We start from the raw sequence: 56,597 nt of genomic DNA, 5'->3' as shown, positions 1-56,597 counted from the left end.
CCGAACCAGGGCGACACGGACGTGCCGTGCCAGCCGGGCGTCTGCGACTACCGCCTGGACGTCTCCGGGGGCTGGTACGACGCGGGCGACCACGGCAAGTACGTCGTGAACGGTGGCATCTCCGTCGCCCAGCTGATGAGCGTGTTCGAGCGGACCAAGAACGCCCCGACGGCCGGGCCCATCCCCGCCCTGGACATCCCCGAGAGCGGCGACACCGTGCCGGACGTCCTGAACGAGGCGCGCTGGGAACAGGCGTTCCTGCTCAAGATGCAGCGGCCGGACGGGATGGTCCACCACAAGATCCACGATGAGAACTGGACCGGCCTGCCGCTGCTGCCCCATCTCGACCCGCAGAAGCGCGAGCTGCACCCGGTCTCCACCGCCGCGACGCTCAACCTCGCCGCCACGGCGGCGCAGGCGGCCCGCGTGTTCGCCCCGTACGACGCGGGGTTCGCGGCCGGCAACCTGGCCGCCGCCCGCAGGGCGTGGAGCGCGGCCAAGGCCAACCCCGCCGTCCACGCCTCGCCGGACGACGGCATCGGCGGCGGCACCTACTCCGACGACAACGTGGCCGACGAGTTCTACTGGGCGGCCGCCGAGCTCTACATCGCCACGGGCGAGAAGGAGTTCCGGGACTACGTGCTGGCCTCGCCGTCGCACACCGCGGACGTCTTCGCCGACCGCGGCTTCAACTGGGGCTCGGTGGCGGCGCTCGGCCGGCTCGACCTGGCGACGGTCCCCAACGACCTGCCGGGGCGCGACGCGGTGCGGCGGTCGGTGCTGGCGGCCGGCGACAAGTACCTGGCCATCGCCGCGGGCTTCGCCTACGGCTCGCCCTACGACCCCGGCACCTACGAGTGGGGCTCCAACAGCCAGGTGCTCAACAACATGGTGGTGCTCGGGGCGGCCTACGACATCTCCGGCGCGGCCAAGTACCGCGACGGCGCCGTCCAGGGCTTCGACTACCTGTTCGGCCGCAACGCCCTCAACATCTCCTACGTGACCGGTTACGGCGAGGTGAACGCCCGCAACCAGCACAGCCGGTGGTACGCCCGGCAGCTCGACCCCGCGCTGCCCAACCCGCCCGCCGGAACGGTCGCGGGCGGCCCCAACTCCGCCATCCAGGACCCCGTCGCGCAGGCCAAGCTGCAAGGTTGCAAGCCGCAGTTCTGCTACATCGACGACATCGGGTCCTGGGCGACCAACGAGCTGACCATCAACTGGAACGCCCCGCTGGCGTGGGCGTCGGCGTTCGTCGCCGACCAGGGCGACGGGACCCTCCCCGGCAGGGCCGCCTGCGAGGTCTCCTACAAGGTGCACGCCTCGTGGTCGTCGGGCTTCACCACCCAGCTCACGGTCAGGAACACCGGCACCAGGCCCATCGACGGGTGGGCGCTGACGTGGTCGTTCCTCGGCGGGCAGAAGGCCGGGCCCGCCTGGAACGCCGCCCTGACCCAGGACGGCGCGACCGTGACGGCGAAGCACCAGTCCTACAACAAGAGGATCCAGCCCGGCCGGAGCGTGACGTTCGGCTTCACCGGCGTCGCCGCCCCCGGCGCCAACCCGGCACCGGACCTGTTCACGCTCAACGGGGCCGCGTGCGCCCGGTGATCCCGGGCCACGCGCCGCACGGCCGGGCCGGCCGGATGACCACCTTCGGCCGGTCCGGCCCCGGCGGCACCGGTCAGGAGGTCCGGGCGCCGGTGATCCGGGCTGCCTCGGCGGCCAGTTCCCGGCCCGCGGCGAAGATCTCCTCGAGGCTGACCTTTCCGTCGTTGTCGGTGTCGGAGACCGTGGACAGGCCCCGCCACAGGCCGACGTAGGACTTCCTGGGATGATTCGCCGGCTAGGCGTGGGAGACCAGGGCGCGCGAGGGGAACGGCGCGGCCGGGATATGGCGGCCCCGGGGCGCCGGGTCGGCCAGGTCACCGTTCTCGATCACGACACGTCCGCCGACCAGGACGGTCTCGGGCCTTCCGGTCACGGTCATGCCCTCGTAGGGGGTGTAGTCGGTCGCCATGTGCAGGCCGGCGGCGGTGACCCGCCACCGGGCGGCCGGGTCCCAGACGACCAGATCGGCGTCGGCCCCGGGGAGCAGCGTGCCCTTGCGGGGGTACAGGCCGTTGGCGCGCGCCGGGGCGGCCGCGGTCAGCTCCACGAACCGGGTGACCGGCAACCCGCGGCGGACGACGTACTCGGAGAAGATGACCGGCATGCGCGTCTCCACGCCGGGCAGCCCGTTGGGCATCGCCCGCACGTCGGCCTGGCGCGACTCCTTCTGGCCGGTGTCGTAGCAGCAGTGGTCGCTGCCGATCGTGGTGATCTCGCCGGTGAACAGGTGCCGGCCGAGCGCCTCCACGTCGGCGGCCGGGCGCAGCGGCGGGCAGCACACGAAACGTTCGGGGTGCTCGCCCGCGTACGCCGAGTCGTCCAGCACGAGGTGGTGGGCGACCGCCTCGCTGTAGGCGCGGACGCCGCGGCGGCGCGCGGCGGCTACCAGCTCGACGGCCGCCGCGGTGGACTGGTGGACGAAGTAGACGGGCGCGTCCACCGCCTCGGCGATCGCCAGCACCTCGGCGACCGAGGCGGTCTCGGCCAGGGCGGGCCGGCTGGCGGCCATGTCGCGGGCGCCGATCCGGCCCGCGGCGGCGCAGCGGTCCTGGGCGTCGCCGATGATGTGGTCGGCCTCGCAGTGGATCACGACCATGCCGCCGAGCCCGGCCAGCGACGTCATCGTGCGCAGCACGGTGTCCTCGTCGGCCATCGACTCGCCGCGGTAGGTGGTGAACATCTTGAACGTGGTGACGCCGTCGGCCACGAGGGCGGCGAGCTGTTCGGGGACGGTGTCGTCCCACCGCACGACGCAGCCGTGCAGGGCGCTGTCGCAGAGCCCCTCGGTCGCCTTGGCGCGCTGGGCGTACGCGACGTCGGCCGGGTTCTCCCCGGGCCGCGGGATCGCGAAGTCCACGATCGTGGTGGTGCCGCCGTGCACGGCGGCGGTGGTGCACCGGCGGTAGTCGTCCAGCGAGGTGAACGCGCCGGAGGTGAAGCCCACGTGGCAGTGCGGGTCCACGCCGCCGGGCAGGACGAGCCGCCCGGACGCGTCGATCTCGGTGCGCGCGCCGGCCGTGCCGGGTTCGGCGAGCGCGGTGACGGTGCCGCCGGTGATGACGACGTCGGCGCGGCCCGTCCAGCCGGCCTCGACCACGGTGCCGCCGCGGACGATCACATCGGCGGTCACCGGGCCACCGACGCCAGGTGCGCGCGCCAGCCGCCGGCGTCGCTGATGTCGGTGACGCCGGGCAGCGTCAGCGACTCGGGGCGCATCCGCATGCACAGGGTGCCCGAACCGTCGTCCAGCTCGATCACGCCGAGCTCGAGCTCGGGCGGTTCGCCGGGCAGCAGGTGCTCGCGGAGGATCTCGTAGCTGACGGAGTAGAGCTCGCCGGGCACGGCGCGGCCGTCCTCGTCGACGGGGTGCAGGCCGGGGAACTCGTCGCGGACGGAGTAGAAGCGGTACCGGGGCGCGGTCGTGGCGGGGCCGAGGAACGTGGCGCCGGCGAGCGCCCCGTTCAGCGACCCGCCCGACATGGCCTGGCCGTTGACGAACATCCGCAGGGTCTCCATGGGTCCTTCCTTCGTGCGGTCGCCCGCGCGGTCAGGCGCGGGCGTGGCGGGCCCGCTCGACGGCGGGGTCGGGGATCGGGACGGCGTCCAGCAGCGAGCGCGTGTACGGGTGGCGGGGCTGGCGGTAGATCTGCTCGCGGTCGCCGATCTCGACCAGGGAGCCCTGGTCGAGCACCGCGACCCGGTCGCACAGGTAGTGCACGACCGCCAGGTCGTGCGCGATGAACAGGATCGACAGGCCGAGGCGCTCGCGCAGGTCGCGGAACAGGTTGAGCACCTGCGCCTGCACCGAGACGTCCAGCGACGAGACCACCTCGTCGCAGATCAGCACCTTCGGCTCGACGGCGAGCGCGCGGGCGATCGCGATGCGCTGCCGCTGGCCGCCGGAGAACGAGCGCGGGTGGCGGCCGGCGTCGGCGGCGCTGAGCCCGACGGTCTCCAGCAGCGCGACGGCCCGGTCGCGGCGGGCGGCGGGGTCCTTCTCCAGCCCGTGCGCGATCATCCCCTCCTCCACCAGGGCGCCCGCGGTCATGCGCGGGGACAACGAGGAGTAGGGGTCCTGGAACACCATCTGCAGGTCGCGGCGCAGGCCGCGCAGCTCGCGGCGGGACGCGGCGAGCACGTCGCGGTCGCCGAGCAGCACCCGGCCCGAGTCCGGCCGGGTGAGGCGCACGACGCAGCGGGCGACCGTGGACTTGCCCGACCCGGACTCGCCGACCAGGCCGAGCACCTCGCCGGGCGCCAGCTCGAACGACACGTCCTTGACGACGGGCCGGCCGCCGAAGCTCTTGACGAGGTTCTGCACGCGCAGCGCGGTCATCGAGCGCTCCCTTCCACGGGCTCCGCGACCGTTTCCGCGTCGGCTTCCGCGATCGTGGACAGCCGGCGGGACGGGTCGTCGTCGATGCGCGGCACCGACGCCAGCAGCGCCCGCGTGTAGGGGTGGCGGGGGCGGGCGTAGATGTCGTCCACGGCGCCCTGCTCCACCGGCTCGCCGTGCCGCATCACCACCACCCGGTCGGCGAACCCGGCGACGATGCCGAGGTCGTGGGTGATGAGCAGCACCGCCATGCCGCGTTCGTCGGCGAGCTCGCGCAGCAGCGTCAGCACCTGCGCCTGGACGCGGACGTCCAGCGCCGTGGTGGGCTCGTCGGCGATGAGCAGCGCCGGCTCGGCGATCACCGCGATGGCGATGACGACGCGCTGCCGCATGCCGCCGGAGAACTGGTGCGGGTAGTCGTCGAAGCGGCGGCCGGCGTCGCGGACGCCGAGCCGCCCGAGCAGCTCGATCCCGCGCCGCCGCGCCTCCTTCCTGCCCACGCCGCGGATCACGAGCGGCTGCGTGATCTGCCAGCCGACCGTCATCACCGGGTTGAGGGCGGCCAGCGGGTCCTGGAAGACCAGCCCGACGCGGGCCCCGCGCACGTCGCGCATGCCGCGTTCGGACAGGGACAGCAGGTCGGTCCCGTCGAAGGAGATCCGGCCTTCGAGGCCGGCGTCGTGGTCGAGCCGCAGGATCGCCCGCGCGGTGACGGACTTGCCCGACCCCGACTCGCCGACCAGCGCGACCTTCTCGCCGGCGGAGACGTCCAGGTCCACGCCGCGCAGCACCTCCACCGGGCCGTCCGGCCCGGGGAAGCGGGCCCGCAGCCCCTCCACGGTCAGCAGGGCGGTCATGCGGACCTCCGGATCGTCGGGTCGGTGCGGACGCGCAGCCAGTCGCCGAGCAGGTTGAACGAGATCGCGGTGAGGACGATGGCCAGGCCGGGGAAGACCACGGCCCACCAGCCGTTGGTGAGGTTGTTGGCGGCGGCGGCGATCATCGCGCCCCACTCGGCGGAGGGCACCTGCGCGCCGACGCCGACGAACGACAGGCCGGAGATGACCAGCATCACCGCCGACACGTCCAGCGTCGTCTGCACGTAGAGGGTGTTCAGCGCGTTCGGCAGCACGTGCCGGAACACCAGCCGGGGCGTGGACACGCCCAGCACCCGTGCCGCCTCGACGTACTCGGCGTCCTTGACGTCGCGGACGAGGGTCCGCACGAGCCGGGCGTAGCCGGGCCACCAGGTGAGGGAGAGCGCGATCACCGCCGAGCGCAGGCCGGGCCCGAGGGCGGCGGCCAGCCCGAGCGCCAGGATGATGGCGGGCAGCGAGAGGCCGATGTCGCAGAGCCGCATGAGCACCTCGTCGGCGACCCGGCCGCCGAGCGCGGCCGCCGTGCCGACGAGGGTGCCGATCAGGGTGGCCGCGGCGATGACGATCACGGTGGCGAGCAGCGACACCCGCGCCCCGTACAGGACGCGGCTGAAGATGTCGCGGCCGTTGGCGTCGGTGCCGAACCAGTGCGCGCCCGACGGGGCGTGCAGCGCCTGGCCGAGGTCCACGGCGTACGGGTCGTGCGGCGCCAGCAGCGGGCCGGCGACCGCCAGCACCACCATCAGCCCCGCGACGGCCAGGGCGATCCGTTCGACCACGGAGATGCGCCCGGCGCGCCGGGCGCCCGCCGCCCGGCCGCGCCGGAACCACACGCCGCGCAGCGGAGGCCCGGCGGTGGAGTCGACGCTGTCGGCGGTCGCGGCCCCGGACCCCGCGCCCCGGCCGGTCTGTGCGGAGGTCTTCATGACACCGCCCCTTCCTTGACGGCGGGCCCGGCCTCGGCCGCGGCGCCCGGTGCGAGCGACGCCGCCGGGGCCGGGGCGGCACCGCGGGCGGGCTGCCGCAACCGCGGGTTGAGCCAGAGCTGGACGAGATCGACGACGATGTTGACCAGCACGAACACCACGCCGATCACGAGCACGGTGCCGATCACCGCGTAGAGGTCGTTCTGGAGCACGGCGGTGACCGCGTACGCGCCGATCCCGGTCCGGCCGAACACCGACTCGACCAGCACGGTGGAGCCGAGCATCCACCCCAGCTGCATGCCGATGATGGTGCTGACCGGCACGAGGGCGTTGCGCAGCCCGTGCCGGATCACCACCCGCCGCTCGGACGCCCCGGTGGCCCGGGCGAGGGTGACGTAGTCGGAGTCCAGCACGGTGATCATCGACGACCGGACCGTGCGGGCGACCACGGCGATGAACGCGGCGGCCAGCGTCAGCGCGGGCAGCACCAGATGCGACACCGCGTCCCCGAACGCGGGCAGGTCACCCGAGAGCAGCGCGTCGACCGAGGTCATCCCGGTGATCTCGGGGACCTCCCGGCCGAAGCCGAGCTGACCGGTCAGCGGCAACATCCCGAGCCGGTCGGCGAACACCAGCTGCAGCACCAGCCCCAGCCAGAAGACCGGCACGGCCGCGCCGAGCAGCACGATGACGCGGGCCGCGACGTCGGCGAACCGGCCCCGCCGGTGCGCGGCGTACACGCCGAGCGGCACCGCGATCGCCACGTTGATCAGCATCGCGGCGAGCACCAGCTCGACCGACGACGGCAGGGCCTGCGCGATGTCGTCGAGCACCGGCCGCCGGGTCACGACCGACGTGCCCAGGTCGCCCTGGAACAGCCGGCCGAAGTAGGCGGCGAACTGGTCCCACAGCGGCCGGTCCAGGCCGAGCCGGGACGCGGCCGCGGCGACCTGTTCGGCGGTGGCGTTGCGGCCCGCCGCCGCGCGGGCCGGGTCGCCGGGCAGCACCTGGGTCATCAGGAAGGTGACGACTCCCAGGCCGAACAGCACGACGACGCTGGTGACGAGGCGCCTCAGCAGGAAACGCGCCATTGCCGTGCCTCCCCTCGATGGAGATCTCGATGAGTGGAATCGGGGCCGCGGGCCCGGCGCGGCCGGACCGGTCGCCCGGTCCGGCCGCGGCCGGGATCAGCCGGTCTTCACGCCGTAGACGTCGACCGTCTGGTGGTGCGAGGGCTGGTAGGCGTAGCCGGACAGGCCCTTGCGCAGCACGGTGACGGTCTTGGGGTTGGACAGGTTGACCGACGGGACGTCGGCCGCGATGAGCTGTTGCGCCTGCTTGTAGAGGCCGCAGCGCTCGTTCTCGTCGGTGAGCCCCTGGGCCTTCTCGACCAGCGCGTCCACCTTCGGGTTGTCGTAGCCGCCGCTGTTCTGGCCGTTGTTGATGAACCGCGAGTCGAACTGCTGGTAGAGGACCGCGTCGGCGTCCGGGGTGGTCGGGAAGCCGTAGATCATGCCGAGGTCCGGCGTGGTCTTGTTGGTCTTGAGGCGCTGCACGTACTCGGGGTAGGTGATCGCCTGGAGCTTGAGGTTCACGCCGATCTTGGAGAGGTCGGACTGGAGGAGCGTCGCCGCCTGCTCCATCTCGGCGGTCGCCTTGAGATAGGTCATGGTCAGCGAGACGTCCGACAGTCCCGCCGCCTGGAGCGAGGCCTTCGCCTTGTTCACGTCGTAGGCCGGTTGCGGGGTGGTCGGGTCGAAGCACGTCATCGTGGACGGCAGCACGCCGACCGCCTTCTTGCCCGCGCCCTTGAGGATCGCGGAGATGTGCTGGTCGTACTGGTACGCGGACGCGATCGCCTCGCGCAGCGCCTTGGTGGCGACCGGCGAGTCCTTCATCTTGAAGAACACGTACAGCTGGACGTTGGTGTCGGCCTTGTCGACGGTGTAGCCGCCGTTGCCCTCGAACGACGCCCAGTCGTTCGGGTCGATGTCCATGGCGATGTCGATGTCGCCCGCCAGCAGCGCGCTCTTCTGCGTCGCGGCCTGCGGCAGGTAACGGAAGACGACGCTCTGCGCCTGGCCGTCGAACCCGCCCCAGTACTTGTCGTGCTTGACGTACTTGGCCTCCTGGTTGGGGGTGTAGCCGCTCAGCTTGTACGGCCCGGAGCCCGCGTCCGCCGTCGCCAGCCACTTCTGCCCGTCGTCGCCGCCCGCGTTCTGCTGGACGAGCTTGGAGTTGAGCAGGTACACCCGCGTCAGCGCGGGGATCATCGGCGCGTACGGGCGGCTCAGCTTCAGCGTCAGGTGGGTGTCGTCGGTGACCGTCGCCGAGTCGTAGGCGGTGACGAGCGCGGCGACCCCGATGCCGACCTTCTTGGTCCGGTCGAGGGTGTACTTGACGTCGGCGGCGGTGAGCTTGGCGCCGTCGTGGAAGGTGACGTCGTCGCGCAGCGTCAGGTCGATCGACTTCCCGTCGCCGGACACCTTCCACCCGGTGGCGACGCTCGGCTCGATCTTGTTGCCCGCGCCGTACCTCACCAGCGTGTCGTAGGCGGGCCGGGCCACCTCGTCCACCGTGGAGTTGTCGGCCTGGACGGGGTCGAAGGTCGCGGGCGGCTCGTTCTCGGCGATGATGAGCGTCTGCTTGCGCTCGCCCGAGCCGGACCCGGACCCGCCGCCGCAGGCGGCGAGCGCGAGGACGGCCGCCACGGCGACCGCGGTCAGCCGCGGCCCGGGGCCGAACCCGGCCCGTGCGCCACGCCGGGACCGCCCGGTCCTCGGTGCCCCGGCCGGCGCGCCGGCCGGGGGCTGGGATGCGTGGACCACTGGATCTCTCCCCTTCATGGAGTCGTCCGCGAGGACGGGTCAGGCCTCGTGCCGTGCGGCGCGGGCCGGGGTGGGGCGGTGGGAGCCGTCCGGGGCGACGATCACGCCGTAGTCGCGTTCGGCGGCCTCGGAGGTCACGTAGCCGTCGAGCACGTCGGCGACGACGGCGGCGGGGTCGCGGTCCAGGGGGTGGCCGTGGCCGCCCCCGCCCGCGGTGCGATTGACGAAGCGGTCGCCGGGCCGCATGGCCGCCCGGTACATGCCGACCCGCTTCTCCCGCCCGGTGCCGGGCCAGAGCGTCATGCCGCTCGGCTCGGGCTCCAGGCCGCCGGACAGGGCCCAGGGACGGGTCTTGCTCTTCTTCTTCATCGAGAGCACCTCGCCCTCGGCGAGGTAGGAGACCTCGCGCAGGACGCCGACACCGCCGCGGAACCGGCCGGCGCCGCCCGAGTCGGGGATGAGCTCCAGCCGCTCGTGGAAGATCGTGGACTTGTGCTCCAGGACCTCGATCGGGGTGTTGCGCACGACGCTCTGGGAGGGGTGCTGCTGGGCGTTGGCGCCGTCGCGGTCGCGGCGGGCGCCCCACCCGATGCCCTCGTTGTTGCTGATGACGAAGTCCTCGCCGGTGCGCGGGTCGTGCCCGAGCGCCATGAACCCCGGCTCGTCGCCGCCCGACGACGCCGGGATCGACGCGATGGCCTGCGCGAGCGCCTTGTGGATCAGCTCGAACGCGACGATGCCGCTCCACTGGGTGAACGTGGCCGACGGGTAGACGGCGTGGAAGAAGTTGCCCGGGTCGGCCTTGATCGTGAGGGCCCGGTAGTGGCCGGCGTTGGACGGCTCGTCCGGCGTGGTGAGCTCCTTGAACGACGACTTGGCGAGGCTCTCGGTGGCGCCGATCGGCAGGTTCACCGGGCCGAGCACCTGGCCGTCGGAGCCGTTGAAGTCCACCTCCATCCGGTCACCGTCGATGGTCACCTTGACCTCCATCCGGATGAGGTCGTCGGTGATGCCGTCGTCGTCGCAGTAGTCGTGGGCGGTCCAGGTGCCGTCGGGCAGGGCGGCGACGGCCTTGCGGGCGACCCGTTCGCCGTGCTCGACGATCTGCCGCACGGCCTGGTCGACGGTCTCGCCGCCGAACTTCTCCCACACCTGGGCGAGCCGGTTCTCGCCGGTGCGCAGCGAGGCGAGCTGGGCGTGGAAGTCGCCGATCGTGAGGTCGGGCAGGCGCGAGTTGAAGCGGATGAGCTCGACGATGTCGCGCACCACCTCGCCCCGGCTGACGATCTTGGTGCCGGGGAAGATCAGCCCTTCCTGGTGCATGTCGGTGGAGTCGAGCACGTAGCCGGGGGACTTGGCACCGAGGTCCATCCAGTGCGCGCGGACCGCGAGGTAGGCGGCCGGGCCGTCGTGCCCGTCCCGGAACACCGGCGCGAAGAGCATCGCGTCGTAGGAGTGGGCGCCGCTCCAGTACGGGTAGTTGAGCAGGTAGACGTCGCCGGGGGCCAGGTTCTCCCGGCCCACGTACTCCACGCCCTTGACGATCGCGTGGTCGTTGGCGCCGAGGAACGAGGTGATCCCCGCGGCCTCGGCCATCAGCTCCAGGTCGCCGTCGTACAGCGAGATGCCGAAGTCGAGCACCTCGTAGATGACCGGGTTGAAGGCGGCGCGGACCAGCGTGCGGCGCATCTGCTCGCCCACCGACACCAGGTAGTTGCGGATCACCTCGACGGTCGCGCCGTCCAGCCGTTCGGTCACGGTGTCGTCCTTCCTTGCTTCCTGCGCGGCGGTCACGCGGCGGCCTCCGGGCTGGAGACCACGAGGTGGCCGTGGGCGTCCACGGCGAGCCGCTGGTCGCCGAAGATGACGGTGGTGGAGGTGCCCTCCTCGACGACCGCGGGCCCTTCCACGCGGTGGCCTGGGGCCAGCGCCGCCCGGTCGTACACCGGGAACGGGACGGTGGTGCCGGTGGCGACGTCGAACGCCGGGCGGCTGCCGACCGGCTCCGGGGCGCCCTCGCCCGCCGCGAGCTCGCGCAGGCCGGGCTTGGGCAGGCGTCCGACGGCCCGGACCCGCAGGGTGAGGATCTGCCCGCTGTCGGGCATCGCGTGCCCGTACCGGGCGCGGTGCTGCTCGTGGAAGCGGCCGAGGACCGCGGCGGCGTCGTCGCCGGGGTGCAGGTCGATGCCGAGGGCGTGCTCCTGGCCGCGGTACCGCACGTCCAGCCGGCGGACCAGCTCCCGGTCCTCGGGCTTGACGCCCTGTGCCGAGAGCACCTCCTCGCCCTGCGCCTCCAGCTCCGCGAACTCCGGCTCGAGCTCGGCGAGGGCCGCGTCGCCGAGCGGCTTGAGGACGGTGGCGGCGAACTCGTACTCCAGGTCGGACATGAGCATGCCGAACGCGGAGAACGCCGCCGGAGCCTGCGGGACGATCGTCTCGGCGATGCCCATCTCGCGGGCGAGCATCGGGCCGAGCAGCGGCCCGGCGCCGCCGAACGCCAGCAGCGCGAACTCGCGCGGGTCCAGGGCCCGCTCGACGGTGATCTCGCGGAGCGCGCCCACGGTGCGGGCCAGCAGCACGCGGAACACGCTCGCCGCGGCCTGCGCCACGTCCACGCCGAGCGGCTCGGCGATCTTCGCCTGGACGGCGGCGCGGGCGGCGCCGGCATCGATGCTCATGTCGCCGCCGAGGAACGCGGCCGGGTCGAGGTAACCGAGGACGAGCGCCGCGTCGGTCAGGGTCGGCTCGGTGCCGCCGGCACCGTAGGCGACCGGGCCGGGCACGGCGCCCGCGCTGTGCGGGCCGACCTTCAGCAGGCCCTCGTCGATCCAGGCGATGGAGCCGCCGCCCGCGCCGACGGTGCGGATGTCGAAGATCGGGATGAGCAGCGGGAACCCGTCGATCGCGGCCTCGTGCACCTCACCGGGCGAGCCGTCCTCGATCACGCAGCAGTCCACGCTGGTGCCGCCGACGTCGAACGAGATCAGCTTGGAGCGGCCCAGCTCGCGGGACAGGAACGAGGCGCCGACGACGCCGCCCGCCGGGCCCGACAACACCGTCATCAGCGGTGCGCGCCGCGCCAGCTCGGCGGTCATCGCACCGCCGCCGGAGCGCATGATGTGCAGCGGGCGGGTCAGGCCCGCGTCCGCCAGGCGGTCCTCCAGCGTGCCGATGTAGTCGTTGAGCACCGGCCGGATGTAGGCGTCCAGGGTGGCGGTGCTGGTGCGCTCGTACTCGCGGTACTCGCGGGTGATGTCGGTGGACGTGGAGACCGACGCCTCCGGGTACGCCTCGCGCAGGATCCGCGCGGCGCGGCGTTCGTGGTCGGGATTGGCGTAGGAGTGCAAGAAGCAGACCGCGATCGACCGCAGGCCCTGCTCCTCCACCAGGTAACGGCCGGCCTCGCGCACCGCGTCCTCGTCCAGCGGCACGACCTCCGCGCCCTGCGCGTCGATCCGGCCGGGCACGCCGGTGCGGTGGCGGCGCGGGACGAGCGGCGGCGGCGGAGCGTACGCGAAGTCGTACATGTACTGCGCCGGAACGTTGGCCCGCGCCACCTCCAGGAGGTCGCGGAAGCCCTCGTTGGTGACGATGCCGACGTCGGCGCCGCGGCGTTGCAGGATCGCGTTCAGCCCGAGCGTGGTGCCGTGCACGAACGCCTCGACGTCGTCGAGCCGCCCGGTCAGGCCGCCGACGGCGTCCAGGACGCCGCGCGCGGGCGCGTCCGGCGTGGTCGGCGCCTTGTGCAGGCGCAGCTCGCCGGTGGTCTCGTCGAAGGCGATCGCGTCGACGAAGGTGCCGCCGATGTCGACGGCGAGCCGGGTGCGCGAGGCGCTAGGGGGAGGGGAGGAAGGGGTCACGCGGTGCCTCCGGTGCGGGTCTGGGCGGCGGCCGCGGCCGGCGCGGCGGCGGGCAGGTCGTCGCGGACGATCCGCCCGGCCTGCATGACGAACGGGATGCGGCGCAGCGCCGACAGGTCCGACAGCGGGTCGCGGTCGGTGACGATCAGGTCGGCGAGCAGGCCCTCCTCGACCGCGCCCGCCTGGCCCGCCAGCCCGACGAGGCGGGCGGCGTCGCTGGTGCCGGCGCGCAGCGCCTGCTCCGGGCTGAGCCCGGCGTCGGTGAGGAACTCCATCTCGCGGACGGCGACGACGGTGTCCTCGATGGGCTCGCCCGGCGGGTAGTCGGTGCCGGCGAGCATGGTGATGCCGGGCGCCCCGGGGTCGTCCGGGCGCGCGATCCCGGCGGCGACGGCGCGCCGGATGCTGTCGAGGTGGCCGGGCCCGACCTGTGTGGCGCGCTCGATCTGCCAGGACGAGAACGAGTGCTCGGCCATCCAGTCCGGGCAGCGGGTGACGCACAGGGTCGGGGTGAGGAAGACGCGCCGTTCGGCCATCTCCTTCGCGGTGGCGTCGTCGAGCTCGTAGGCGTGCTCGTACCCGCGGACCCCGGCGGCGAGCGCCTCGCGGATCGCCGACCCGGAGCCGGCGTGCGCGGTCACGTAGCTGCCGTGCTCCTCGGCCGCGCGGACCACGGCGCGCATCTCCTCCGGCGTCATCTGGGCGCCGGTGAACGACTCGCCCTCGTGCGCGATCCCGCCGGTGATGAAGATCTTCAGCAGGTCGGCGCCCGCGGCGAGCTCCGTGCGGGCCGCGTGCAGGAACCCGTCGAACCCGTCGGCGTAGGAGCAGGCCGAGCCGTGCCCGTGGCCGCCGGTGGTGGAGATGGCCCGCCCGGCGCCGACGATGCGCGGCGCGTCCACCCAGCCCTGCTCGGCGGCGGTGCGGATCAGCAGCTCGGCGCGGTGCTGCTCGTGCACGCAGCGGATCGTCGTGACGCCCGCGTGCAGCGCGTCCTGGGCCCGCGACAGCGCCCGCATGGCCGTCAGGCCCGGGTTCTCGTCCTCGTCGGTCGCCGAGAACGGGTACACGACCGACAGGTGCGTGTGCACGGAGATCAGGCCGGGCAGCAGGTACCGGCCGCCGAGGTCCACCGTCCGGGACCCGGGCGCGGGCGCCGTGCCGGTGATCGCGGTGATCCGGCCGTCGGCCACGGCGACGTTGACGTCGCGCCGGACCGTCCCGCCGAGCACGTCCACGACGTGCCCGCCGGTGAGCCAGAGGGTCCCGTCGATGGGCGCGGGCCGCCGCGGGGTGATCGTTGTGGGCACCGTGATGTCCTTTCTCATCGGGCCTCCTCGAAGGGAGGCGTCGCGCGTTCGGGGGAGCCGGCGAGCCGGCCGGGGCCGAGGTCGCCGATCTCCACCGGGGCCGGCGCCCCCTCGACCAGGCAGCGCAGGGTCTCGCCCCACAGCGGGGCGAAGGTGAAGGCGTAGGTGCCGCCGCCGACCAGGAAGCCCGGAGCCCCGGGCACCTCGCCGATGACCGGCATCTCGTCGGGGGTCGCGGCCAGCGGGCCGGCCCAGGCGCGCAGGAGCCGCAGCCCCCGCACGAACGGCAGGATCCGGGCGGCCTGCGTGAGGTTGCCCAGGACGCTGGCCATGCTGACCGGGCTGCGGCCCTCGGGCTCCAGCCGGAGCGCGGGCCAGCCGCCGCCGATCAGCAGGTTCCCGGCGGAGACCTGCTTGACCGACAGGCCCTCGCCGATGTGCTGGACGAGGTGCCGGAGCGTGCCGGGCAGCCGCACCGTGAGGTGCATCTGGATCGCGACCGGGGTCATGTGCAGGCGGAGCCCCGCCAGCGCGGCCACCTCCGCGATCCAGGGGCCCGCCACGTTCACGACCTTGGCGGCGTCGACGGTCAGGTCGCCCGCGCGCACCCGCCAGCCCGAGCCGGAACGTTCCACCGCGTGGACGCGCCGGAACGGGTGCAGCCGCGCCCCGTGCCGGACCGCGGCGTCCAGGTAGGCGGGCGTGGCCAGCAGCGGGTTGGCGTAGCCGTCGAGCGGGCACCAGGTCGCGGCGGTCACCGTCGGGCCGAGCAGCGGAAGCTCCGCGCGGGCGGTGTCGCCGTCCAGGACCTCGGTGCGCAGGCCGGCACGTTCCTCCCAGGCGTGCTTGGCGATGAGCTCGGCGCGCTGCGCCGGAGTCTCGGCGATCGTGAAGCCGCCGCTGCGGCGCAGCTCGACCGAGGTCTCCAGCTCCGCCTCGACGGTCTCCCAGCGGTCGCTCGCGGCACGCTGCAACGGCAGGAACCGGGCGCTGTCGAGCGGGACGTCCTGTCCGGGGCGGCGGGTGTGCACCGCCTGGACGTGCAGGTTGCCCGCGGTGGTGCCCGACCCCTCGCGGCCCGGCGCGCCGCGGTCGACGACGGCGACGTCGTGCCCGGCGCGGGCGAGGTGGAACGCGGCGGCCGCGCCCAGGACGCCGGCGCCGATCACCACCACGTCCGCCGTCTCGGCGCTCATGCGTCCTCCCCGTCGTCGTCGGCGCCGAGCGCGAGCAGGCTCTCCACCGGAACGGGCCGGATCGGCTGGCGCGACGGGAAGACCGGACCGCCCGTGGGCGGGTGCGCGCCGCACTCGCGGGCCTCGTCCGATGCCGTTCCGCCGGCCGCACCCGGCGGAACGGCGCCCGTGGCGTGCCGGGCCAGGGCGGCGACGGCGAAGCCGCAGAAACGCCCCTGGCAGGGGCCCATGCCGGCACGGGTCCGCGCCTTCGTGGCGTTGAGGTCGCCGGAGGCCAGCCGGGCCGTCGCCCGCACGTCGGCGGCGGTGACGGCCTCGCAGCGGCAGACCGTCGTGTCGCCGGGGAGCGCCGGGGCGAGCAGGTCGGCGAGGTCGCCCGGGGCGGGGTAGAGGGACTCGCTCAGCGCGGTGAAGGAGGCCAGCCGGCGCCGCCGTGCCGCGAGATGGAGCACCTCGCGCCGGGCCGGGCCGGACGCACGGTCCCGGCGGGCGAGGATGTGGGCGGCGGCGGTGAGCCCCCGGGTCTCGGCCAGGTGGACGCCGCCGATCCCGGCGGCCTCGCCCGCGATGTACACGTCCGGGCGGCTGCTGAGCCCGTACCGGTCGGTGACCGGGACGGCGTCGCCGGAGACCGGATCGGTGCGCACCGCGCAGCCCAGGAGCCGGGCCAGGTCGGCCTGCGGGCGGAACCCGTACCCGACGCACAGCGCGTCCACGTCCAGGGTCCGCAGCGGGACGGCGGGGTCGGCGCCGGCGGCGAGCGTGACGGACGAGACGCGTCCGGCGCCGTCGGCCCGGACCACGACGCGGTCCTGCCACAGCGGGACGCGGGCGGCGGCCAGGCGCGCGGTGTAGGCGGCCAGCTCGCGCAGCCGGGCCGGGTGGCGCAGCGAGGTCAGGGCGCGGCCCGACGGCCGGTAGGGACGGCCCGCCTCGGCGACGCCGACGACGTGCACGCCGAGGTCGAGCAGCGAGCAGGCGACCGGGAGCAGGAACGGGCCCGACCCCGCGACCAGGACCCGCTCGCCGATCGCCGTTCCGTCGGCGGCGGCGAGGTGCTGGGCGAATCCCGGCGTCGTGACGCCGGGGAGCTGCCAGCCCGGGAACGGATGGGTCCGCTCGTAGGCGCCGGTGGCGATGATGACATGGCGGGCGCGGAGCCGTACGGCCGAGCCCGGGCGGCCGGAGACCAGGAGGGTGCGCGCGTCGTCGGCGACGCCCCAGACCAGGTGGCCGGTCAGGCACTCGACCCCGAGCCGCCGGACGAGCCGGATCAGCCGGCCGCCCGCGGGGCGGTGGTCGCCGTGCGCGCGCAGCGTCGCGGGGGAGGGGCGGCGGTAGTACTGCCCGCCCAGTTCGGGCTGCTCGTCCACCAGCGTCACCGCGAGCCCGGCGGACGCCAGGCGCGCCGCCGCGGCGAGCCCGGCGGGGCCGCCCCCGACGATGACGACGTCCCGTGCGCTCATCGCCCGGTCTCCACGGTCATGCCGGGCGCCACCCGCTCCAGGCAGGCCCGCACGCCGGGACGCCCGTCCACGGTGACCTCGCACTCGAAGCAGACGCCCATGCCGCAGAACGGGCCGCGCGGCTCGCCGCTGATCGGGTGGTCGCGCAGCCGCCATCGACGGGTGCCGACGAAGGCCGCGGTGAGGGACGACCCGGCGGGCGCCTCGACGGGCTCGCCGTCCACGGTGATGCGCACGGTCATGCCCGCACCTCGGCGCGGCCGTCGGTGGCCGGCTCGGCGGCTTGCTCGGTGACCTGCTCGGTGGCCGGCGCGGCGGTCAGCCCGGCGCGGGCGAGCACGTCCCCGATCGCCTGGATCGTTCCAGCGTCGGTCACCGGCAGCAGCGGCGGGCGGACGTGGCCGCCGGGCTGCCCGAGCAGCGCCATCGCGGCCTTCAGCTGGGGGATCGGCGAGGCGTGGATGCCGCTGTAGTCGGGCCGGATCAGCCCGCCGGACAGGACCGCGTAGCGGTCGGCCCAGGTGCGGGCCGTCGCGGCGTCGCGCCGGGCCACCGCCTCGTAGTAGGGCACCGCGAACGGCGCGCCGACCCCGCCGCCGTCGATGTTGCCGTCGCCGCCGAGCTCCAGCAGCGCGGCCAGCCCGCGGCGGTGCAGGAAGCTGCCGAAGACCCGGACCCGGTCCGACACCGCCTCGACCGTGTCGAGCATCCGCGGCCAGTCACCGGTGCTGTCCTTGATGGCCACGACCTGGGGCAGGTCGGCGAGGCGGCGCGCGAGACCGGGGTGGGCCGAGATGTCGGCCGCGACGCCGCGGGGCCAGTTGTAGACCATGAACGGCAGGTCGGTGGCGCCGCTGACCTCGGCGTAGAAGGCGTGGATCTCCTCGGCCCCCGGGTGGACGTACGGCGGCGGCGTCGCGAGCACCCCGTCCGCGCCGGCGCCGGCGGCGTGCCGTGCGAACTCGACGGCCTCGGCGGGCGTGTAGGCGGTGACGCCCACGACCACGGGCACGCGGCCGGACAGTTCCTGGACGGCGATCTCCGCGACCCGGCGGCGTTCGGCCGGGCTCTGGCTGAACCACTCGCCGGTGCTGCCGTTGACGAGCACGCCGTGCACGCCCTGCCGGTGGTACAGCCGCAGCAGCGCGCGCCACGCGTCCTCGTCGAGGGCGCCGTCGGCGGTGAAGGGGGTGGGGGCGGCCGGCCAGTAGCCGGACCAGGAGACGTCGTCGCGATGCAAGATCTTTTCCCGAGCTCGTAGTGCATCCCGCTGGGATCGATTGCATCAGGTTGCGGTAACTCAGATCACCCTGTCAAGGGTGAAACAGGCATTTAACAAGGAAGAAAGTTCCAGGAAATTCGGCGCATCCCCGACACCTTCATGGCATCATGGCTCCGTTCATTGGGATCGATTCCACCGTGGAGCAGGATTGAGCGTCACCCTGAAGGACGTCGCCGCCGCGGCGGGCGTGTCCCGCAGCACCGCTTCGCGGGCGCTCAGCGGGTCTCCGCTGATCGCGCCCGAGACGCGCGCGGCCGTCGAGGAGGCCGCCCGCCGCCTCGGGTACCGGCCCAACCGCACCGCGAGCGCGCTGCGGTCACGGCAGTCGCGCCTCATCGGCCTGGTCGTCGGCAACCTGGTGAACGCCTCGTTCCACACCATCGCCGAGGTCGTGCAGCGCCGCGCCGCCGCCGAGGGGTACCAGGTCATGCTCTGCATCACCGACGCCGACCCGCGCCGCGAGGAGTCGATCCTGCAGACGCTCGGCGACCACGGCGTGGACGGGCTGATCCTCATCGGCACCGGCCGCAACGCCGCCTCGTCCAACGCGCTGCTCGCCGACGGCACGGCCGTCGTCAACCTCATCCGCGGCGCCGCCGAGAGCGCCGCGCCGACCGTCCTGGCCGCCGACCGCGACGGGGCCGACGAGGCGACCGGCCACCTGCTCGACCTCGGCCACCGGCGCATCGGCTACATCGGCGGCCCCGGCTCGACCAACTCCGGGCACGAACGTTTCGCCGGCTACGCCGAGGCCCTCCGTCGCCGCGGCCTGGACGTGGACGAGGCGCTGGTCGAGCGCGGCCCGTTCGAGCCCTCCTTCGGCGCCGAGGCCGTGGGACGCCTCCTGGCGCGCGCGCCCGACATGACCGCGCTGTTCGCCGCCAACCACGAGGCGGTCTTCGGCGTGCTCCCGACCCTGGTGTCCGCGGGCGTCCGCGTCCCCGACGACCTGTCGCTGATCTGCTACGAGGACATCACGTGGCTGCAGTGGTGGCAGCCGCCCGTCACCGTCGTCGACAACGGCGCCCGCGAGCTGGGCGAGCTGGCCATGGACCTGCTCATGCAGCAGATCGGCCGCGGCGGCGTACCGGCCCCCCGCACCAGCCGCGTCTACCGCGTCGGCGCCCAGCTCGTCCAGCGCGCCTCCTGCGCGGCCCCGCGCACCTGACGCGCGGCCCGCGGCTCACGTGAGGAGATCGTCGCGGAGCTGGTCGAGGGTCTTGCGGAGCAGGCGGGAGACGTGCATCTGGGAGACGCCGATCCGGGTGGCGATCTGCGCCTGGGTGAGGTTGCCCCAGAAGCGGAGCTGGACGATGTGGCGCTCGCGTTCGGGAAGCTCGGCCATGAGCGGCTTCAGGGACTCGTGGTCGACGACCCCCTCCAGGTCGGCGTCGGTCTCGCCGATCGTCTCGCCGAGGGTCTGGGAGTCGTCGTCGTCCGAGGTGAGATGGAGGTCGAGCGACGCCGGCTGGTAGGCGCTGTCGGCGGCGACGGCCTCGGCGACCTCGTCCTCCTCGACGTCCAGGAAGGCGGCCAGCTCCGGAACGGTGGGGGCGCGCCCGTGCTCGGCGTTGAAGTCGTCGCGAGCGTGGCGCACGCGCAGCCGCAGCTCCTGGACGCGCCGGGACACGTGCACGACCCAGGTGCGGTCCCGGTAGTGGCGCTTGATCTCGCCGGCCACGGTCATGGACGCGTACGGCAGGAACCGCGGCCCCACCTCGGGGTCGAACCCGTTGATCGCCTTGACCAGGCCCAGGAGGGCGGTCTGTTCGAGATCCTCGACCGACTCCCGGGGGGAGCGGTAACGGTTGACCACGTGCCGGACGTACGAGGTGTGCATCCGGACGAGCTCCTCGCGGAGCCGGTCGCGGCCGGGGTCGTCCTCCGGAAGGTCGGCGATCTCGGCGAGCAGGGCCTCGGCGCGGCCGTCGAACAACGACTGCTCCGAACGCCGGTGCCCGGGCCTTCTGTCCGCCGGAGGGACACGCGTGGGGCGTTCGGGTGACGACAGGGTCATGGGCGCAGCCTCTCTGTTCCGAGCGGCGTGCCAGGCACGCCGACTCGACCATGGGCTGCTGTTTAACCCGTCCCTCCACCATCGCTCATCCGGCGGCGTTCCGCAAACGTGCGGGCACGTCGGCCCTGAGTTTGGACTGACGTGCCCTTGCGCCGGACGAACCCCCGGGTAGCGGACCGGCGCCACCTCGCCCCTTACCAGGACGGGGCGTCCTAATCGTCCGGCCGGGAAGCGCGAGGGTTAGGGTGCGAGGGACCGCGACGACACATCCAGGTGGGCTTGCTGTGGCAGACAGGCGACGTGACCGGCCGGGCGACGACGCGTCGGCGGTGGCCCTGGCCAAGGCCCGGGCCCTGGCCGACATGGCGCGCATGCTGCTCGCCCAGGAGACGGTCGCCGCGACCCTCGACCGGATCGCCCGCTCGGCGATCGAGCTGATCGAGGGCTGCACCGACGCGGGCATCCTGGTCGTGCGGGGCGGCCAGGTCTACACGCTGGCGGCCTCCAGCGACCTGGTGAGGGCGTCCGACGCCCTCCAGGGAAAGCTCCGGGAAGGCCCGTGCTTCGACGTCGAGCGCGAACACCGGCAGATGTTGTCGATCACCGACATGTCCGGCGCCGACACCGTCCACTGGCCGAAGTTCGCGGAGGGCGCCCGCGCGCTGGGCATCGGCTCGATGATCGGTTTCCGGCTGTTCACCGACGAGCAGGACCTCGGCGCGCTCAACCTCTACAGCCGCACCCGGGGCGCCCTCGACGAGGACGCCGAGAACATCGGCTGGCTGCTCGCCTCGCACTCCGCCGTCGTGCTGGCCGCGTCCCGGACCGAGGAGAACCTGCACGTGGCCATCGCGACCCGGCAGCGTATCGGCCAGGCCGTCGGGATCCTGATGGAACGCCACCGCCTCACCGACGACCAGGCGTTCGAACTGCTCGCCCGCACCTCGCAGAACCTCAACCGCAAGGTGCGCGACGTCGCCGAGCACCTCGTCACCACGGGCGAGCTGCCCTAGGTGGACTGCCCGCGCTGGTCCGCGACCACGTACCTGGGGTCGGCGGCGGAGGCGCGGCCGGCCTCGAAGACGGCGAAGCGGGTCAGGGCCGAGCCGGCGATGAGGGCGCCGCCCGCCGCGGCGGCGGCCAGGCGGCTGCGCCGGCCCAGGAGCACGCCCGTGGCGGCGCCGGCGGCGGTGAGGATCCCCGAGGCCCGCATGAGCCGCCGGGCCTTGCCGTGCTCGTAGGGTTCGGCGAGGAAGCCCAGGCGCCCGCGCATGACGGTGGACGCGGTGAGGTCGAGGACGGCGCCGAACGCGGCGGTGCCCCGGGCCGGTGCGTTCTCTGCCAGCGGGCTGGTCAGCAGGCCGAGCCCGCCGGCCGCGGCGGCGGCCGAGCCGGCGAACAGGAAGGGCATCTCGCGGTAGGCGTGGTGCCAGACCGGCACCGCGGTGTCGGCGATGAGGACGCCGGTGTAGGTGACGACGCCGGGGCCGGTCAGCGCGGCCCAGCCGGTGGCGGCGCGGCCGATCCGCGGGAACAGGCCGGTCACCTCGGTGACGGCGGCGACCCCGGCGGCGGGGCCGTAGGCGGCCAGCAGCCAGGATCCGACGCTCATCGGCGAGGTCGGCTTCATCACGCGCAACATGTTGGCGAAACGTTCCGGGCGTCCCAGGTCGTGGATGAGGGCGGCGGTCGAGAGCGAGATGCCGGCCAGCGCGCCGACCTTGCAGTTGCGGGCGAGGCGGGGGCGGCCGGTCGCCTGGGCGCCGGCGGCAAGCAGCGAGGACGCCCCCGCCAGGCCGCCGAGGAACAGGTAACCCGCGATGTCGAGGGCCTTCCAGGTCGGCTGCTTGAGGATGGGACGGCCGTAGTAGCTGCCGAACTCCGCCTTCGGCACCATCAGCCGCTCGCCGCGCCTGCGGCGTCCGCCGCCCTTCGCGCCGGGCACGGCCTCCCGTCCAGGCCGCTGGTGGTGGACGCCCTGCCGGGTGACCTCCGTCTCGCTCATCGGCGTCCCCTTCTCGAGGCCAGCGTGACCGCGGTGAGCCCGCCGAGCAGCGTCAGCGCGGCGGCGCCCGCGTGCCGCCACATCGACGGCAGGTCCCGGGTGGTGACCACCGGGGCCGGCGGGAGCCCGTACACCTCGGGCTCGTCCAGCAGCAGGAAGAACGCGCCGTTGCCGCCCACCCCGTCGTCGGGGTCGGCGCCGTAGAGGCGAGCGTCGGTCACGCCGCCGTCGTGCAACTGCTCGACCCGGGCCTCCGCACGTTCGCGCAGCTCGTCCAGCGGGCCGTACTGGATGGAGTCGGTCGGGCAGGCCTTGGCGCAGGCGGGTTCGAGCCCGTCGCCGATGCGGTCGTAGCACATCGTGCACTTCCAGACCCGGCCGTCCTCCTCCCGCTTGTCGATCACGCCGTACGGGCAGGCGGGCACGCAGTAGCCGCAGCCGTTGCAGATGTCCTGCTGTACGACGACGGTGCCGAACTCGGTGCGGAACAGCGCGCCGGTGGGGCAGACGTCCAGGCACGCGGCGTGCGTGCAGTGCTTGCACACGTCCGAGGCCATCAGCCAGCGCAGGCCGCCGTCACCGCCGCCGTCGGCGGCCATGCCGAGGACGTCCAGCCCCTCGTAGGCCTCGTGGTCGGCGCCGGGGTCCTGGAGGCCCATGGGCTTGCGCTGCTCGATGAACGCGACGTGCCGCCAGGTGTCGGCGCCGAGCCCGCCGGTGTTGTCGTACGACATTCCGGTGAAGTTCAGCCCGTCCTCGGGGACCGCGTTCCACTCCTTGCAGGCGACCTCGCACGCCTTGCAGCCGATGCAGACGGAGGTGTCGGTGAAGAAGCCCATCCGGGTGCTCATCGTCGTACCTCCATGCCGGTGCGCTCGGTGATGCCCGCGCGGCGCCGGTAGTCGCGGACCAGCTCGGGCAGTGCGGCGCCCCGCGGCCGGCGGCCCGGGCGGATGTCCGCGGTGAGCGCCTTGACCTCCTGGATGTGAACGTTCGGATCCAGGGCGAGCGAGGCGAGCTCGTTGGCCGCGTCGCCGCGGGTGTAGCCGTTGGGCCCCCAGTGGAACGGCAGCCCGATCTGGTGCACGGTCCTGCCGCCGACGCGCAGTACCGGCATGCGCTCGGTGACCATGACCCTCGCCTCGATCGCGTTCCGGGCGCTGACGATCGTGGCCCAGCCGCCGTGCTCCAGCCCGCGTTCGGCGGCCAGGTCCGGCGACACCTCGCAGAAGAACTCCGGCTGCAGCTCGGCCAGGTAGGGCGACCAGCGGGTCATGCCGCCCGCGGTGAAGTGCTCGGTGAGCCGGTAGGTGCTGACGATGTACGGGTACACGTCGGCGCCCGGCTCCGAGCCGCTGGGCTGGAACCGGTTGTGCTCACGGCTGAAGAGCTGCCGGACCGGGTTGCGCCGCTGCCCGGGATAGAGTGGGTTGTCGACCGGCGACTCCTGCGGCTCGTAGTGCGTGGGCAACGGCCCGTCGACCAGGCCCGCGGGCGCGTACAGCCAGCCCTTGCCGTCGGCCTGGAGGATGAACGGGTCGACGCCGGAGATCGCGTCGGGGCCGCGCGCGCCCTGCGGCGGCCGGTAGGAGGGCGGCTTGGCCGCCTGGAAGTCCGGCACGTCGTGGCCGGTCCACTCGCCGCGTTCCCCGTCCCACCAGACCAGGGCCTTGCGGTCGCTCCACGGGCGCCCCTCCGGGTCGGCCGAGGCGCGGTTGTAGAGGATGCGGCGGTTGGCGGGCCATGCCCAGGCCCACTCGGGCGCGATCCAGCTCTGCTCGGAGCCGGGCTTGCGGCGGGCGGCCTGGTTGACGCCGTCGGCGTAGACGCCGCAGTAGATCCAGCACCCGCAGCTGGTGGACCCGTCGTCGGCCAGCTGCTCGTACGACGACAGGTGCCCGCCGTCCGGGCCGAACCCGTTGATCTCCGCCAGGACGGCCTCGGCGCTGGGCTCGGCGTGCTCGCCCTCGGTCGGGTAGTCCCAGGTGAGGTCGAGGACGGGCCGGTCGCGGGCATCGCCGGAGCCGGCGAGCTTCTCGCGGATGATCCGGCCGAGGTGGTACATGAACCACAGGTCGCTGCGCGCGGCGCCGCCCGGCTCGACGGCCTGGTGGTGCCACTGGAGCATCCGGTTGGTGTTGGTGAAGCTGCCCGACTTCTCGGTGTGCGCGGCGGCCGGGAAGAAGAACACCTCGGTGCCGATGTCCTCGGTGCGCAGCTCACCGGTCTCGATCTCGGGGCCGTCCTTCCACCACGTGGCGCTCTCGATCAGCGAGAAGTCGCGGACGACGAGCCACTCCAGGTTGGCCATGCCGAGCCGCTGCACCTTGGCGTTCGCCGACCCCACGGCCGGGTTCTCGCCCATCAGGAAGTATCCCTTGCAGGCTCCGTCCATCTGCGCCATCGCCGTCTCGTACGTGCTGTGGCTGCCGGTCAGCCGCGGCAGGTGGCCGAAGCAGAAGTCGTTGCCGTCCGTCGCGGCGTCGCCCCACCAGGCCTTGAGGAGGCTCACCACGTACGAGCGCATGTTGCCCCAGTAGCCGCTCCCGGCCGCGTCGGCCATCACGAACGACTCAAGGTCCTCGTGCGTGTGCGCGTGCGGCATCGGGATGTAGCCGGGCAGCAGGTCGAACAACGTCGGGATGTCGCTCGACCCCTGGATGCTGGCGTGGCCGCGCAGCGCCTGGATGCCGCCGCCGGGGCGGCCGACGTTGCCCAGCAGCAGCTGCAGGATGCTCGCGGCCCGGATGTACTGCGCGCCGACGGTGTGCTGCGTCCAGCCGACCGCGTAGGCGATCGCGCTGGTCCGGTCCCGGCCGGAGTTGCGGACCAGCGCGTCGCACACCTTGGCGAACGACTCCGGCGGCACGCCGCAGACCTCCTGTACGACCTCCGGCGTGTAGCGGGCGAAGTGCCGTTTCAGGATCTGGAAGACGCAGCGGGGATGCGTCAGCGTCTCGTCGCGTTCCGGCCGGCCGCCGCTCCCGAGCCTGGCCCCGCCTGCGCCGTGGCTCTCGCCGCGCCCCGCCTCCCGGATCGACCGGACACGCTCGTCGTAGCCCTCGTCGCGCTCACCGGCCGCGGCGACCGGGCCGAAGCCCTCGTACCGCCAGCTGTCGATGTCGTAGTGCCGGGTCTCCTCGTTGAGGCCGGAGAACACCCCGTCGAGGTCCTCGGTGTCGCGGAAGTCCGCATTGATGATCGTGGCCGCGTTGGTGTAGTTGACCACGTAGTCGTGGAAGTACGCCTCGTTCGTCAGGACGTGGTTGATGACCGCGCCCAGGAAGGCGATGTCCGAGCCCGCCCGGATCGGCACGTACAGGTCGGCGACCGCGCTCGTCCGCGTGTAGCGCGGGTCGACATGGATGATCGTCGCGCCGCGCGCCTTGGCCTCCATCACCCACTGGAACCCGACCGGGTGCGCCTCGGCGTAGTTGGAGCCCTGGATCAGGATGCAGTCGGAGTTCTGCAGGTCCTGCATGAACATCGTCGCGCCGCCGCGCCCGAACGAGGGCCCGAGCCCGGTGACCGTCGAGCTGTGGCAGACCCGCGCCTGGTTCTCGACCTGGACGACGCCGAGCGAGGTGAGGAGCTTCTTGATGAGGTAGTTCTCCTCGTTGTCCAGCGTCGCGCCGCCGAGGCTGGCGATGCCCAGCGTGCGGTTGACGCGGACGCCGTCCACCTCGTGCTCCCAGGTGTCGCGGCGGGTGGCGACGACCCGTTCGGCGACCATCCCCATGGCGGTGTCGAGGTCGAGCTCCTCCCAGTCCGTCCCGTGCGGCCGCCGGTAGAGCACCGTGTGCTCGCGCGCCGGCCCGGTCGTCAGCTGCAGCGTGGCCGAGCCCTTGGGGCACAATCGCCCCCGGCTGACGGGCGAGTCCGGGTCCCCCTCGATCTGGACGACCTTCTCGTCCTTGACGAAGACCTCCTGGCCGCAGCCCACCGCGCAGTAGGGGCAGACCGACTTCACGACCCGGTCCGCCGTCGCCGTCCGGGGTCTCAGCTCCGCGGTCCGCGCCGAGCGTGCCGCGGCGCCGCGTCCCAGCCGGTCGTCACCGGTCAGCTGGCGGTAGACCGGCCAGCTCTCCAGCAGGCGTCGAACGTCCATCCGAATCCCCCTCGGACCTGGGCTCATGGGCAGCCCGCAGCCATCGGGACGAACCCTGACAACCGTTCACCTGCCCACGTTCCCCGCGGGTATCCCCGCACGTCCCGGTCACCCGGAAGGCCATCAAGAGATATTTGCCGCCCCTTGGCCGTCAGACTCCCAGCGCCTTCTCCAGCTGGGCCTTGCTCATCTTCGACCGGCCCTCGATGTTCTTCTTCTTGGCCTCGGCGTAGAGCTGGTCCTTGGTGCGGCCGCGCGGCCCGGGCTTGCCGGAACGTTTTCCGCCCCGGTGCTGCGGCGAGACGTCCTTGGTCGAGGTCTTGCTCTTCTGCTTGGCCTCACCGGACTGGGCGCGGTTCTTGTTGACCGTCCGGGCGGCGATCTCCTCGGCCCGCTCGGTGCTCGCACCGCGCTTCTTCTGGGACTTCTTGATGTCCTGGTACTGGCGTTCGCGCTTCTTGCTCCATGCTTGCTGCGGCATCGTGCCCTCCCAGTCGGCGGGATCCCTCTTGGGATCTCCTTCCAGGCATCTTCCCCGTTGACCCCGGTGAAACCTCGGGCCCCGGACGGCCCGAACGTGGCCGTGCCCGCCGCACCCGGTCCGGCCCTGAGCTGCCCGTTCTCAGGCGGCCTTGCCGCGCGTCGAGGGGCGGTCGTGCGTTCCCCGGTCGCGATTGTGGAGGACGGAGCTGACGAACGCGGCGAGGATCAGGCCGGCGCCGAGCCCGCCGGTGATCCACTCGGGGACGTGCCGGCCGATGCTGACCAGCATGCAGGCGGCGAGCGAGCCGATCGCCCAGTGGGCGCCGTGCTCGAGGTAGACGTACTCCTGGAGGGTGCCCTTGCGGACCAGGAAGACCGTCAGCGACCTGATGTAGAGGGCGCCGATGCCCAGCCCGAGCGCGATCACGATCGGGTCCGTGCTGATCGCGAACGCGCCGATCACCCCGTCGAACGAGAACGAGGCGTCCAGCATCTCCAGGTAGAGGAACAGGAAAAGGCCCGCCCTGCCGACCGCCCCGGCGGCGTTCCCCTTGGGCGCGTTCTCGCCGGGCGGCTGGTCCGAGCCCTCGGCGTCCATGCCGGTCTCGGAGAAGAGCTCGCCCAGGCCGTGCACCAGGATGTAGGTGATCATCCCGAGCACTCCGGCGATCATCACCTGGCCCGGGTCGGCGGCGAACAGCGTCGCGACCAGCAGCGCGGTGCCGGCCGCGACGACCGAGAGCTGGTCCAGGCGGCCCAGGCGCGCCAGCGGGAGTTCGAGCCAGAGTAGCCACTTGCGCGAACGGTCCTCGAACACGAAGTCCAGGAACAACATCAGCAGGAACATCCCGCCGAACGCCGCGATCATCGGGTAGGCCGACTCCATCGCGTGCTGGTACGCCTCCTGGTCGTTCAGCGCCAGGTCGAACGCCTCCAGCGGCCCGAGCCTCGCCGTGAGGCCCACGATCACCAGCGGGAACAGCAGCCGCATGCCGAACACGGCGATGGCGATGCCCACGGTCAGGAAGATCTTCTGCCAGAACGGGCTCATCCGCTCCAGCACCTTGGCGTTCACCACGGCGTTGTCGAACGACAGCGAGACCTCCAGGACGACCAGCACGGCCACCATGGCCAGCGCGGTCGGCCCGCGGTAGAGGACGGCGGCGATCAGGCCGACGGCGGTGAGGCCGAACGACCATCTGAAGGTGCGCAGAACCACCCGTTCCCCTTCCCTGAGCTCCCTTGAACGCTACGGGGTGACCACGACCTCGCTCAGGTCGCCCTCCTCCGCGCGGTTCATCGCCGCCACGGCCTCGTCGCGGTCGAACCGGCCGGAGCACCAGGAGAGTACCCAGCCGTCGCGCGTGGCCTTCGCGACCTGCTTGCACCGGTCGCTGGTGATCCATTCTTCGCCGATGTCCAGTGCCATCCGGTCCTCCCATGAAGTCGTGGCTCGAGGCGCCCCGGCCGTACTGATCCCTCCCCTCGTACGGCGAAGTAGGCCTCCGATCACAGAACGGCCTGGCCACCACGTTCGCCGGAACGCCGGGTGGTGACATTCTCCCGGAGCGTAGTCAAGATCGGTGCCCGTTCAGGCTCATGGCCGACAGGGTGACCGGGTCGGCGCTACTTTCAGAACATGTTCGAAAAGACCGTGGACTCCCCGCCGGCCGTCGGGCTCCAGACGCGGCTCCGACCTCTCGGCGGTCGCGGCGCGCTAGCTGCCGGTCGGCTCGAAGATGAGGTTCTCGTTCGTCGCCAGGCCGGCGGACGTCAGCTCGCTCAGATCGTTCGCCAGGCCCTGGATGGTGACGGTCACGCCCGCCTCGGCCAGGCTCCGCAGCCGGGCCTGGGGCGCACGGCTGGTGAACCCGGCGTTGGCCAGGTCGATCAGCACGCCGGTGTCGGGCGGGAGGATGTTGAGGGCCAGCCGGAGCTGGCCGACGGTGAAGGAGTCGATCTGGCCCTCCACCCGGAGGTTGCCCGCGTCGGCGAACACGCGGTACTGCGGCGCCGGGCTGCCGGCCGACGACAGCGGGTGCAGCGTGGCCAGGTGGCGGAGCCGGTCGACGTCCACCTTCTCCCGGTCGAACGCGCAGAGGCCGGTGACGGGGTTCTCGGCCATGAACCGGTCGGCGATGATCTCCCACCGCAGCCACGCCGTCAGCCGTTCCTCGGTGGTGACCAGCGAGGTGTTGTCGGCGGCGACCCTGATCCCGGTGTAGCCGTCCGCCTTGGCCTGCGCCAGGGCGGTGGCGAACGTGGCGCGCTGCCCGACGGCGTCCACCATCCCGGACGCCCCGTACACCTCGGCGATGCTCGCCACCTGCACGGCACCGGGCTCGAGCCCGTCGCCCAGGCTGTCAGCCACCTCGGGCTCGGGATCGGCGCTGACGTACATCAACCGCTCGCCCCGCGCCGCGCCCTCCGCCAGGAACGGGATCGCCAGCGCGGCGAACTCGTCCGGCCCCCCGAACATCCAGCCGATGTGGTCGTGCAGTCTCATCCGGAGACACTCGAACCGCGACCCATGTCTGCGCATGTCCCCACCCTCAGCCTCACGGACCAGCTCTCCGTGAGAACAGCATCACATTCCGGGGCCGAACGGGCCAGCCGTTCCGGCGTATCCGGCGGGCGTCCCTGCCACCGCGTGGATCAGCGGGCCGCCCGGCGGCCTCAACCCTCGTGGGTGCGGGGGACGTCGAGTTGCGGGCAGCCGGTCCAGTGGTGGTCGCAGATCGGCTCGGTGCGCACGGCGGGGCGGCGGGGGACGCCGAACCAGATGATGAGGCCGCCGAGGACGAACGCGCCGGCGCAGATCAGCATGCCGGCGTCGAACCCGCGGTCGAGGGCGGCTGGGTTGGTCGCGGCGTCCTGCGGCAGGCCCGCCAGCAGGGGCAGGGCGGCGACGACGATCAGGCCGGCGGCCCTGGCGACCCCGTTGCTGACCGCGCTGGCCGTTCCGGCGCGCGCGTCAGGGACGGCGCCGAGGGCGGTCGCGGTGATGGGCGGCGTGATCAGCGGGATGCCGATCCCGATGAGGACGACCACGGGCAGAACGTCGGCCAGGTAGGAGGCGTCGGTGCCGATCCGGGTCGCCAGCAGGAGGGCGAGCGCGGAGATGGCGGCGCCCGCGGCCAGGGGCGGGCGAGGACCGACCCGCGTGGTGAGGGCGCCGCCCCGGGCTGACAGGGCGAGGGTCAGCACGGTGAGGGGGAGCAGCGCCAGGCCGGCCGCGAGCGTGGTGTAGCCGGCGGTGACCTGGAGCTGGATCGGCAACAGGAAGAACAGCCCGGCGAGGCCGCCGTACAGGAAGAAGCTCGCGAGGTTGGCGACGCTGAAGGGGCGTGAGGCGAAGAGCCCGAGCGGCAGCATCGGCGCCCGGCTGCGCCGCTCGACCCGGACGAAGGCCAGCGACGCCACGAGCCCGAGGCCGGCGGCGAACGCCGCCGTGCCGGGGTCGTCGGCGGCCTGGATCAGCGCGTAGGCCAGCGCGCCGAGGCCCAGCGCCGCCAGGACCGCACCGGTCACGTCGAACCGGCCCGAAAGCCCGCCGTCGCGGCTCTCCGGCACGCGCGCCACCAGCAGCACGGCGAGCACCGCGGCCACCGGGACGTTGACCAGGAACACCCAGCGCCACCCCGCCGCGTCCACCAGCGCGCCGCCGAGCATCGGGCCGGCGGCGCCGGCCATCCCGCTCATGCCCGACCACCAGCCGATCGCCCGCGCCCGATCGTCGGGATGGAACGACGACTGGATGAGGGCGAGCGAGCCCGGCACGACCAGGGCGCCGCCGACGCCCTGCAGGGCACGGCCGGCGATCAGCCACTCCAGTGTCGGGGCCAGGCCGCACAGCAGGGACGCGGCCGCGAACCAGACGACGCCCACCAGGTACACGCGCCGGCGGCCGAAACGGTCGCCCAGGCCGCCGCCCAGCAGGATCAGCGCGGACAGCGTGAGCGTGAACGCGTTGACCGTCCACTGCAGGCCCGCCAGCGACGCGTCCAGGTTCCGTTCGAGCGCCGGCAGCGCCACGTTGACCACCGTCGCCTCCAGCAGCACCAGCCCGGAGCCGACGGAGGTGACGGCCAGCACCCAGCGCCCGGCGGGCTCGTCCAGCCGGACGGGTGTCGCGAGCCGGGGGACCGGCGGGGTCGTCATGCCGATGTCTTTCCTTTCCTGCCCTCGGGGCGGTGGAGGATCCGAACGCTGCCCGCGGTCGCGGTACGTCTCGAGGATGCGGGTGGTGACCGCGGCCTGTCCTTACGTGCGAGCGCACACTTCTTTAGCCAGAGCGCCCTGCCGGCGGAACTGGCGCGGGGAGAGGCCGTAGGCGGCGCGGAACGCCTGGCTGAAATGGGCGGAGCTGGTGAAGCCCCACCGGGCCGCGATCTCGGCGATCGTGCCGGCGGCCAGCCGCGGATCGGCCAGGTCGCGGCGGCAGTGCTCCAGGCGGCGCCGGCGGATCCAGCCGCCGACGGTGTGACCGTCGTCGTGGAAGAGCTTGTGCAGGTAGCGCAGGGAGATGTGGTGGGCCGCGGCGATCGCGGGCGGGTTCAGCCCCGGGTCGGCCAGGTTCTCCTGGATGAACGCGTGGATCTGGGCCGTCAGCGCACGCCGCCTGGTGCCCGGCGGCACCGCGCCGTGGTTGTCCAGCGCGCTGGCCAGCGTCGCGGTCAGCACGTCGAGCGCGAGCGTCGACAACCGGTCGATGTCGGCGGGGCTGAGCTCGTGCATGTGCCGGGCCAGTTGCAGCAGGAACCGCGAGGACAGCGCGCCGATGCCCTGGTCGCCGGGGATGGCCACCGCGGTCAGGTCCCGCAGGTCCCGCGGCGGCAGCGGCAGCACGCCGCGCGGGAACCGGAGCACCAGCATCTGGCTGGTCAGAACGTCGGGCGCGAGGACGGCCCGGTAGGGCCGCGACGTGTCGTACAGGACCAGGTCCCCGGGGGCGAAGCCGGCGTCCCGGCCGCCCTGCGTCATCATGCCGTGCCCGCGTACCGCGCAGCCGAGCTTGAACACCTCGGGATCGGCCTGGCGGATGAGCTTGGGCGTGCGCTCGATCGAGTACGGGGTCGTGGTCATCAGCGACACCTGCACGGAGCCGAACTCGCTGTTCGCGACCCGCGCCTGGAACCGGTCCTCCAGATGCGGCTCGCATCGCGAGTCGTAGGGCACCCAGGTGCTGGACGTCACCTCGCGCCAGAAGGCGAAGCGTTCCCGCGCCGGGATCTCCGCAGTGCTGACCAGGTCCATGACCTCACCACCGTGTCGGGAGCCGTGACCGTCATCCTCGGCGAACGTCTCCGCGCCGTCGTCCGCCGCTGGGCGCAAGCATCTCTACTCCCGCCGGAGTAGCCACCCCCGTGGCCGAAATTGTGTGGATCAGGTCGTGGAGCGGTTGTTACCATCCCGCCCGTGTACTTCTTCCACCTGCGTTGAGGCCCGTCGGCGAAGCGAGGTATCCCGTCGCCGACGACGCGGGGCGGCGTGGCGCCGTTCCGTCGCTTCGACGTGGGAGAAGGCCAGTCACCATGCGCTTTCGCGCACCTTCGGTTCCTCCGCGTCCCGGCGCCCTCGCCGTCCGGTGACGGCGGCGCGCCTGGTCGCGCGGTGGGCGACGCTCATGCTCCGGATCTCCGGCCGGCCCCTGCACCGGCGCACGTACAAGTCCCGCACGATCCCGGGCACGCTGCATCCGCCGGTGGCCGCCGCCATGGCCCGCCTGGCCGGCATCCAGCCCGGACAGACGGTGCTCGATCCGTGCGCTGCGGAGCGGGAACCCTGCTCCTGGAGGGCGGGTCCCTGCAGCCGCACGCCCGGTTCCGGGGGTTCGACCTGGACCCGGACGCGATCCGGGCGGCACGCGCCAACGCCGCGATCGACCGCGTCCTGTGCAATCCCCCGTGGGGGACCCAGGTGGGCGCGGCCGGGTTGCTGGAGCGGCGCCCCTCCCGATGGTGGTCGGAGCTGCGCCGGGTCCTGGCGCCCGGCGGCAGCGCCGTGGTCCTGATCCCGGACACCGGCGATCTCACCCTGGCCATCCGGCACGGGCTGATCCCCGTCCACGTCCAGCAGGTCCGCCTCTCGGGGCTCCAGCCGTCCATCGTCCGGCTCGCGCCGCCGCCGCAGCGGTCACGGCCGTCGTCTCAGCGCCGCAGGCCGGCGGCCGGGCGCGGCCCCGGTCCGTTCCGTGAAGCCACCTCGTGCATCGACGTCTCCCACCCGCTCTGAATCATTCGAGATAATCTCGGCTGAGACTATATCAGGCGGGGCTATCATGGGCGCATGCTCGACGACCTGCTCGAACGTTTGCTCGCCGGGGACGGCGGCGCGGCCGCCGATCACGTGGGGCTCGGCATGTTGCTGGCCGAAGCCCACAACCGGAGCCGGGAGCGGATGAACGAGGCGTTGCGCCCGCTGGGCATCAACGTCCGCGGGTTCGCCGTGCTGCTCGCGCTGCCGGTGTACGGCCCCGTCAGCCAGCAGGACCTCATCGCCCGCATCGGCATCGACAAGTCCACCATGGTCCGGCTCGTCGACGAGCTGGAGGAGGGCGGGCTGGTCACCCGCGAGCGCTCGCCGCACGACCGCCGCGCGTACTCGATCCTGCTGACGCGCCACGGCAAGCAGACCCTGGCGAAGGCGCGGCGGATCGCCGAGCGGACCGGCGACCACGTCTTCGGCAGGCTGACCGAGACCGAACGCCGGCACCTCGTCGATCTGCTGCGCCGCCTGGCCGACGACGACACGGCGACGATCCCGTGAAGTGCGGCGACACACCGGAGAATCCGGGCCCGGCCAAAACTCGGTGCCACTCGACGAGGTTATTCGGATACCGCGGCTTCGATCCCCGGCGAGGCGAGCGAGGCATTTCCCGTGCAATTTGAGAATTGCAGGACCGGGAGTGTCAGGAGGTTTCTTCGGCGAGGCGGGCGGTGAGCCCCGCCTCCTGTGCGACAACGGCCGCCTGGACCCGGCTGCGGAGGCCGAGTTTGGTGAGGATACGGCTGACATGGGTCTTGGCGGTGTTGTCGGCGATCGCGAGCCGGCTCGCGATCTCGGCGTTGGTGAAGCCGTGTCCCAGGTAGCCGAGGACCTCCTGCTCGCGCGGCGTGAGCGCGTCCATCTCGACCTCGTCGGGCACCGACCGGTGGGCGAACGCGCTGATCAGCTTGCGGGTCACCTCGGGGGCGACGACGCCGTCGCCGCGCTCCACGAGCTGCACGGCCTCCACGAGCCGTTCGGCGTCGACGTCCTTCAGCAGGAACCCGACCGCGCCCGCCCGGAACGCGCCGAAGACGTACTCGTCGACGTCGAAGGTCGTCAGCACCAGCACGTTGGTGCGCGCGGCGATCTGGCGGGTGGCGCTGATGCCGTCCAGCCGCGGCATGCGCACGTCCATCAGCACCACGTCCGGGTCGAGCTCCAGGGTCATCTCGACGGCCTGCAGCCCGTCGGAGGCCTGGCCGACGACCTCGATGTCGGCCTTGGAGTTGTCCAGGATGAGGGCGAGGCCGGTGCGCACCGCGGCCTGGTCGTCGGCGACCACCACTCTGATCGTCATTCTCGGTTCTCCTCGTCGAGATCCATGCAGCTGACCGGCAGCGTGGCGTGCACCCGCCAGCGGCGGCGGGCGGGGCCGAACTCGATCTGGCCGCCGAGCAGGGAGACCCGTTCGCGCATGCACGTGAGCCCGGTGCGGGTGCCGGGCGCGGACGGGGCGGACGTGGCGCCGCTCAGCGGGCTGTCCACGGTGACGCCCAGCTCGCGCCGCCCGTACTCCAGCAGCACCTCGACGCGGCCGGGGCCGCCGTGCTTGACGGCGTTGGCCAGGCTCTCCTGGACGATCCGGTAGGCGGCGAGCTCGACCGCGCGCGCCAGCTCGCGCCGGGTGCCGCTGATGTGCAGGGCGATGGTGAGCCCGGCGCCCTTCATGCTCTCCACGAGCCCGGCGACCTCGGCGACCCCGGGATCGGCGAGCGGCGAGGAGGCGGTGCCGTTGTCGCGCAGCAGGACGATCAGCCGCCGCATCTCGGCGAGCCCGCGCTGGCTGCTGGAACGGATCTGGTCGAGCGACTGGCGCACCGCGGTGTTGTTGACGTCCAGCAGGGTCAGCCCGGCCGAGGAGTGGAGGGCGGCCGCGCTGAGGTGGTTGGAGATCGCGTCGTGCAGCTCGCGGGCGACTCTGGCACGTTCCGCCGACAACGCGCGCTGCCGTTCCAGGTCGGCGAGCTGGGCGATCCGCTCGGCGCGCAGGCGCTGCAGTTCGGCCTGGTCGCGGTGCTCGCGCACCGTCATCCCGGTGATCACCGGCACCACCAGCATCAGCCCGGCGTAGACGACGGCCACGATGCCGCCGCTCAGCGAACGCGTGGCCAGGAGGGCGGCCAGGGCGACCAGCACGCAGACGGCCGCGGCGCCGCGCAGCAGCCAGCGCGACATGCGCTTGGAGCCGTGCACGCTGACCGCGTAGAGCACGTCGGTGACGATGACGATGGCGGCCAGGGACGGGCCGAGGACGACGTCGAACGCCAGCCCGCCCAGGCCCAGCGCGAGCCCCCGTCCCGGCGCGCGCCGGCAGAACACCTCGGCCAGCCCGACGAGGACCAGCGGGACCAGCCTCAGCTCGACGGGCGGCGTCCACATCGGCCAGGGCGTGTAGGCGCCCGCCGCGAGCAACGCCAGCCCGAGGGCCATGGCGATGACACCGCACCACATGCTTCGGCTGGTCGTCAGGCGCATCATCCATCCACTCGGATGAAAAAGGTGCGGGGAGTCGTCACGGCAGGGCAGAAGGGCAATGCCCCGGGGAACTAAGAACTAACCGCATTATATAGAAATGGTTGGGCACGCATAGAGTTGTGAAACAGCGACGAACAGTCACTAAATGGTGGATGTCCTTGGTCGCCGCCGCATCGGCATTGGTCGCGGCGGGCGCGCTAATTCTCCTGCTGCTTCCGCCCGTTTCCATGACCATGTGGCAGCTCGGCCTGATGGTCGCCGAATTCAGCCTGGCGCTCGCGGTCGTCGCCGCGGTGGGCTGCGCCGCCTCGGTGTCGGCGCACCGGGCCGGGGCGCGGCGGACCGCGACGGTCGCCGGGGTCCTGTGCCTGGCGGCGCTCGCGGCGTCGCTCGTCCCGGTCGTGTCGGGGTGGCGGGCGGCGCAGCGGTACGGCGTGGCGTTGTCTCCGACCAGGTATTTCGCCGGGCTGTCCACGGACGCGGACCAGCGGCCGCACACCGAGGTGTACACGACCGCGGGCGGCCGGCAGCTGAGGCTGGACGTGTGGCGCCCGCGCGGCGAGGAGCCGCGCGACTCGGCCGCGCCCGGCGGCGCGGGGGCCGGCGCGACCCGTCCGGCCGTGGTGATGGTCCACGGCGGGGACGGCCCGGACGTGCCGAGGAGCTCGACGCCGCGCTGGGACGTATGGTTGGCCGAACGTGGCCACGTGGTCTTCGACATCGACTACCGCGCGTTCCCGCCCGGTCGCTGGAAAGAGCCGCCGGGGGACGTGAAGTGCGCGGTCGGATGGGTCAAGCAGAACGCGGCCAGGTTCGGCGTGGACCCGTCGCGGATCACGCTCATGGGCCAGTCCGCGGGCGGTTACCTGTCGCTGCTCGCCGCCTACACCGCGGGCGACGGCCGGATACCGCCGAGCTGCCCGGCGGACGACACGTCCGTGCGGGCCGTCGTGGCGTTCTACCCGCCGGCCGACTGGACCTACATCTATCGGCAAGGCCCCACCCTCCGGACGTCACCGTGGTTCGTCGCGGACGGCCGCGAGAAGCTGAGGAGCATGATGGGCGGGACGCCCGACACCGTCCCGGAGGACTACCGGCTGGCGTCGCCGATCACGCACGTGCGCGCCGGGCTGCCGCCCACCCTGCTCGTGCAGGGCGGCCGCGATCCGCTGCAGCCGCCGGACGACACCGAACGGCTGGCGGCCCGGCTGGCGGGCGCGCGGACACCGCACCGGCTGGTGGAGATCCCGTACGCCGACCACTTCTTCGACATCAGCTGGGGCGGCTGGGCCACCCAGATCAGCCGGGCCGAGGTGGCGTCCTTCCTGGCCGGGCACGGCCGCTGACCGCGGCGCCGTCATCGCCGGAGGCTCTCGGCCAGCCGGCGCACCCGGCGCCGGTCGAGCTTGCCGTTGGACAGCCGCGGCAGCTCGCGCACCAGGTGGACGACGCGGGGGCGCAACGCCGGCGGGAGGTTCCGGCGGCAGGTGGTGCGCAGGTCGTCGGGGGTGGCCGCCGCGCCGCCCTCGGAGGGCTCGACGAAGGCGACCACCGTGTCGCCGCGGGCGTCCGCGCCCGGCAGGCCCACCACGGCGGCGTCGCCGACGCCCTCGTGCCGGCACAGCACGTCCTCGACGTCGGCGGGGGCGAACGTCTCGCCGAGCACGATGATGACCTCCTTGGCCCGCCCCCGGACGTACAGGTAGCCGTCGTCGAGCGCGCCGAGGTCGCCGGTGCGCAGCCAGCCGTCCCGGGTGAACGCGGCCGCGTCGGCCTCGGGGTCGGCGTGGTAGCCCGTCATCACGCCGGGGCCGCGCACCTGGATCTCGCCGTCGGCGGCGATCCGGACGTCGGTGCCCGCCAGCGCCGGCCCCACCGAGCCGGGACGGCACGCGCCGGGCGCGCTGATCGCGACGTTGGGCCCCGCCTCGGTCAGCCCGTACCCGTCATAGAGGTCGGCGCCGACGACCGAGCGGAAGCCGGTCGCCAGGGCGGCCGGGAGGACCGCGCCGCCGCAGTTGCGGAACCGCAGCTCCCGGAGCCTGCGGCGCACCTTCTCGTCCTGGCGCGCCCTGCGCAGCATCATCGCGTAGAACGACGGCACCCCGTCGAGCGACGTGGTCGCGCGGTCGTGCAGGGCGGCGAGCGTCGGGCCGAGGTGCGGCGTGGTGAGCAGGTGCATCCCCGGCCCGAAGCGCTGCCACATGCCGAGCACGCTGAAGCCGTACGCGTGGCTGAGCGGCAGCGGCAGCGCGAGGGTGTCGCCGGCGGTGAGTCCCAGCCGGTCGCGGGTCGCCGAGCTCTGGTAGTCGAGGGCCGCCCGCGACAGCACCACCGCCTTGGCGCTGCCCGAGCTGCCGGACGTCCAGAACACCGCCGCCGCGTCGTCCGGCAGCAGATGGTCCGGGTCCGGCGTGCAGGGCCGCACGAGGACGTCGACCGGGTTGGTGGCCGACAGCAGGGCGACCGCGCCCGAGCCGGGCCCGCGCCCGCGCCGCGGGCACAACACGAGGGGCGCGCCGACCCGGGCCGCGGCGAGCGCGGCGACGACGATGACGGTCCCGCCCGCCGGGTCGACCGCCACCGCGCGGCCCGGTCCGGCCGAGCAGGCGGCGAGCCCGCGCGTGGTCTCGTCCACGACCGCGCGCAGCAGCCGCGCCGGGATCTCGGCGCCGTCGACGGTCAGGCGGCCGGCGGTTCCGGTCATGACCCCTCCCCGAACAGCCGCCGCACTCCCACCGGCACGTCGTCCTCCACGGGGCGCACGGTGATCACCGCCGTCCGCCCCTCGGCGGCGGTCGTGCGCGCCTCCGTGAGCGCGGTGCGCAGGGCGCGCCCGTCGGCCGGGGCGGCGAACGTCCCGCCGAGCCCCTCGACGATCGCGCCGATGGGCAGGTCGGCGCCGAAGCGGGTGACCTCGTCGGGTGCTCCCTCCTGCCGGCGCAGCCACCGGGGCCAGCCGAAACCGGAGTTGTCGAACACCACCACGACCAGCCCGAGCCGGTGCGAGGCGGCGGTCGTGAGCGCGGACAGGCTCATGTTGAGCGCGCCGTCCCCGCACAGCACCACCGCGGGACGCGACGGGTCGGCGACGGCGGCGCCGAGGCCGGCGGCCACGCCGAAGCCCATCATCGTCTGCTCGCCCGGCACCAGCACCGAGGTGCGCGGTCCCACGGTGAGCACCGGCCAGTGGTAGGACCAGATGTCGTTGAGCCCGTTCTCGTGGACGAGCACGGCGCCGTCGCCGAAGACCTCGCCGACGGCGGCCAGCGCCGCCCGGACGGGGCTCCGCTCGAACGGCGGAGCGGTCGCGTACTCGTCGAGCGCAGCCTGCCGCAGTTCGGTCACCCGTTTCAGCCACGTCTCGCGTTCGGCGTCGCCCTCGCGGGCGCGGGAGGCGAACGGCCCGGCGAGGGCCGTGAGGGTCTCCGCGGCATCGCCGAGCAGCGCGTGCTCGGGTTCGATCGCCGTGCCGAAGACGTCGGGGTCGGCGTCGACGTGCACGAGCCGGGCGCGTTCGAGCTCGGGCCAGCCCATCCGCGCCGTCTCCTCCAGCCGGGTGCCGACGGCGAGGACCACGTCGGCCTCGGCGGCGATCCGGTCGATCGGGGGAGTGGCGTAGAGCCCGGCGAGCCCGACCGCCAGCGGATGCGCCTCGTCGATCGAGCCGCGGCCCGCCGCGGTCGTCAGCAGCGGCGCATGCCAGCGTTCGGCCAGGGCGGTCGCGGCGGGGCCCGCTGCGGCCGCCCGGGCACCGCCGCCGAGGACGACCAGGGGACGCCGGGATCCGGCCATCACCTCGGCGGCCCTGCCGAGATCCGACTCGGGCGGACGGGCGCGCAGCCGCCGCACGGCCGCCGAGTCCTGGGATGCCGTGTCCGGAACCGCCGTGTCCGGAACCGCCGTGTCCGGAACCGCCGTGTCCGGGAAGCCGGTCTCGCGGAGCACCTCGTCGGCGATCTCGACGACGGTGATCCCCGGACGGCCGTTCACCGCCAGGTGGACCGCGCGGCGCAGCGCCCAGACCAGCCGGTCGCCGCGGTCGACCAGGAGGCAGGCCTTGGCGAACGGGCGCGCGAGCCCCGCCTGGTCCACCTCCTGGAAGGCGCCGCGGCCCAGGCCGCCGGCAGGGACGCGGGTGGTGACGACGACGACCGGGGCGCACAACGACGCCCCTTCCATCAGCCCGGGGAGGGCGTTCGGAAAGGGCGGCCCCGATGTCAGCGCCAGGACGGCGGGGCGCCCCGACACCAGGGCGTGCCCCACCGCCGCGCAGGCACCGGCACGCTGGTCGCGTACGGCGAGCACGGCCATGCCGGCGCGTCGCCGGACGGCGTCCAGCAGGCCCGGCTCGTCGGCGGGGAGCCCCACCGTCAGGCCGCAACCCGCCGCTTGCAGGGTGGCGGCCACCGCGTCCCATGCCTCCGGCATCGGTTCACCTCGCGTAGTAGAGGACCAGCCCGATGATGAAGGCCACCAGGACGATGCCTCCGATGATCCCGATGTTGATGTCCCATGGCCCCACGCCGATGGTCACGTCAGCGACGGTCATGTCTTCAGCTCCTTTCCGTTCGCAGGGCCGTCTCCGGCCCGACGGCTGTGACGTCGTCGAAATGGTCGTTCGAGAGACGGTCGAAGAGATTGCTCGGCCCGGGGACGCAGACCCGCCGCACGCCCAGTTCCCTCAGCGTGCGCACCGACTCCGGCCATCTCACGGGCCGTACGTACCCGTCGAGCAACATTCCGTGCATCTGATCGCCGCTCTCGGCGATCAGGCCGTCCTGGTCGGACACCACCGGCAGGACGGGATCGGCGAACCGGAACCGCGAGTACACCTCCTCGGCGAGGATCCGCCGCAGGTCGGCCAGGGCGCCGCAGTGCGTGGCCGGCCACATCGTGTAGAGCGGGACCCCGCCCGCCCGCCGCACGCGCTTCTTGAAACGGTCGACGGCCTCCTCGCGTACGCAGACCGCGTAGAAGTCGGCGGCGAGGTGGGACGACAGCTCGGCCCAGTCGCCCTCGTCGGCGTTCTCCGCCATCAGCCGCTCGAACCGTTCGGGCGGCGTGCGGAAGAAGAAGTGCGTGACGATGCGGCGCGGGTCGCCGGTGAAGTACGCGAGCTCGCGCCGCGCCGCGAGCGCGGCGAGCCGGAGGAGGTCGGGGTAGTCGAGCGAGCGGCTGTACGCCGTGGCCGCCATGCCGCCGAAGCTCGGCCCCGCGCAGACCGAGGGCCGCAGCCCGGCGTGGTCGGTGGCCCAGTCGGCGAGCGCCAGCGAGTTGACCACGAAGGCGAGCTGGGCGGCCTCGGAGTAGTCGGCGGTGCTGTCGCGGAACGCCTCCAGGAGGTCGTAGCCGAGGACCTCGGCGGCCACGGCCAGCCGCCGCCGCGCGTACGGGCTGCCGGTCATGAACGCGCCGACCGCGTCGAAGTTGGACGGCGCCATGCCGGGGAAGACCACGGCGGTCGGGCTCATGGCGTGCGCACCGCCGATCGCGCCGCCGGACCGGCACCGGAGACGCCGTTCGCGCCGTCCGCGCCGTCGACCCCGGGGCCGGCCTCGGCGGCGAGGTGGGCGCCGAGGTCGGCGGCGGTCAGGTACGCGTCGACCTCGAACGTGGCCGAGGTGAACTCCAGCGACTTACGGACGAAGTGGCCGGGCCCGATGATGGTCACCCGGTCGACGCCGAGCTCGGCCATCCGGCGCAGCCCCAGGTCCCAGTTGACGGTGTGCGTGTACTGCTCGACCAGCGCGCGATGGACCTCGTCCCGAGTGGTGAGCTCCGCGGCGTCCATGTTGCAGACGAGGGGGCAGCCGGGATCGCGAGGCGCGTCCAGGTGCCGGAACTCGGCCGCGAAACGGTCCTGCACCTCGGCCATCATCGGGTGGTGCGCGGGTGGCCCGTAGGGGATGAGCACCCCCAGGCCGCCGTGCTGGAGCGCGCGCTGGTTGAGCTCCTGGAGCGCGCTCACCGCGCCCGTCGCGATCATCTGGTCGTCCGCGGTGAACGCGCAGGGGCCGATCAGCCGCCCGTCGTCCGCCAGCGCCTCCATCGAGCCGCGCAGGCCGGGCAGGTCGACGTTGTAGTAGAAGGACACGCCGTACTCGCCGCCGCCGTAGACCTCCTCCTCGATGGTCGCCATCGTGTGCACCATCCGCGCGGCGTCGGCGAACGAGAGGCTCCCGGCGCAGTGCGCCGCGGTGATCTGCCCCAGGCTCAGCCCCGCCATGAGGAACGGCGGCGGGCGGTCGCCCCACACCAGCTCGAAGATCGCGGCGCTGAGCGCCAGCGAGGCCGGGCGCACGACCGGGCCGTGGTTGATCTCGTCGGGGTCGGGGCCGAGGAACCGGGCGGCCAGATCCAGCCCGACGGCCTCCGAGGCCTCGGCCATCCGGGTGCGGGCCAGCGGGACGGACTCGTACAGGTCGTGGTAGTCGCCGGGTTTCACATGGACTTGCGGGTTGAAGAGGACGGCGGTCCTGGACATGGCGGTCGGTCTCCTCGTGGGACTCGTGCTCCTCGTGGACTCATGCGGTCAGGCCGCCGTCGGCGACCAGCGTCTGCCCGGTCACGTAGCTCGACCTGCCGGTGGCGAGGAAGGCGGCGGCGTCGGCGATCTCGTCGGGCCGGCCCAGCCGTCCCATCGCGATCCGCGACGAGAACTCGGCCAGCCGTTCGTCATCGATGCGTTCGACCATGCCGGTGTCGGCGGTGTAGCCGGGGGCGACCGCGTTCACCCGCACCCCGTGCGGGGCGTACTCGCGGGCCAGCGCCTTGGTCATCCCGATCAGGCCGGCCTTGCTGGCGCAGTACGCGCTGAGGCCGTCGATGCCGGTCAGCCCCGCGATCGAGGCGATGTTGACGATCGAGCCGCTGCGCGCGACGAGCATGTAGAGCGACACGGCCTTCACGCAGTGGAACGTGCCGATCAGGTTGGTCTCGATGACGTCGGTCCAGTCCTCCACCGGGTTGGTGGGCAGCACCGCGCCGGCGATGCCCAGGGCGGCGTTGTTGACCAGGATGTCGATGCCGCCGTGCGCGGACGCGACGTCGCGCATCACGCCGGTGACGGCGGCGTAGTCGGTGATGTCGATCCGGCGGGCCTCGGCGACCGGGCAGGCCGTGTCCCGCAGCTCGTCGGCCACGTTCCGCGCCGACTCCTCGTCGGAGCGGTAGCCGACCACCACGGTGGCGCCGAGCTCGCCGCCGAGCCGGCGGCAGATCGCCGCGCCGATCCGGCTGGAGCCGCCGGTCACCAGCGCGACCTTGCCCTTCAGCTCGGTGCCCTGCGCGTCCATGAGTTCGTCAGCTCCTCTCCACCAGCCGCTTGAAGAGCTCGCCGGACCAGCGTTCGCGCATGACCCGCTGGAACTCCTCGACCGCGGCCTTCTTGTCGGATGCGGGGATGGTGTCCTCGACGTCGCCCCAGCCGTCGAGCGCGTAGTACTCCTCGCGCAGGACGGACGCCACGAGCGCGTCGTGGTACTCGCCGTCGAGGAAGAAGTAGTCGCGCAGCACGCCCTCGACGACGATGCCGGTGTTGAGCAGCATCGTGACGGTGCGCCGGTTGTAGAGCCCGACGACGAACTGCACGCGGTGGGCGTTGCACGAGTGGAACAGGTACTGGAGCACCAGGGCGCTGGCCTCCGCGCCGCAGCCGGAGTCCCAGTAGCCCGGATCGGCGATCAGCCCGCCGATCTCGTAGCTGCCGTGGTACATCTTCGTGCCCCACCGGACGAAGCCGATCGTGTCGCCGCTCTTGGTGAGCACCATCAGCAGCGAGTCGGATCCGGACGCCGCCCGGCGGGCGAGCTCGTCCGCCGAGTGGAACTCCGAACGGCCCGAGGCCAGCGAGGCCATGTTGCCGGGGCGCATCCAGCCGCTCACCAGCTCGAAGTCGGCCTTCTCCGGCGGACGGAGATCGACCAGATGGCCGTGCATCAGCCCTCCTCCCCGTTGAGGAAGGCGGTGATGGACCGCAGCGTGCGGAACGTGTCGGTCTTGATGGCGGCGAGCTCGATGTCGTACTCCTCCGCCAGCGCCGCGATGAACCTCAGCACGTCCATCGAGTCCAGGCCGTAGATCGACTGCGGGCCGAACAGCGGCTCGTCCGAGCCCAGGTCCTCGGGGCGGACGTCCAGGTCGTAGGTCTTCACGTACTTGTCGGCGATGATCTGCTCGTTCATGGCGGTGTCCCTTCTCAGAGGCGGGGGTCTGTCAGTGGCGGAGGCAGAGCGAGCCCCACAGGAATCCGGCGCCGATGGCGGACACGACGGTCAGGTCGCCGGCGCGCGCCCGGCCGCCGGCCAGCAGCTCGTGCAGGCCGAGGAAGATGGTCGCCGCGCCGGTGTTGCCCAGCCGGTCGACCGAGAGGGTGGCCTTGGAGAACGGCTGCCCGAGCTCGCGCATGGCCTCCTTGATGATGTTGAGGTTGGCCTGGTGGAAGACGAAGTGGTCGACCTCGCCCACGGCGTGGCCGGCCGCGTCCAGGACGGCCCGCACGCTGGCCGGCAGGTGCTCGGTGGCCTCCTTCCACACCGCGCGGCCGTCCATCTTGAGGAAGTGCCCGCCGCCCGCGGCGGTGTCCGGGCTGGAGGGGAGCCGCGAGCCGCCGGCCGGGATCTCGACGCTGTGCGACAGCTTGGAGCCGGCGTGCCAGGCCAGCAGCCCGCGCCCGGGACCGGTCCGGCTCAGCACGGCGGCCCCGGCGGCGTCGCCGAAGAAGACCCGGGTGCCGCGGTCGTCCGGGTCGGTCACGCGGGACAGGCACTCGGCGCCGATCACCAGGACGTTCTCCAGGCCCTGGTTCTGCAGCAGGTGCGCGGCGACCCACAACCCGTAGACGCCGCCCGCGCAGGCGGCCTGGTTGAGGTCGAGCGGCAGCGCGCGGTGGGCGCCGAGCCGTTCCTTGACCATCAGCGCGGTCGAGGGCAGCGGCTGGTCCTGGGTGAACGTGGAGATGATGATCGCGTCCAGCCGGGCGGCGCCGGTGCCGGCCTCGCGCAGGGCCTCCTCGGCCGCCGCCACGCACATGTCGGAGGTGGTCCTGCCGGGACGCAGGAAGCGCCGTTCGCGGATGCCGGTGCGGTCCCGGATCCAGGCGTCACTGGTGTCCAGCCCGCCCGCCACCAGGTCGTCGTTGGTCACCACCAGGTCGGGCTCGTGCACCCCGGTCCCGGTGATGCCGACCGGGAGTCCCAGCCGGCCGGTCGTGTGCTCGGTCATCTCTCCTCCTCGGGCGGCCGGGCCGCCGGGACGGGGCCGCCCTCTCGTGGCGTCGTGATGGCAGGGAGCCGCCGCGCGGAGGGCAGCGCCGTCAGCGCCAGCGCGGACAGCGCCAGCAGCCCGGCCAGCAGGGCGAACGTCGGGGCCGGCCCGGCCGCGTCGAACAGCAGCCCGCCGAGCAGCGGCCCGAACGGCTGGGCGGCGCCGGTGACGAACGTCGCCGCGCCGGCCACCCGGCCCTGCAGCGCGTCCGGGGTGAGCTGGATCTGGTAGGTGCCGAAGAGGGTGTTGAACACCGGGACCGTGAAGATCGCTCCGCACAGCAGCGCGGCCATCGCCCAGGTCCGGTCGCTCAGCAGGGCCAGGCCCGCGATCGTCGCCGCGAGCAGCCAGGCGCTCCCGAGGAGCACGGCGGGCGGCCGGAGGCGGCGGAGCAGGGCGGGCGCGGCGACGGCGCCGAGCAGCCCGCCCAGGCTGGCCGCCGACAGCGCGGTGCCGATCGTCGTGCCGCTCGCGCCGCCGTCCTCGGCCGCGGCCACGATCGCCAGCACGGCGGCACCGAAGACCAGGTTGGGTCCGACGGCCGCCAGCAGCAGCACGCGCAGCTCCGGTGTCCGCCGGATCCACCCGAACCCGTCATGGAAGATCGCCTGCAGCACCGCCCGTCCTCCGGCCCGCTCCTCCACGCCACCCGCCGGCGCGGCGACGCCGTTGCCGGCCGGGGCCGGGCGTTCGCGGAGGGGGCGGCGGATGGTGAGGACGGCCAGCGAGGCGAGCGCATGGGTGACCGCGTTGACGCCGAACGGAAGGCCGCGTCCGACGGCGAACAGCCACCCCCCGAGGGCCGGTCCGGCGAGCGCCGCCGCCTGCGCGCGCGCCTCGTTGCGGGCGAGCGCGGAGGACACCTGGGACGGGTGCACGATGTGCCGCAGCGCCCCGCGCTCGGCGAACCTGAACAGTTCGAGGCCGACACTGTCCACGACGGCCACCACGATCACGAGCCAGACCGGGACGGCCCCGGCGATGACCGCGACCGCCAGCGCGGCCATCGCCAGGGCCCGGACGGCTTCGCTGACCGCCATGGTCCGGCGCCGGTCCGCCCGGTCGCAGAACGCCCCGGCGGGCAGCCGTGCCGCCAGTCCGGCCGCGTACGCCGCGAAGCCGAGGACTCCGGCGAGCGCGGCCGTGCCGTGGACGGCCAGGATCAGCAGGGGGTAGGCGAGCAGCGCGATCTGGTTGCCCAGGTGGGCGACGCTCTGGCCGATCCAGAGGACCTGGAAGTCGCGGTTGCGGCGCAGCGGGACCGGAGCCGGGCCCCCTCCAGGGGGCCGGCCCTCCGTGACGGTCGCGAGGCCGCTCATGGCTCGGTCCTCAGCCCCGCCCGTCCAGGGCGGCGCCGGTGATCCCGCCGGTGGCGGCGTCCCGGGATCCGGCCTCGGCGGACAGCAGCAGCGGCCGCGCCGCGAGCGTTCCGTCCCGGCGCACGCTGGAGGCCTGCGGCCCGTACCCGCCGAACGGCTGGTTGCCGTCCTCGACGTCGAAGGTGGTGCGCTCCCGGCAGATCACCGCGCTGCCGAGCAGCTCCCCGGTGAGGCGGGGCTCGCCGAACACCGTGGCGTACATGCCGCGTTCGAGCTCGGCGGGCGTTCGCGCCCACTCCTGGATCTCGGCCACGTCGTCGTACGCGCAGACGCAGAAGACGGGGGAGAACAGCTCGGGCGGGCTGAAACCCTCGGCGGTCGGGAGGACCACGACGCTGGGGGCGACGTAGCCGTCCTCCGCGCGGACCTCGCCGCCGTGCACCAGGTGGTAGTGGTGCGCGTCCAGGAACTCGGCCGCGCCCTCCACGGCGTCCTCGTACACCAGGGGGGCGATCAGGGTGCCGGGCTTCCTGCGGTCTCCCACCGGCAGGGCGGCCAGGTGCGCGCGCAGCCGGTCCAGCAGCGGCCGGATCACCGACCGGTGCACGAACACCAGGTCGGTGCACAGGCAGTCCTGGCCGCTGTTGTAGAGCCGCGAGATCAGCAGGGCCCGGCAGACCTCGGCCGGGTCGGCGCCGGGGCCGATCACCATCGGGTTGGGCCCGGAGCCCATCAGCAGGAACAGCGGATCGGGCCCGACCCGCTCCATCACGTTGAGGCCGTTCTCGTACCGGCCGGTGAAGACGGTGGCGTCGGAGTCCGCGCAGACCTTGACGAAGTCACGCTGCGACGCCTCGGCGAGCCGGACGCGGCCGCGCAGCCACGGCAGCCGGTCGAGCATCACCTCGTGCAGCGCCAGCGCGGCCTCGCGGGTGCGCGCCGACGGCCTGATGGCCACCTCGTCGCTGTACATGGCGGGCACGAGCCCGAACAGCACGTACGAGTAGAAGACGTTGTTGGACGGCAGGAAGACCGCCACCCGGTCCAGCCGCCGCGGGTCGTTGCGGGCGATCTCCCAGGTCGCGCCGGACAACGTCCGGATCGCGCGGTGCAGCTCGTCGCGCGCCGCGTCGTACGGCGTGATCTCGGTGAGGACGTCGATCAGCCGGTCCTGGGAATCGAGCGTGGCGGCGACCAGGTCCATGGACCGGGCGTGCACCTGCTGGAGGTCCCGGCGCGGCGTCCTGCGGCCGGTGTCGGTGGCGCTGTCGGTGTCGGTGTCGGCGGTGGGGCCCGGCGGGGCGGTCGCGAACGCGTACATCACTGGTCTCCCATGAGGTCGAGCCCGCGCAGCCGGACCAGGGCGGTCGCCAGCCGTACGGCGAGGCCGGACCGTGCGCCCGGCTCGACGGGCTCACCGGTGTCGAGTTCGTGGATCAGGTCGGTGGCGCCGCGGGGCACCCGCAGCCGTACGCCGCGGGCGTACAGCTCGGTGTGCTCGGGACGGTCCGGGCCCGCCGGAACGTCGCGCAGCACCAGGGGGAAGGGGCGGGCCAGCCGGACCGTGCCCGACCGGACCGCGTCCTCGTCGACGTCCGGCAGCGGCAGAGGCGTGCCGGTGAAGCCGAGGTTGCTGCGCGTCCGCGCGGTATGGGACGCGACGGCGTCCGCCAGCCACGGCGCGAGCTCGGTCCGGGGCAGGTCGGCCCAGCCGAGGTCGGCGTAGTCGACGGGCTCGGGGACGAACGCCGGGTCGCGCACCGGATCGGCCCTCCCGTTGAGGAGGCCCTTCACGGCGTCGGCCGCGGCCTCCCGCAGGACGGTTCCGGCGTCGAGCTTCGACATCTCCAGGCCGACCGAGGCGGCCGGCTCGTCGGACTGGCCCACGTGGTACCAGGCGACGTTCAGCATCATGACGTCGCCGGGCTCCAGCTCGTGCGTGCGGGCGTGCTCGACGAGCCTTTCCGGCTCGTACGACGGCCGGCGCCGCCCGGTGAGGGCGCGGTACTCCTCGACGGGCCAGGAGTGGAACAGCTTGCGGCCGGGCCCGGCGTTGAAGTGGAAGACCCGCTCGGCGCGCCCCACGTCCTGGTGGACGCCGGACGGCGTGAAGCCGTAGTCGCCGATGAACAGCGAGATCCGGTAGTTGTGCTGCGGGAGGCCGAACTGCTCGCGTGCCGGGGTGAAGAACTCGGCGGCGCTCCTGGCCAGGCCCTCGTGCCAGCGTTCGGCCCCGTTGAGCATCACCGAGAACGGCAGGCCGTGGAAAAGCCGCCGGGCCCAGGGCACCAGCTCGTCACCGGGCTCCGGCGGCCGGTCCATGACGCGCGCCTTCAGCTCGGCGCGCCGGTTGCCCTCGGTGGTCACGTCGAGGGCGCGTGCCGCCACGGCGAAGTCGTCCGTGGTGACGTTGCGGAGGGTCTCGGCCAGGTCGCCGAGGTCGCAGATCGGCTCGTTCAGCGGATCGCGCAGGACGTGCGGGTACTCGAAGTCGCCGGTCAGCTCGGCGAACCGTTTCCACAGCCCGGCGTAGTCGTTGCCGGTGCCCCTGCCGTCGAGGCCGCCGCCGTCGGTGCCGCCGCCGTGGCTCATGACGCGCCCCCTTCCTCCAGGGCGTCCCGCAGGTCGGAGGCCAGCTCTCCCGGCGGGACGCGCCGCCGCGGGGCGTGCTCGTCGCGGACGGACTTCCAGACGCGTTCGCAGGGGAGATCGCCGAGGTGCTCCCGGACCAGCTCGGCGCGGGACGCCAGGAGCGCCGCCATCGCGTCGTCGGGCTCGTGGTGGAAGGCGAACGGCAGGGCCTGGCGCAGCGCGGGCTCGCGGGCGGCCAGTTCGGCGATCCGCCGGACGAGCACCTGTTCCCAGGTCACCGGCTTGACCGCGATCGACAGGTGCAGCGACGCCGCACCGGTGGCCTCGCCGACGTGCACGTAGCCGCGGGGGAGGTAGAGGCAGTCGCCCTCCTCCAGGAGGTGCTCGACCTCGTCGTCGAGCGGCACCGGCCGGTTGTTCCAGGGTTCGGTGGGCCACGGTTCGGCGGGCCGGCCGATCCGCCACCGCTTGGAGCCGTGCAGCTGGCGGATGAAGACGCTCGCCAGGTCGTAGTGCGGGGCGGCGCCCTGGGCTCCGGGAGGGGTCAGGAAGGCCGCCGCGTAGGTGGCATACCCGGTGGCCGCCTCGACGCCGCGGGTGAACGCGGCGACCTCGGGGCAGCAGGTCCGCACCTCCTCCAGCAGGATCGTGGTGCCGCGGCGCAGCTCGCCGGCCACCTTCGCCGGGTCGACCAGCCTCTCGGCGCGCGGGCCGCCGCGTTCGCGCGCCCGGGTCACCGTGCCCGGGTCGGGCTGGTCGCCGTCCCGCATGAGCCGGACGAACGACTCCACCAGGGGGGCGGACGCGAGCACCGACTCCATGCGGGCCAGCGAGAAGACGTCGTCGAACGGGCCCAGCCCGCGGCTGAGCAGCGGCCTCTCCTCCCAGCACGCGGCGAGCTCGGCCACGTCGTGCGCCAGGCGCGGCAGCGGTGCGGTCATGGTCTCGGACATCGCGATCAGTCCTGGGGGATCGGCAGCGTTCCGGCGGCGACCGCGCGCACCAGCCGCTGCTCCTGGGCGACCAGGTCGCGCAGCTCCGGTACGTCGGCCACCTGGAGCGGACGGGCCTGCCCGCCGGAGCGCAGCTTGCGCAGCGGCAGGTACAGCGAGCGGTCGAGGACCTTCTCGACGCGGGCGGCCAGCTCGGGCGTGCGCGCCGGATCCTCGATCGGCAGCAGCGCCCGCAGGGCGGTCACGGTGAGCGCCTCGTCGCCCAGCTCGCGGGCGAGGTCGAGCGCCCGCGCGTAGGCGGCGCGCGCCTGGTCGGTCCGGTCCTGAGCCCGCAGGAGGTCGCCCAGCTTGAGCAGGTAGGGGGCGGCGGCCGCGGCCTGGCCGAGCAGGGCGACCAGCCGCGGAGCGTGACCGAGGAGATCTCCGGCGAGATCGCGGGAGCGCCCGTCGGCGTGCGCGCCGTCCGCCAGATGGAGGCGGTACGCCTCGTGCAGGTCGAGCACCAGCTCGGCGTACGTGGGCTGGTCGGCCTCGTCGCCGTCCGGGCCCTGGACCGGAGCGCGGGGACCGGGGCCGTGCCCGTGCGCCTGAGCGATCTTCGCCGCCTCGGCGGTGTGCGGGACGCGGCGCAGCCGTTCGTTCCCGCCCCATCCGGCCGCCGCGTCGCCGAGCTCGCCGAACGCCCGGCCGCGGCAGTACGCCTTGGCGGACTCGACGACCTCGATCGTGTCGAGGAACAGCCGTACGGCGGAGCCGATCTCGCTGTCGCGCAGCCGTTCCAGGTCATCGCTTTCGAGCACGACCGGCCCCAGCGCGATGCGCGGCTCGAGCCGGTAGGGCAGGGCCATCCGGAAGTGCGTCATGGCCTCCTGCCAGCGGCCCTGGATGACGCGCAGCCGGCCGATGTTGATCCACGGCTGGAACGTCTGGGCGAGCGCCGACGTCGCGGTCTCCCGTTCGTGCCGCAGGACGGCGAGCACCTGGAGCTGGCGCAGGCACGACCGTTCGGCCTCGGCCAGGTCGCCGACCATGGCGATCATCAGCGCGCCGCGGTTGCAGGCGCGGGCGAGCGCCGGCACGTCGAAGGTTCCGCCGTCGAGCTGCCGGGCGATCTCGTCATGGCTCTGCCGTGCCCGGGTCCGTACGTCGATCTTGGGCAGGCGTTCCTCGGGGGAGAGGAACTCGCGCAACGGTGCGGTGATCATCGTGAGCCTCCCGCGGCGGCGGGCGAGGGGCGTCTGCGAGGTTTGCTGGCCTTGTACATCTGGCCCTCCCAGAAGGTCTCGATGTCCAGGTCGCCGCCGTGCTCGAAGAACTCGTTGGCCGCGGCCTCCCCGCCCGCCGGCGCCGTCCGCACGTCCACGCGCGCGGGGAGCCGGGCGAACGAGACGCGGTCGTCCTCGGTGACGGTGACGAGCCTGTTGTCGTAGGTGAACGCGACGCCCGAGGCCGCGTTCCCCGAGTTCCCCGCGCTCCCGGCGGTCGGCGGCGGTCGGAACAGGCGGCGGCCGGAGACGTTGTAGAGCTCGATCGGCCGGTCGCCCCCGTACCGCACGGCCAGCCACTCGCCGTTCTGCGCGACGGTCAGCCCGCGGACTCCGGCGCCGAGACCGGCCTGGTAGATCGTGCGCGGCGGCCACGGCTCGACCCGCACCATCAGGGTGCGCGCGTCGCCGCCGGGGTGCGCGAGCCACAGCGCCCCGAGCACCTCGTCGTAGACGGCCGTCGCCGGATCGGCCCACGCGTCGTCGCGGGCGGCCTGCGCCTCGTCCGCGAACCGGGTGAACGAGCCGTCGCGGGTCAGCACCAGCAGCGACCTGCGCCGGTGCTGCCACGCCATGCACACGGGCTCGGCGGGCAACGCCGCCCGCTCCCGCCACCTTCCGTCGTAGGTCAGGAGGGCGTCGCCGGTGCAGGCCGCGATCAGCCCGCCCGCCGCGCCGACCTCGCGGGCGCCGTCCGGGAGCGGGATCGCGTCACCGGACCCGACGCCCCCCGCGGTCCACCGGAGCGGAACGACGGTGCCGTCCCCGACCACCAGGAACTCACCGGCCGTTCCACCCGGAACGACCGACCGCGCGCCCTCCGGCCCGTCCGCCTCGTGCACCCGCGGCGGGGTCTCGTCGAGGTCGGCCACCTTCGGCACGCCTCCGGGCCCGATCCAGGCCATCACCCTGGCGTCGGTGTCGAGGGTCAGCCTCCGCTCAGCCATGGCTCGCCCCCGCCGGAGTGCGCTGCAGGTCGGTGTAGGTCTGCAGGTTCGGGCCGATCCACACCTTCTGCGGCGGGCACGGCCGCACGCCGTCCTGGATCCGGATCAGCGGGCAGTGCGCGCCCTGGCAGGACGGGCGGAAGAAGCACGACCGGCAGCCCTCGTCGTGGGCGTCGTCGTTGTCGGTCCACAACCGCATCAGGTCGTCGTTCAGCTTGAGCTCGCCCTCGGGGGTGAGCCGGCCGACCATGTTCTTGGCGTCCCGCAGCGCGACCGTGCACTTGCCGATCACGCCGTTCGGGCGGATCAGGAACGACCACGGGTTGGCCGCGTAGCACACGCTGCCGCCCGGCCGGAGGGTGCGCAGGTCGCCACCGGCCAGCGCGTGGCCGTGCGCCTGCATGTTGAGGTCGAGCTTGGCCAGCTCCGCCTCGCGGCCGGAGCACGCCTCGATGTCCTCGTCCTGCGGCCCGCCCCACCGGCCCACCGGCCTGAAGATCACCGCGAACCGTTCGTCCCGGGCCGCGATGTCGCCGAGCTCGGCGACCAGCTCCGGGACGCTGCCGACGTTGGCGGGGGAGAAGTTGGTGCGCAGCAGCGCGCGGAAGTCGAGATCCCCCGCGGCCATCGCGCGGATGTTGGTCATGATGTCGTCGAACGTGGAGCCGCCGCCCATCAGCGGCCGGCTCCCGTCATGGGCGTGCTTCGGTCCGTCCAGGGTGATCTGGAACTGCCGGACGCCCAGCTCGACACAGCGCGCCGCGACGTCCTCGGTCAGCAGGTACCCGTTGGTCGTCATCCCGGCCTGGTAGTCGATGCCGGTCTCGGCGGCGAACTCCGTGAAGAACTCGCTCAGCTCCTCGATCACGTCGAACGCGACCAGCGGCTCGCCGCCGAACCAGGAGATCGACAGCGACCTCAGGTCGTGCCGCTCCCGCCGGTGCCGGACCAGCCGGCGCACGCCCTCGCGCACCCCGGACAACATGCGGCCGAGCGAGAAGTCCTCGTAGCAGTACGTACAGCGGAAGTTGCAGGCCTCGGTCGGCATCAGGATGAGCTCCAGCCGGTCGGTCCGGCTGACGCGCCCGTCCCTGAGCTCCCGCGCGTCCGCGTCCTCGTCGTGACCGTCCTCGACCAGGAAGCCGCGCTCCGCCAACCCGGTCACGAGGTCGGCGTCCGCGTCCGCGGTGATCCGCGCGTTCCGGTTGTGCAGCAGGTCGTGCACCCGCCCGGCGACGGGCTCGCGCACGTAGAAGACGCTGCCGCGCATCGAGTTGTACAACACCGAACCACCGGCCGAGTGCGGTGTCATCACCGTGAAGCGCGAGGGCCGGTAGACCTTGGGGGCGCCCATCCCGATTCCTTTCGCCATGCGAACTCGTCCGTGGTGGTTCACTGGTGAGGGCGGGTGCGGCAGCTGGAATGCCGCACCCGCCCTTCGGTCGCGCACTTCGCTGCTGGTCGCCGGACCGAGCGCGGTCCCTATCGACGGACCGGTCTGAGCTCGTGGCCCCGGGGACGGGTCACGTCCTCACGGCCGTTCGGCCCTGGTGCTCGTGGTGAGGGTCCGCGTGGCGCGGGCGACCGGACCCTGCGGTCAGCAGCCGAAGTCGATGCTCGAAACCTCGTCGGTCTCCGGCGTCTCCACCACGATCTCCTCGAAAGCCTCCATGAGTCACACCTCCTTCAGCGATCTCGGGGGTCAGTGCGCCTCCGGTGACCGAGCCGTTCCGGAGCTTGTCCCTCCGGGCGATCCGGCTTGCGAATAACGCACGAACAGGACGCTATTGGCTCGATTGCACGGAAAAGTCAGCCTCCAAGCTGAAATAGCGGTACTCCGGTCCGCCCGGCCCCCGTACTCCGAACGAACTACGCCGCAAGCAGGACCGTGCGTCCTCCACCCCGCCTGACCAGCCCTTCCTTCAACCCCGGGGTGGGGGAGCGGGTTCTCAGGCGGTCCCGGTTCCGGGCGACCGCGTCGGGAGCGAAGGCGTCGATTTGCGCGAAGCGCTTGTGAGTACCCGCCCTGCCGCGATCGCCGACCGAACCGCAGGACGGCGTGACGGGCGCCTGAAGATCTACACCAGCCTGGACCCGCGCCGAGTTCGCCGAACGCGGCCTGGCGCCCACCAATCTGTCCCGGCTGGCGGCCGACAGCGGGACCGTCACCTCACCGCTGGTCCCCTGGAACTCCTGCGGGGCGTTCATGGGCGCCGTGCTGGGCGTTTCGACGCTCAGCTACCTGCCCTTCTGCTTCTTCAACATCTTCAGCCCCCTGCTGAGCGTGCTCTACGGGTTCACCGGCTTCAAGGTCGAACGCACGGCCGTCAGCTCGCGGGCAGGGCATCGATCAGGACCTGAAGGCGGCGCGGATCGAAGTGGTCCTGGTAGGCGCTGATCAGGCCCTCCTCGAACCGGAAGACCGCGATGACCGGGCCGGCCGCGATGCACCCGACACCTTGATCGCATACGGTACAGACGCGTCTGAACGATCACGTAGGCCAAACGTTGCGGTCGGGCCCCGGCATGGGGACCGGCCGGTTCGTCCTTGATCAGCTCGCGGGCAGAGCCGATCCTTCAGAGAGCAGGCGACGTGAACAACGGCTACGAACTCCAGCGAACCGACGCCAAAGGTGAAGGAGTGTTCGCCACCCGGTCCTTCCGGGTCGGTGAGACGGTGATGGTCGGTGTCATCGACCGCGAACTCGACCACAACCACGCCCACGCCTCCCAGGTCAGCGAGACGCGGTTCGTGCAGCACGGCGGGCTCATCGCCAAGGTGAACCACTCGTGCGACCCGAACTGCGGAATTCGCCCCAACGCCGGCGGCGCCCACGACTACATCGCACGCCAGCCGATCCGCGCAGGCCAGGAGATCACCTTCGACTACGCCATGCGGAACTACTCGGTCGAGCACTTCGCCGCCCACTGCCGATGCGGCTCATCCCGCTGCCGCGATCGCATCACCGGCTGGAAGGACCTGCCCGCCGCACGCAAGGCCGACTACCACGGTTGCGTCGCCCCCTACCTCACCGTCATCGACCAGCGAGCCGTCCGACAGGGGGCCGGCGAACCCGCCGGGGCCGGGCCGGCGGCGCCTCACCAGGCCGCCCAGATCCTCAAGGTCGCTCGCGAGGCCAGCACCTAGAAACCCGACGCCCACGACGAGTTCGACGGCGGACCCGACGACGACCTCCACGGGTTGACCGGCCCGCTTCGCCCCTGAGCGGTACGGCTGTGGGGCAGGCCCCCGAGAGCGGCCCCACAGCCATGCCGCCGATCGCGCGGGCCATGGCTTCATCGCCCCCGACGGCGGCTGGTCGGCCGCCGCCGGTGAACACCGGCAGCACCGAGCCTTGACATCCCCTCCGGGCACGAATGTAATCAGCAATTACATTGCTCTCCTTCGCGCCGCGCAACCTCGAACGGGAGACCACGGCCCATGAGTACGGAGCACGGTATCGACGGGCAGCGGATCACGTCTTTCCAGCGTGACGGCCTGGTGTTCGACGTCGTCGACCAGGGACCGGTCGACGGGGACGTCGTAGTGCTCCTGCACGGGTTTCCCCAGACGGCGATCTCCTGGGACCGGCTCGCGCCGCTGCTGCACGCCGAGGGTTATCGCACCCTTGCGCCCGACCAGCGTGGGTACTCGCCGAGGGCCCGCCCGCGCGGCAGGTACGCCTACCGCCTGTCCGCACTCACCGACGACGTTCTCGCCCTCATCGAGGCGGCCGGAATCGACGGCCGCAAGGTGCATCTCGTCGGGCACGACTGGGGCGCGTCGGTCGCCTGGACGCTGGCCGCCGGCCGTCCCGACGCGGTCGCCACCCTGACCGCGTTGTCGGTCCCGCACCCGGCCGCCTTCATGCGCGCCCTCTTCACCAGCCGCCAGTTCGTGCAGTCGTGGTACATGTTCTTCTTCCAGCTCCCCTGGCTGCCCGAGCTGGCCGTGCGGTGGATCGTCACAAGCGCCAGATCACGCTTCATCGCCGGGGTGGCGGCCGGCGGCCAGACCGAGGCCAACGCCGCCAGGGACGCCGACTTCCTGGTGAACACGGGCGCGCTCACCCCGGCGCTCAACTGGTACCGAGGCATGCCGTTCAACCCGCCGGGACGGCTCACCAAGGTCACCGTCCCCACACTGTTCATCTGGGGCGACAAGGACCCCGCGCTCGGCCCCACCGGCGCGAAGCTCACCCGCCGGTATGTCACCGGCCCGTACACCTTCCGCACGCTGCCCGGCATCGGCCACTGGATGCCGGAACAGGCCGCCCCCGAAGTAGCCGCCCTCCTGAACGACCACCTCACCCACTGACCCAGAGCCAGGTGGCGGAGATCAGCCCGCCGTGCCGGCTCTCACTCCCCGCCTCCGTTCGGACGTGGGCGGTGTCGGCTGAGGTCTTCCCAGTTGGACCAGTCTCCGTTCCGTGTGACCTGCCAGAGGTCACAGGCGACGCCGAACAGCCGGACGATCCGCGGCGACACGTCCGCGCTCCTCGTCGGCGCGGACGACACCGTCGTGGAGCACCTGCCCGCCGACTCCGTCTGAGCGACCTGCGGGACGCCTAGGTGGGGTTTGGACGGGTACGGGCGGGCGCATGAGCGTCTACGGAATACACGCCTCCCACGAGCAGGTGCATCCGAGCGTGCTGCTCGAAGCGATGGAGCGAGCCGAGCAGGCGGGATTCACCGCGGCGATG

Annotated in this window: 50 protein-coding genes and 1 pseudogene (2 of these 51 running past the window's edge); 10 read left to right on the top strand and 41 right to left on the bottom strand. The window is 73.1% G+C overall.

Going from position 1 to position 56,597, the window contains the following annotated elements:
• Positions 1-1,611, top strand: the 3' portion of a protein-coding gene (locus ABZ810_RS43400) for a glycoside hydrolase family 9 protein (protein ID WP_358413256.1). Its footprint begins 918 nt before the window's first position; 1,611 of the gene's 2,529 nt are visible here — the last part of the coding sequence; the start codon falls outside the window, past its left edge; the stop codon is at positions 1,609-1,611.
• Positions 1,612-1,846: 235 nt separating this feature from the next.
• Here ABZ810_RS43400 and hydA read toward each other — a convergent pair whose 3' ends face one another.
• From hydA to ABZ810_RS43330, 14 genes are all read right to left on the bottom strand, one after another.
• Positions 1,847-3,241, bottom strand: a complete 1,395-nt coding sequence (hydA, locus tag ABZ810_RS43395) for a dihydropyrimidinase (RefSeq protein WP_358413254.1) — start codon at positions 3,239-3,241, stop codon at positions 1,847-1,849.
• On the bottom strand, positions 3,238-3,627 hold the full coding sequence (locus ABZ810_RS43390) for a gamma-glutamylcyclotransferase (protein ID WP_358413252.1): 390 nt from the start codon (positions 3,625-3,627) through the stop codon (positions 3,238-3,240). The genes hydA and ABZ810_RS43390 overlap by 4 nt, the downstream gene beginning before the upstream one ends.
• A gap of 31 nt (positions 3,628-3,658) precedes the next feature.
• On the bottom strand, positions 3,659-4,447 hold the full coding sequence (locus ABZ810_RS43385; RefSeq protein WP_358413250.1) for an ATP-binding cassette domain-containing protein: 789 nt from the start codon (positions 4,445-4,447) through the stop codon (positions 3,659-3,661).
• A complete protein-coding gene (locus tag ABZ810_RS43380; RefSeq protein WP_358413248.1) occupies positions 4,444-5,304 on the bottom strand; it encodes an ABC transporter ATP-binding protein in 861 nt (286 codons plus the stop codon). Before ABZ810_RS43380 ends, ABZ810_RS43385 begins: the two co-directional genes overlap by 4 nt.
• Positions 5,301-6,251 carry an ABC transporter permease gene (locus tag ABZ810_RS43375; RefSeq protein ID WP_358413246.1) on the bottom strand — a complete coding sequence of 317 codons (951 nt, stop codon included), beginning with the start codon at positions 6,249-6,251 and terminating at the stop codon, positions 5,301-5,303. Before ABZ810_RS43375 ends, ABZ810_RS43380 begins: the two co-directional genes overlap by 4 nt.
• Positions 6,248-7,342, bottom strand: coding sequence for an ABC transporter permease (locus ABZ810_RS43370; protein WP_358413245.1), 1,095 nt, complete (start codon positions 7,340-7,342; stop codon positions 6,248-6,250). The genes ABZ810_RS43375 and ABZ810_RS43370 overlap by 4 nt, the downstream gene beginning before the upstream one ends.
• A gap of 96 nt (positions 7,343-7,438) precedes the next feature.
• Complete coding sequence (locus ABZ810_RS43365; RefSeq protein ID WP_358413243.1) at positions 7,439-9,079, bottom strand: ABC transporter substrate-binding protein; 1,641 nt, start codon at positions 9,077-9,079, stop codon at positions 7,439-7,441.
• A gap of 39 nt (positions 9,080-9,118) precedes the next feature.
• Positions 9,119-10,873: a hydantoinase B/oxoprolinase family protein gene (locus ABZ810_RS43360; RefSeq protein ID WP_358413241.1), complete on the bottom strand. Its 1,755-nt coding sequence runs from the start codon at positions 10,871-10,873 to the stop codon at positions 9,119-9,121.
• On the bottom strand, positions 10,870-12,939 hold the full coding sequence (locus tag ABZ810_RS43355; RefSeq protein WP_358413239.1) for a hydantoinase/oxoprolinase family protein: 2,070 nt from the start codon (positions 12,937-12,939) through the stop codon (positions 10,870-10,872). The genes ABZ810_RS43360 and ABZ810_RS43355 overlap by 4 nt, the downstream gene beginning before the upstream one ends.
• On the bottom strand, positions 12,936-14,267 hold the full coding sequence (locus tag ABZ810_RS43350) for an amidohydrolase family protein (protein WP_358413237.1): 1,332 nt from the start codon (positions 14,265-14,267) through the stop codon (positions 12,936-12,938). The genes ABZ810_RS43355 and ABZ810_RS43350 overlap by 4 nt, the downstream gene beginning before the upstream one ends.
• Positions 14,264-15,445: an FAD-dependent oxidoreductase gene (locus ABZ810_RS43345; protein ID WP_358413235.1), complete on the bottom strand. Its 1,182-nt coding sequence runs from the start codon at positions 15,443-15,445 to the stop codon at positions 14,264-14,266. Before ABZ810_RS43345 ends, ABZ810_RS43350 begins: the two co-directional genes overlap by 4 nt.
• Positions 15,442-16,911 (bottom strand): NAD(P)/FAD-dependent oxidoreductase, encoded by a 1,470-nt coding sequence (locus ABZ810_RS43340; RefSeq protein ID WP_358413233.1) that lies wholly within the window; start codon positions 16,909-16,911, stop codon positions 15,442-15,444. Before ABZ810_RS43340 ends, ABZ810_RS43345 begins: the two co-directional genes overlap by 4 nt.
• Entirely contained in the window at positions 16,908-17,153 is a 246-nt protein-coding gene (locus ABZ810_RS43335; protein ID WP_358413231.1) for a (2Fe-2S)-binding protein, read from the bottom strand. Before ABZ810_RS43335 ends, ABZ810_RS43340 begins: the two co-directional genes overlap by 4 nt.
• Positions 17,150-18,151, bottom strand: a complete 1,002-nt coding sequence (locus tag ABZ810_RS43330; protein ID WP_358413229.1) for a dihydrodipicolinate synthase family protein — start codon at positions 18,149-18,151, stop codon at positions 17,150-17,152. The genes ABZ810_RS43335 and ABZ810_RS43330 overlap by 4 nt, the downstream gene beginning before the upstream one ends.
• Before the next feature lie 190 nt (positions 18,152-18,341).
• Between ABZ810_RS43330 and ABZ810_RS43325 the strand changes: the two genes are divergently transcribed.
• Positions 18,342-19,361: a LacI family DNA-binding transcriptional regulator gene (locus tag ABZ810_RS43325; RefSeq protein WP_358413227.1), complete on the top strand. Its 1,020-nt coding sequence runs from the start codon at positions 18,342-18,344 to the stop codon at positions 19,359-19,361.
• Positions 19,362-19,376: 15 nt separating this feature from the next.
• Here ABZ810_RS43325 and ABZ810_RS43320 read toward each other — a convergent pair whose 3' ends face one another.
• Positions 19,377-20,129, bottom strand: a complete 753-nt coding sequence (locus ABZ810_RS43320; RefSeq protein WP_358413225.1) for a SigB/SigF/SigG family RNA polymerase sigma factor — start codon at positions 20,127-20,129, stop codon at positions 19,377-19,379.
• 365 nt (positions 20,130-20,494) lie between these two features.
• On the opposite strand from ABZ810_RS43320, the gene ABZ810_RS43315 reads away from it, so the two are divergent.
• Positions 20,495-21,223: a GAF and ANTAR domain-containing protein gene (locus ABZ810_RS43315; RefSeq protein WP_358413223.1), complete on the top strand. Its 729-nt coding sequence runs from the start codon at positions 20,495-20,497 to the stop codon at positions 21,221-21,223.
• Here the strand turns inward: ABZ810_RS43315 and nrfD are convergent.
• From nrfD to ABZ810_RS43270, 9 genes are all read right to left on the bottom strand, one after another.
• Positions 21,220-22,215 (bottom strand): NrfD/PsrC family molybdoenzyme membrane anchor subunit, encoded by a 996-nt coding sequence (gene nrfD / locus ABZ810_RS43310; RefSeq protein WP_358413222.1) that lies wholly within the window; start codon positions 22,213-22,215, stop codon positions 21,220-21,222. The genes ABZ810_RS43315 and nrfD overlap by 4 nt on opposite strands.
• Positions 22,212-23,066, bottom strand: coding sequence for a 4Fe-4S dicluster domain-containing protein (locus ABZ810_RS43305; protein ID WP_358413220.1), 855 nt, complete (start codon positions 23,064-23,066; stop codon positions 22,212-22,214). The genes nrfD and ABZ810_RS43305 overlap by 4 nt, the downstream gene beginning before the upstream one ends.
• Positions 23,063-26,323, bottom strand: a complete 3,261-nt coding sequence (gene fdh, locus ABZ810_RS43300) for a formate dehydrogenase (protein WP_358413219.1) — start codon at positions 26,321-26,323, stop codon at positions 23,063-23,065. The genes ABZ810_RS43305 and fdh overlap by 4 nt, the downstream gene beginning before the upstream one ends.
• 151 nt (positions 26,324-26,474) lie before the next feature.
• A complete protein-coding gene (locus ABZ810_RS43295) occupies positions 26,475-26,804 on the bottom strand; it encodes a plasmid stabilization protein (protein WP_358413218.1) in 330 nt (109 codons plus the stop codon).
• Positions 26,805-26,945: 141 nt separating this feature from the next.
• Positions 26,946-28,025 (bottom strand): DUF475 domain-containing protein, encoded by a 1,080-nt coding sequence (locus ABZ810_RS43290; protein ID WP_358413217.1) that lies wholly within the window; start codon positions 28,023-28,025, stop codon positions 26,946-26,948.
• Positions 28,026-28,055: 30 nt separating this feature from the next.
• The gene (locus ABZ810_RS43285) at positions 28,056-28,235 is read right to left on the bottom strand and encodes a hypothetical protein (protein ID WP_358413215.1); all 180 of its coding nucleotides are present in this window, start codon (positions 28,233-28,235) and stop codon (positions 28,056-28,058) included.
• 288 nt (positions 28,236-28,523) lie between these two features.
• A complete protein-coding gene (locus tag ABZ810_RS43280) occupies positions 28,524-29,312 on the bottom strand; it encodes an MEDS domain-containing protein (protein WP_358413213.1) in 789 nt (262 codons plus the stop codon).
• Between the two features lie 170 nt (positions 29,313-29,482).
• Positions 29,483-30,967: an MFS transporter gene (locus ABZ810_RS43275; RefSeq protein ID WP_358413211.1), complete on the bottom strand. Its 1,485-nt coding sequence runs from the start codon at positions 30,965-30,967 to the stop codon at positions 29,483-29,485.
• Between the two features lie 102 nt (positions 30,968-31,069).
• Positions 31,070-32,062 (bottom strand): helix-turn-helix domain-containing protein, encoded by a 993-nt coding sequence (locus tag ABZ810_RS43270; protein ID WP_358413209.1) that lies wholly within the window; start codon positions 32,060-32,062, stop codon positions 31,070-31,072.
• A gap of 507 nt (positions 32,063-32,569) precedes the next feature.
• Between ABZ810_RS43270 and ABZ810_RS43265 the strand changes: the two genes are divergently transcribed.
• Both ABZ810_RS43265 and ABZ810_RS43260 read left to right on the top strand, forming a co-directional pair.
• Positions 32,570-33,040, top strand: a complete 471-nt coding sequence (locus ABZ810_RS43265; RefSeq protein ID WP_358413207.1) for a hypothetical protein — start codon at positions 32,570-32,572, stop codon at positions 33,038-33,040.
• A gap of 54 nt (positions 33,041-33,094) precedes the next feature.
• Positions 33,095-33,574 (top strand): MarR family transcriptional regulator, encoded by a 480-nt coding sequence (locus ABZ810_RS43260; protein WP_358413205.1) that lies wholly within the window; start codon positions 33,095-33,097, stop codon positions 33,572-33,574.
• A 142-nt stretch (positions 33,575-33,716) separates the two neighbouring features.
• Here the strand turns inward: ABZ810_RS43260 and ABZ810_RS43255 are convergent, their stop codons facing one another.
• Both ABZ810_RS43255 and ABZ810_RS43250 read right to left on the bottom strand, forming a co-directional pair.
• Entirely contained in the window at positions 33,717-34,373 is a 657-nt protein-coding gene (locus tag ABZ810_RS43255) for a response regulator transcription factor (protein WP_358413203.1), read from the bottom strand.
• Positions 34,370-35,551 (bottom strand): histidine kinase, encoded by a 1,182-nt coding sequence (locus tag ABZ810_RS43250; RefSeq protein WP_358413201.1) that lies wholly within the window; start codon positions 35,549-35,551, stop codon positions 34,370-34,372. The genes ABZ810_RS43255 and ABZ810_RS43250 overlap by 4 nt, the downstream gene beginning before the upstream one ends.
• 152 nt (positions 35,552-35,703) lie before the next feature.
• Between ABZ810_RS43250 and ABZ810_RS43245 the strand changes: the two genes are divergently transcribed.
• Entirely contained in the window at positions 35,704-36,897 is a 1,194-nt protein-coding gene (locus ABZ810_RS43245; RefSeq protein WP_358413199.1) for an alpha/beta hydrolase, read from the top strand.
• Positions 36,898-36,908: 11 nt separating this feature from the next.
• On the opposite strand, the gene ABZ810_RS43240 is transcribed toward ABZ810_RS43245, so the two are convergent.
• From ABZ810_RS43240 to ABZ810_RS43170, 15 genes are all read right to left on the bottom strand, one after another.
• Complete coding sequence (locus ABZ810_RS43240) at positions 36,909-38,258, bottom strand: class I adenylate-forming enzyme family protein (RefSeq protein ID WP_358413197.1); 1,350 nt, start codon at positions 38,256-38,258, stop codon at positions 36,909-36,911.
• Complete coding sequence (locus ABZ810_RS43235) at positions 38,255-39,982, bottom strand: thiamine pyrophosphate-dependent enzyme (protein WP_358413195.1); 1,728 nt, start codon at positions 39,980-39,982, stop codon at positions 38,255-38,257. Before ABZ810_RS43235 ends, ABZ810_RS43240 begins: the two co-directional genes overlap by 4 nt.
• Positions 39,983-40,107: 125 nt before the next feature.
• The gene (locus ABZ810_RS43230; protein ID WP_358413193.1) at positions 40,108-41,025 is read right to left on the bottom strand and encodes an ACP S-malonyltransferase; all 918 of its coding nucleotides are present in this window, start codon (positions 41,023-41,025) and stop codon (positions 40,108-40,110) included.
• Positions 41,022-42,038: an ACP S-malonyltransferase gene (locus tag ABZ810_RS43225; protein ID WP_358413191.1), complete on the bottom strand. Its 1,017-nt coding sequence runs from the start codon at positions 42,036-42,038 to the stop codon at positions 41,022-41,024. The genes ABZ810_RS43230 and ABZ810_RS43225 overlap by 4 nt, the downstream gene beginning before the upstream one ends.
• Positions 42,039-42,078: 40 nt before the next feature.
• Positions 42,079-42,849 carry a 3-oxoacyl-ACP reductase family protein gene (locus tag ABZ810_RS43220; protein ID WP_358413189.1) on the bottom strand — a complete coding sequence of 257 codons (771 nt, stop codon included), beginning with the start codon at positions 42,847-42,849 and terminating at the stop codon, positions 42,079-42,081.
• 7 nt (positions 42,850-42,856) lie between these two features.
• Positions 42,857-43,492, bottom strand: a complete 636-nt coding sequence (locus ABZ810_RS43215; RefSeq protein ID WP_358413187.1) for a GNAT family protein — start codon at positions 43,490-43,492, stop codon at positions 42,857-42,859.
• Positions 43,492-43,737 (bottom strand): phosphopantetheine-binding protein, encoded by a 246-nt coding sequence (locus ABZ810_RS43210; protein ID WP_358413186.1) that lies wholly within the window; start codon positions 43,735-43,737, stop codon positions 43,492-43,494. The genes ABZ810_RS43215 and ABZ810_RS43210 overlap by 1 nt, the downstream gene beginning before the upstream one ends.
• Before the next feature lie 31 nt (positions 43,738-43,768).
• Positions 43,769-44,776, bottom strand: coding sequence for a ketoacyl-ACP synthase III (locus ABZ810_RS43205; protein ID WP_358413184.1), 1,008 nt, complete (start codon positions 44,774-44,776; stop codon positions 43,769-43,771).
• Positions 44,773-46,137 (bottom strand): MFS transporter, encoded by a 1,365-nt coding sequence (locus ABZ810_RS43200; protein WP_358413182.1) that lies wholly within the window; start codon positions 46,135-46,137, stop codon positions 44,773-44,775. Before ABZ810_RS43200 ends, ABZ810_RS43205 begins: the two co-directional genes overlap by 4 nt.
• Before the next feature lie 10 nt (positions 46,138-46,147).
• Positions 46,148-47,458 carry an aldehyde dehydrogenase family protein gene (locus ABZ810_RS43195; protein ID WP_358413180.1) on the bottom strand — a complete coding sequence of 437 codons (1,311 nt, stop codon included), beginning with the start codon at positions 47,456-47,458 and terminating at the stop codon, positions 46,148-46,150.
• Positions 47,458-48,729: a hypothetical protein gene (locus ABZ810_RS43190; RefSeq protein ID WP_358413179.1), complete on the bottom strand. Its 1,272-nt coding sequence runs from the start codon at positions 48,727-48,729 to the stop codon at positions 47,458-47,460. The genes ABZ810_RS43195 and ABZ810_RS43190 overlap by 1 nt, the downstream gene beginning before the upstream one ends.
• Positions 48,726-49,682, bottom strand: a complete 957-nt coding sequence (locus tag ABZ810_RS43185) for a cupin domain-containing protein (protein ID WP_358413177.1) — start codon at positions 49,680-49,682, stop codon at positions 48,726-48,728. The genes ABZ810_RS43190 and ABZ810_RS43185 overlap by 4 nt, the downstream gene beginning before the upstream one ends.
• A gap of 5 nt (positions 49,683-49,687) precedes the next feature.
• Positions 49,688-50,887 (bottom strand): hypothetical protein, encoded by a 1,200-nt coding sequence (locus ABZ810_RS43180; RefSeq protein ID WP_358413175.1) that lies wholly within the window; start codon positions 50,885-50,887, stop codon positions 49,688-49,690.
• Positions 50,884-51,894: a hypothetical protein gene (locus ABZ810_RS43175; RefSeq protein ID WP_358413173.1), complete on the bottom strand. Its 1,011-nt coding sequence runs from the start codon at positions 51,892-51,894 to the stop codon at positions 50,884-50,886. Before ABZ810_RS43175 ends, ABZ810_RS43180 begins: the two co-directional genes overlap by 4 nt.
• Positions 51,887-53,266 (bottom strand): radical SAM protein, encoded by a 1,380-nt coding sequence (locus ABZ810_RS43170; RefSeq protein WP_358413171.1) that lies wholly within the window; start codon positions 53,264-53,266, stop codon positions 51,887-51,889. Before ABZ810_RS43170 ends, ABZ810_RS43175 begins: the two co-directional genes overlap by 8 nt.
• A 744-nt stretch (positions 53,267-54,010) precedes the next feature.
• On the opposite strand from ABZ810_RS43170, the pseudogene ABZ810_RS43165 reads away from it, so the two are divergent.
• From ABZ810_RS43165 to ABZ810_RS43150, 4 genes and pseudogenes are all read left to right on the top strand, one after another.
• Positions 54,011-54,292: pseudogene (locus tag ABZ810_RS43165) on the top strand (Na+/H+ antiporter NhaC family protein); the annotation flags it as partial.
• Positions 54,293-54,535: 243 nt separating this feature from the next.
• Positions 54,536-55,042, top strand: coding sequence for an SET domain-containing methyltransferase (locus ABZ810_RS43160; protein ID WP_358413169.1), 507 nt, complete (start codon positions 54,536-54,538; stop codon positions 55,040-55,042).
• A 294-nt stretch (positions 55,043-55,336) separates the two neighbouring features.
• Positions 55,337-56,212, top strand: a complete 876-nt coding sequence (locus ABZ810_RS43155; protein ID WP_358413167.1) for an alpha/beta fold hydrolase — start codon at positions 55,337-55,339, stop codon at positions 56,210-56,212.
• Between the two features lie 283 nt (positions 56,213-56,495).
• Positions 56,496-56,597 carry the beginning of a TIGR03885 family FMN-dependent LLM class oxidoreductase gene (locus tag ABZ810_RS43150; RefSeq protein WP_358413165.1) on the top strand. Its footprint extends 867 nt past the window's final position, so 102 of the gene's 969 nt are visible here — the first part of the coding sequence; it begins with the start codon at positions 56,496-56,498; its stop codon lies beyond the right edge, outside the window.

Source organism: Spirillospora sp. NPDC047279, assembly GCF_040643285.1.
Taxonomy (GTDB): Bacteria; Actinomycetota; Actinomycetes; order Streptosporangiales; family Streptosporangiaceae; genus Spirillospora.
This window is presented reverse-complemented; position numbering and strand designations above follow the sequence as displayed.

Bases quoted from the DNA above. Each gene is read 5' to 3' on its own strand.
- ABZ810_RS43280 (WP_358413213.1), bottom strand. From the start codon at position 29,312: ATGAGACTGCACGACCACATCGGCTGGATGTTCGGGGGGCCGGACGAG.
- ABZ810_RS43155 (WP_358413167.1), top strand. From the start codon at position 55,337: ATGAGTACGGAGCACGGTATCGACGGGCAGCGGATCACGTCTTTCCAG.
- ABZ810_RS43295 (WP_358413218.1), bottom strand. From the start codon at position 26,804: ATGCCGCAGCAAGCATGGAGCAAGAAGCGCGAACGCCAGTACCAGGAC.
- ABZ810_RS43285 (WP_358413215.1), bottom strand. From the start codon at position 28,235: ATGGCACTGGACATCGGCGAAGAATGGATCACCAGCGACCGGTGCAAG.
- ABZ810_RS43260 (WP_358413205.1), top strand. From the start codon at position 33,095: ATGCTCGACGACCTGCTCGAACGTTTGCTCGCCGGGGACGGCGGCGCG.
- ABZ810_RS43305 (WP_358413220.1), bottom strand. From the start codon at position 23,066: ATGAGCACCCGGATGGGCTTCTTCACCGACACCTCCGTCTGCATCGGC.
- ABZ810_RS43375 (WP_358413246.1), bottom strand. From the start codon at position 6,251: ATGAAGACCTCCGCACAGACCGGCCGGGGCGCGGGGTCCGGGGCCGCG.
- ABZ810_RS43240 (WP_358413197.1), bottom strand. From the start codon at position 38,258: ATGACCGGAACCGCCGGCCGCCTGACCGTCGACGGCGCCGAGATCCCG.
- ABZ810_RS43255 (WP_358413203.1), bottom strand. From the start codon at position 34,373: ATGACGATCAGAGTGGTGGTCGCCGACGACCAGGCCGCGGTGCGCACC.
- ABZ810_RS43170 (WP_358413171.1), bottom strand. From the start codon at position 53,266: ATGGCGAAAGGAATCGGGATGGGCGCCCCCAAGGTCTACCGGCCCTCG.
- ABZ810_RS43230 (WP_358413193.1), bottom strand. From the start codon at position 41,025: ATGAGCCCGACCGCCGTGGTCTTCCCCGGCATGGCGCCGTCCAACTTC.
- ABZ810_RS43205 (WP_358413184.1), bottom strand. From the start codon at position 44,776: ATGACCGAGCACACGACCGGCCGGCTGGGACTCCCGGTCGGCATCACC.
- ABZ810_RS43215 (WP_358413187.1), bottom strand. From the start codon at position 43,492: ATGCACGGCCATCTGGTCGATCTCCGTCCGCCGGAGAAGGCCGACTTC.
- ABZ810_RS43370 (WP_358413245.1), bottom strand. From the start codon at position 7,342: ATGGCGCGTTTCCTGCTGAGGCGCCTCGTCACCAGCGTCGTCGTGCTG.
- ABZ810_RS43245 (WP_358413199.1), top strand. From the start codon at position 35,704: ATGTCCTTGGTCGCCGCCGCATCGGCATTGGTCGCGGCGGGCGCGCTA.
- ABZ810_RS43385 (WP_358413250.1), bottom strand. From the start codon at position 4,447: ATGACCGCGCTGCGCGTGCAGAACCTCGTCAAGAGCTTCGGCGGCCGG.
- ABZ810_RS43270 (WP_358413209.1), bottom strand. From the start codon at position 32,062: ATGGACCTGGTCAGCACTGCGGAGATCCCGGCGCGGGAACGCTTCGCC.
- ABZ810_RS43225 (WP_358413191.1), bottom strand. From the start codon at position 42,038: ATGTCCAGGACCGCCGTCCTCTTCAACCCGCAAGTCCATGTGAAACCC.
- ABZ810_RS43335 (WP_358413231.1), bottom strand. From the start codon at position 17,153: ATGACCGTGCGCATCACCGTGGACGGCGAGCCCGTCGAGGCGCCCGCC.
- ABZ810_RS43390 (WP_358413252.1), bottom strand. From the start codon at position 3,627: ATGGAGACCCTGCGGATGTTCGTCAACGGCCAGGCCATGTCGGGCGGG.
- ABZ810_RS43235 (WP_358413195.1), bottom strand. From the start codon at position 39,982: ATGCCGGAGGCATGGGACGCGGTGGCCGCCACCCTGCAAGCGGCGGGT.
- ABZ810_RS43345 (WP_358413235.1), bottom strand. From the start codon at position 15,445: ATGAGCGCCGAGACGGCGGACGTGGTGGTGATCGGCGCCGGCGTCCTG.
- ABZ810_RS43340 (WP_358413233.1), bottom strand. From the start codon at position 16,911: ATGAGCGCACGGGACGTCGTCATCGTCGGGGGCGGCCCCGCCGGGCTC.
- ABZ810_RS43175 (WP_358413173.1), bottom strand. From the start codon at position 51,894: ATGGCTGAGCGGAGGCTGACCCTCGACACCGACGCCAGGGTGATGGCC.
- ABZ810_RS43350 (WP_358413237.1), bottom strand. From the start codon at position 14,267: ATGAGAAAGGACATCACGGTGCCCACAACGATCACCCCGCGGCGGCCC.
- ABZ810_RS43275 (WP_358413211.1), bottom strand. From the start codon at position 30,967: ATGACGACCCCGCCGGTCCCCCGGCTCGCGACACCCGTCCGGCTGGAC.
- ABZ810_RS43180 (WP_358413175.1), bottom strand. From the start codon at position 50,887: ATGATCACCGCACCGTTGCGCGAGTTCCTCTCCCCCGAGGAACGCCTG.
- ABZ810_RS43185 (WP_358413177.1), bottom strand. From the start codon at position 49,682: ATGTCCGAGACCATGACCGCACCGCTGCCGCGCCTGGCGCACGACGTG.
- nrfD (WP_358413222.1), bottom strand. From the start codon at position 22,215: ATGAGCGAGACGGAGGTCACCCGGCAGGGCGTCCACCACCAGCGGCCT.
- ABZ810_RS43380 (WP_358413248.1), bottom strand. From the start codon at position 5,304: ATGACCGCCCTGCTGACCGTGGAGGGGCTGCGGGCCCGCTTCCCCGGG.
- ABZ810_RS43190 (WP_358413179.1), bottom strand. From the start codon at position 48,729: ATGAGCCACGGCGGCGGCACCGACGGCGGCGGCCTCGACGGCAGGGGC.
- fdh (WP_358413219.1), bottom strand. From the start codon at position 26,323: ATGGACGTTCGACGCCTGCTGGAGAGCTGGCCGGTCTACCGCCAGCTG.
- ABZ810_RS43220 (WP_358413189.1), bottom strand. From the start codon at position 42,849: ATGGACGCGCAGGGCACCGAGCTGAAGGGCAAGGTCGCGCTGGTGACC.
- ABZ810_RS43200 (WP_358413182.1), bottom strand. From the start codon at position 46,137: ATGAGCGGCCTCGCGACCGTCACGGAGGGCCGGCCCCCTGGAGGGGGC.
- ABZ810_RS43210 (WP_358413186.1), bottom strand. From the start codon at position 43,737: ATGAACGAGCAGATCATCGCCGACAAGTACGTGAAGACCTACGACCTG.
- ABZ810_RS43250 (WP_358413201.1), bottom strand. From the start codon at position 35,551: ATGCGCCTGACGACCAGCCGAAGCATGTGGTGCGGTGTCATCGCCATG.
- ABZ810_RS43195 (WP_358413180.1), bottom strand. From the start codon at position 47,458: ATGTACGCGTTCGCGACCGCCCCGCCGGGCCCCACCGCCGACACCGAC.